The 49,311-nt window shown below is 63.3% G+C and carries 51 protein-coding genes, 1 tRNA gene and 2 rRNA genes (1 of these 54 only partly in view); 26 read left to right on the top strand and 28 right to left on the bottom strand.

The window, feature by feature from the left end:
- Positions 1-73: 73 nt before the first annotated feature.
- Genes FJ942_RS23330 through FJ942_RS23320 form a run of 3 tightly spaced genes read right to left on the bottom strand, consistent with a single transcriptional unit; the run spans position 74 to position 3,262 of the window.
- Positions 74-925, bottom strand: coding sequence for a sugar phosphate isomerase/epimerase (locus FJ942_RS23330; RefSeq protein ID WP_140899045.1), 852 nt, complete (start codon positions 923-925; stop codon positions 74-76).
- 38 nt (positions 926-963) lie between these two features.
- Complete coding sequence (locus tag FJ942_RS23325; RefSeq protein ID WP_140729258.1) at positions 964-2,151, bottom strand: Gfo/Idh/MocA family oxidoreductase; 1,188 nt, start codon at positions 2,149-2,151, stop codon at positions 964-966.
- 55 nt (positions 2,152-2,206) lie between these two features.
- A complete protein-coding gene (locus FJ942_RS23320; RefSeq protein ID WP_140513799.1) occupies positions 2,207-3,262 on the bottom strand; it encodes a sugar phosphate isomerase/epimerase in 1,056 nt (351 codons plus the stop codon).
- A gap of 399 nt (positions 3,263-3,661) precedes the next feature.
- On the opposite strand from FJ942_RS23320, the gene FJ942_RS23315 reads away from it, so the two are divergent.
- Genes FJ942_RS23315 through FJ942_RS23295 form a run of 5 tightly spaced genes read left to right on the top strand, consistent with a single transcriptional unit; the run spans position 3,662 to position 7,911 of the window.
- On the top strand, positions 3,662-4,549 hold the full coding sequence (locus tag FJ942_RS23315) for a sugar phosphate isomerase/epimerase (RefSeq protein WP_140513800.1): 888 nt from the start codon (positions 3,662-3,664) through the stop codon (positions 4,547-4,549).
- 56 nt (positions 4,550-4,605) lie between these two features.
- A complete protein-coding gene (locus FJ942_RS23310) occupies positions 4,606-5,775 on the top strand; it encodes a mandelate racemase/muconate lactonizing enzyme family protein (protein WP_140584110.1) in 1,170 nt (389 codons plus the stop codon).
- 2 nt (positions 5,776-5,777) lie between these two features.
- Positions 5,778-6,494 carry a FadR/GntR family transcriptional regulator gene (locus FJ942_RS23305; RefSeq protein ID WP_140500383.1) on the top strand — a complete coding sequence of 239 codons (717 nt, stop codon included), beginning with the start codon at positions 5,778-5,780 and terminating at the stop codon, positions 6,492-6,494.
- Positions 6,495-6,499: 5 nt separating this feature from the next.
- On the top strand, positions 6,500-7,480 hold the full coding sequence (locus FJ942_RS23300) for a hydroxyacid dehydrogenase (protein ID WP_140899043.1): 981 nt from the start codon (positions 6,500-6,502) through the stop codon (positions 7,478-7,480).
- A gap of 41 nt (positions 7,481-7,521) precedes the next feature.
- Complete coding sequence (locus FJ942_RS23295; protein ID WP_140500387.1) at positions 7,522-7,911, top strand: hypothetical protein; 390 nt, start codon at positions 7,522-7,524, stop codon at positions 7,909-7,911.
- Positions 7,912-7,929: 18 nt separating this feature from the next.
- Here FJ942_RS23295 and FJ942_RS23290 read toward each other — a convergent pair whose 3' ends face one another.
- On the bottom strand, positions 7,930-9,225 hold the full coding sequence (locus tag FJ942_RS23290; RefSeq protein WP_140899041.1) for an amidase: 1,296 nt from the start codon (positions 9,223-9,225) through the stop codon (positions 7,930-7,932).
- Between the two features lie 120 nt (positions 9,226-9,345).
- Between FJ942_RS23290 and FJ942_RS23285 the strand changes: the two genes are divergently transcribed.
- A complete protein-coding gene (locus FJ942_RS23285; RefSeq protein WP_140547393.1) occupies positions 9,346-9,693 on the top strand; it encodes a GFA family protein in 348 nt (115 codons plus the stop codon).
- 120 nt (positions 9,694-9,813) lie between these two features.
- Here the strand turns inward: FJ942_RS23285 and FJ942_RS23280 are convergent, their stop codons facing one another.
- A complete protein-coding gene (locus FJ942_RS23280) occupies positions 9,814-11,028 on the bottom strand; it encodes an MFS transporter (protein WP_140657232.1) in 1,215 nt (404 codons plus the stop codon).
- A 90-nt stretch (positions 11,029-11,118) separates the two neighbouring features.
- Here FJ942_RS23280 and FJ942_RS23275 point away from each other — a divergent pair, with 90 nt between their 5' ends.
- The 3 genes from FJ942_RS23275 to FJ942_RS23265 all read left to right on the top strand — a co-directional run bounded on the left by FJ942_RS23275 (position 11,119) and on the right by FJ942_RS23265 (position 13,761).
- The gene (locus FJ942_RS23275; protein WP_140500395.1) at positions 11,119-12,105 is read left to right on the top strand and encodes an AraC family transcriptional regulator; all 987 of its coding nucleotides are present in this window, start codon (positions 11,119-11,121) and stop codon (positions 12,103-12,105) included.
- A gap of 106 nt (positions 12,106-12,211) precedes the next feature.
- Positions 12,212-13,183: an AraC family transcriptional regulator gene (locus FJ942_RS23270; RefSeq protein ID WP_140657227.1), complete on the top strand. Its 972-nt coding sequence runs from the start codon at positions 12,212-12,214 to the stop codon at positions 13,181-13,183.
- Between the two features lie 146 nt (positions 13,184-13,329).
- The gene (locus FJ942_RS23265; RefSeq protein ID WP_140558334.1) at positions 13,330-13,761 is read left to right on the top strand and encodes a DUF4437 domain-containing protein; all 432 of its coding nucleotides are present in this window, start codon (positions 13,330-13,332) and stop codon (positions 13,759-13,761) included.
- Between the two features lie 328 nt (positions 13,762-14,089).
- Here FJ942_RS23265 and FJ942_RS23260 read toward each other — a convergent pair whose 3' ends face one another.
- The 7 genes from FJ942_RS23260 to FJ942_RS23230 form a co-directional block, all read right to left on the bottom strand.
- A complete protein-coding gene (locus FJ942_RS23260; protein WP_140513807.1) occupies positions 14,090-15,175 on the bottom strand; it encodes an ABC transporter ATP-binding protein in 1,086 nt (361 codons plus the stop codon).
- On the bottom strand, positions 15,175-16,278 hold the full coding sequence (locus tag FJ942_RS23255) for an ABC transporter ATP-binding protein (protein ID WP_140500402.1): 1,104 nt from the start codon (positions 16,276-16,278) through the stop codon (positions 15,175-15,177). The genes FJ942_RS23260 and FJ942_RS23255 overlap by 1 nt, the downstream gene beginning before the upstream one ends.
- Positions 16,275-16,508 (bottom strand): hypothetical protein, encoded by a 234-nt coding sequence (locus FJ942_RS23250; RefSeq protein ID WP_140513808.1) that lies wholly within the window; start codon positions 16,506-16,508, stop codon positions 16,275-16,277. Before FJ942_RS23250 ends, FJ942_RS23255 begins: the two co-directional genes overlap by 4 nt.
- Complete coding sequence (locus FJ942_RS23245) at positions 16,505-17,464, bottom strand: carbohydrate ABC transporter permease (RefSeq protein WP_140500406.1); 960 nt, start codon at positions 17,462-17,464, stop codon at positions 16,505-16,507. Before FJ942_RS23245 ends, FJ942_RS23250 begins: the two co-directional genes overlap by 4 nt.
- Position 17,465: 1 nt before the next feature.
- A complete protein-coding gene (locus tag FJ942_RS23240; protein ID WP_140500408.1) occupies positions 17,466-18,371 on the bottom strand; it encodes a sugar ABC transporter permease in 906 nt (301 codons plus the stop codon).
- 69 nt (positions 18,372-18,440) lie between these two features.
- Positions 18,441-19,757, bottom strand: coding sequence for an ABC transporter substrate-binding protein (locus tag FJ942_RS23235; RefSeq protein ID WP_140500410.1), 1,317 nt, complete (start codon positions 19,755-19,757; stop codon positions 18,441-18,443).
- A gap of 357 nt (positions 19,758-20,114) precedes the next feature.
- A complete protein-coding gene (locus tag FJ942_RS23230; protein ID WP_140899039.1) occupies positions 20,115-20,798 on the bottom strand; it encodes a TetR/AcrR family transcriptional regulator in 684 nt (227 codons plus the stop codon).
- A 120-nt stretch (positions 20,799-20,918) separates the two neighbouring features.
- Here FJ942_RS23230 and FJ942_RS23225 point away from each other — a divergent pair, with 120 nt between their 5' ends.
- The 4 genes from FJ942_RS23225 to FJ942_RS23210 are packed head-to-tail and all read left to right on the top strand — an operon-like array spanning position 20,919 to position 23,957.
- Complete coding sequence (locus FJ942_RS23225) at positions 20,919-22,115, top strand: Tm-1-like ATP-binding domain-containing protein (protein WP_140899037.1); 1,197 nt, start codon at positions 20,919-20,921, stop codon at positions 22,113-22,115.
- A 10-nt stretch (positions 22,116-22,125) separates the two neighbouring features.
- The gene (locus FJ942_RS23220) at positions 22,126-22,995 is read left to right on the top strand and encodes a phosphoenolpyruvate hydrolase family protein (RefSeq protein WP_140500416.1); all 870 of its coding nucleotides are present in this window, start codon (positions 22,126-22,128) and stop codon (positions 22,993-22,995) included.
- Between the two features lie 2 nt (positions 22,996-22,997).
- The gene (locus FJ942_RS23215; protein ID WP_140500417.1) at positions 22,998-23,432 is read left to right on the top strand and encodes a cupin domain-containing protein; all 435 of its coding nucleotides are present in this window, start codon (positions 22,998-23,000) and stop codon (positions 23,430-23,432) included.
- 51 nt (positions 23,433-23,483) lie between these two features.
- Positions 23,484-23,957 (top strand): hypothetical protein, encoded by a 474-nt coding sequence (locus FJ942_RS23210; protein WP_140500419.1) that lies wholly within the window; start codon positions 23,484-23,486, stop codon positions 23,955-23,957.
- 123 nt (positions 23,958-24,080) lie between these two features.
- Here FJ942_RS23210 and FJ942_RS23205 read toward each other — a convergent pair whose 3' ends face one another.
- Positions 24,081-25,268 (bottom strand): Xaa-Pro peptidase family protein, encoded by a 1,188-nt coding sequence (locus FJ942_RS23205; protein WP_140899035.1) that lies wholly within the window; start codon positions 25,266-25,268, stop codon positions 24,081-24,083.
- A gap of 367 nt (positions 25,269-25,635) precedes the next feature.
- Here FJ942_RS23205 and FJ942_RS23200 point away from each other — a divergent pair, with 367 nt between their 5' ends.
- From FJ942_RS23200 to FJ942_RS23170, 6 genes are all read left to right on the top strand, one after another.
- On the top strand, positions 25,636-27,246 hold the full coding sequence (locus FJ942_RS23200; protein ID WP_140899033.1) for an ABC transporter substrate-binding protein: 1,611 nt from the start codon (positions 25,636-25,638) through the stop codon (positions 27,244-27,246).
- A gap of 258 nt (positions 27,247-27,504) precedes the next feature.
- Complete coding sequence (locus FJ942_RS23190) at positions 27,505-28,491, top strand: ABC transporter permease (RefSeq protein WP_140899032.1); 987 nt, start codon at positions 27,505-27,507, stop codon at positions 28,489-28,491.
- A complete protein-coding gene (locus tag FJ942_RS23185; protein WP_140522610.1) occupies positions 28,488-29,318 on the top strand; it encodes an ABC transporter permease in 831 nt (276 codons plus the stop codon). The genes FJ942_RS23190 and FJ942_RS23185 overlap by 4 nt, the downstream gene beginning before the upstream one ends.
- Entirely contained in the window at positions 29,315-30,316 is a 1,002-nt protein-coding gene (locus tag FJ942_RS23180; RefSeq protein WP_181170007.1) for an ABC transporter ATP-binding protein, read from the top strand. Before FJ942_RS23185 ends, FJ942_RS23180 begins: the two co-directional genes overlap by 4 nt.
- Entirely contained in the window at positions 30,313-31,104 is a 792-nt protein-coding gene (locus tag FJ942_RS23175) for an ATP-binding cassette domain-containing protein (RefSeq protein ID WP_140899030.1), read from the top strand. Before FJ942_RS23180 ends, FJ942_RS23175 begins: the two co-directional genes overlap by 4 nt.
- The gene (locus FJ942_RS23170) at positions 31,101-31,607 is read left to right on the top strand and encodes an L-2-amino-thiazoline-4-carboxylic acid hydrolase (RefSeq protein ID WP_140624445.1); all 507 of its coding nucleotides are present in this window, start codon (positions 31,101-31,103) and stop codon (positions 31,605-31,607) included. The genes FJ942_RS23175 and FJ942_RS23170 overlap by 4 nt, the downstream gene beginning before the upstream one ends.
- Positions 31,608-31,619: 12 nt before the next feature.
- On the opposite strand, the gene FJ942_RS23165 is transcribed toward FJ942_RS23170, so the two are convergent.
- The 4 genes from FJ942_RS23165 to FJ942_RS23150 all read right to left on the bottom strand — a co-directional run bounded on the left by FJ942_RS23165 (position 31,620) and on the right by FJ942_RS23150 (position 35,830).
- Entirely contained in the window at positions 31,620-32,366 is a 747-nt protein-coding gene (locus FJ942_RS23165; RefSeq protein WP_140672200.1) for an ATP-binding cassette domain-containing protein, read from the bottom strand.
- Positions 32,359-33,420, bottom strand: a complete 1,062-nt coding sequence (locus FJ942_RS23160; protein ID WP_140500436.1) for a ribose ABC transporter — start codon at positions 33,418-33,420, stop codon at positions 32,359-32,361. The genes FJ942_RS23165 and FJ942_RS23160 overlap by 8 nt, the downstream gene beginning before the upstream one ends.
- Positions 33,421-33,519: 99 nt before the next feature.
- Entirely contained in the window at positions 33,520-34,497 is a 978-nt protein-coding gene (locus FJ942_RS23155) for an ABC transporter substrate-binding protein (protein WP_140584091.1), read from the bottom strand.
- A 427-nt stretch (positions 34,498-34,924) separates the two neighbouring features.
- On the bottom strand, positions 34,925-35,830 hold the full coding sequence (locus tag FJ942_RS23150; RefSeq protein ID WP_140500440.1) for a sugar-binding domain-containing protein: 906 nt from the start codon (positions 35,828-35,830) through the stop codon (positions 34,925-34,927).
- Between the two features lie 285 nt (positions 35,831-36,115).
- Here FJ942_RS23150 and FJ942_RS23145 point away from each other — a divergent pair, with 285 nt between their 5' ends.
- Together FJ942_RS23145 and FJ942_RS23140 are read left to right on the top strand one after the other, a co-directional pair.
- The gene (locus FJ942_RS23145; RefSeq protein ID WP_140500441.1) at positions 36,116-37,024 is read left to right on the top strand and encodes a tagatose-bisphosphate aldolase; all 909 of its coding nucleotides are present in this window, start codon (positions 36,116-36,118) and stop codon (positions 37,022-37,024) included.
- A 35-nt stretch (positions 37,025-37,059) separates the two neighbouring features.
- Complete coding sequence (locus FJ942_RS23140; RefSeq protein ID WP_140522616.1) at positions 37,060-38,514, top strand: ROK family protein; 1,455 nt, start codon at positions 37,060-37,062, stop codon at positions 38,512-38,514.
- 40 nt (positions 38,515-38,554) lie between these two features.
- On the opposite strand, the gene FJ942_RS23135 is transcribed toward FJ942_RS23140, so the two are convergent.
- Together FJ942_RS23135 and FJ942_RS23130 are read right to left on the bottom strand one after the other, a co-directional pair.
- Positions 38,555-39,166 carry an NAD(P)-dependent oxidoreductase gene (locus FJ942_RS23135; protein WP_140899028.1) on the bottom strand — a complete coding sequence of 204 codons (612 nt, stop codon included), beginning with the start codon at positions 39,164-39,166 and terminating at the stop codon, positions 38,555-38,557.
- 36 nt (positions 39,167-39,202) lie between these two features.
- Positions 39,203-39,841 (bottom strand): DsbA family protein, encoded by a 639-nt coding sequence (locus FJ942_RS23130; RefSeq protein ID WP_140500466.1) that lies wholly within the window; start codon positions 39,839-39,841, stop codon positions 39,203-39,205.
- Positions 39,842-39,928: 87 nt separating this feature from the next.
- On the opposite strand from FJ942_RS23130, the gene FJ942_RS23125 reads away from it, so the two are divergent.
- Positions 39,929-40,852, top strand: a complete 924-nt coding sequence (locus tag FJ942_RS23125) for a LysR family transcriptional regulator (RefSeq protein ID WP_140899026.1) — start codon at positions 39,929-39,931, stop codon at positions 40,850-40,852.
- An 88-nt stretch (positions 40,853-40,940) separates the two neighbouring features.
- On the opposite strand, the gene FJ942_RS23120 is transcribed toward FJ942_RS23125, so the two are convergent.
- The 4 genes from FJ942_RS23120 to FJ942_RS23105 all read right to left on the bottom strand — a co-directional run bounded on the left by FJ942_RS23120 (position 40,941) and on the right by FJ942_RS23105 (position 43,963).
- On the bottom strand, positions 40,941-41,237 hold the full coding sequence (locus FJ942_RS23120) for a DUF982 domain-containing protein (protein WP_140624452.1): 297 nt from the start codon (positions 41,235-41,237) through the stop codon (positions 40,941-40,943).
- A gap of 338 nt (positions 41,238-41,575) precedes the next feature.
- A complete protein-coding gene (locus tag FJ942_RS23115; protein ID WP_246675951.1) occupies positions 41,576-41,887 on the bottom strand; it encodes a hypothetical protein in 312 nt (103 codons plus the stop codon).
- Between the two features lie 72 nt (positions 41,888-41,959).
- Positions 41,960-43,591 carry a chaperonin GroEL gene (gene groL, locus FJ942_RS23110; RefSeq protein WP_140513825.1) on the bottom strand — a complete coding sequence of 544 codons (1,632 nt, stop codon included), beginning with the start codon at positions 43,589-43,591 and terminating at the stop codon, positions 41,960-41,962.
- A gap of 57 nt (positions 43,592-43,648) precedes the next feature.
- A complete protein-coding gene (locus FJ942_RS23105) occupies positions 43,649-43,963 on the bottom strand; it encodes a co-chaperone GroES (protein WP_140899024.1) in 315 nt (104 codons plus the stop codon).
- Positions 43,964-44,299: 336 nt separating this feature from the next.
- Here FJ942_RS23105 and FJ942_RS23100 point away from each other — a divergent pair, with 336 nt between their 5' ends.
- On the top strand, positions 44,300-44,641 hold the full coding sequence (locus FJ942_RS23100) for a hypothetical protein (RefSeq protein WP_224518916.1): 342 nt from the start codon (positions 44,300-44,302) through the stop codon (positions 44,639-44,641).
- A 24-nt stretch (positions 44,642-44,665) separates the two neighbouring features.
- A complete protein-coding gene (locus FJ942_RS23095; RefSeq protein ID WP_140500453.1) occupies positions 44,666-44,944 on the top strand; it encodes an usg protein in 279 nt (92 codons plus the stop codon).
- 123 nt (positions 44,945-45,067) lie between these two features.
- Here the strand turns inward: FJ942_RS23095 and FJ942_RS23090 are convergent, their stop codons facing one another.
- Both FJ942_RS23090 and FJ942_RS28600 read right to left on the bottom strand, forming a co-directional pair.
- Positions 45,068-45,490, bottom strand: a complete 423-nt coding sequence (locus tag FJ942_RS23090; protein ID WP_224619266.1) for a DUF982 domain-containing protein — start codon at positions 45,488-45,490, stop codon at positions 45,068-45,070.
- Positions 45,477-45,626 (bottom strand): hypothetical protein, encoded by a 150-nt coding sequence (locus FJ942_RS28600; RefSeq protein ID WP_181165362.1) that lies wholly within the window; start codon positions 45,624-45,626, stop codon positions 45,477-45,479. The genes FJ942_RS23090 and FJ942_RS28600 overlap by 14 nt, the downstream gene beginning before the upstream one ends.
- A 26-nt stretch (positions 45,627-45,652) precedes the next feature.
- Between FJ942_RS28600 and FJ942_RS23085 the strand changes: the two genes are divergently transcribed.
- Positions 45,653-46,135, top strand: a complete 483-nt coding sequence (locus tag FJ942_RS23085; RefSeq protein ID WP_140522628.1) for an Hsp20 family protein — start codon at positions 45,653-45,655, stop codon at positions 46,133-46,135.
- Positions 46,136-46,213: 78 nt separating this feature from the next.
- Positions 46,214-46,720, top strand: coding sequence for an Hsp20/alpha crystallin family protein (locus tag FJ942_RS23080; protein WP_140899022.1), 507 nt, complete (start codon positions 46,214-46,216; stop codon positions 46,718-46,720).
- 291 nt (positions 46,721-47,011) lie between these two features.
- Here FJ942_RS23080 and FJ942_RS23075 read toward each other — a convergent pair.
- From FJ942_RS23075 to FJ942_RS23065, 3 genes are all read right to left on the bottom strand, one after another.
- A tRNA-Met gene (locus FJ942_RS23075) sits at positions 47,012-47,088 on the bottom strand.
- 233 nt (positions 47,089-47,321) lie between these two features.
- A 5S ribosomal RNA gene (rrf, locus tag FJ942_RS23070) occupies positions 47,322-47,436 on the bottom strand.
- Positions 47,437-47,708: 272 nt separating this feature from the next.
- Positions 47,709-49,311, bottom strand: a 23S ribosomal RNA gene (locus tag FJ942_RS23065); it runs 1,208 nt beyond the window's last position.

Here is a 49,311-nt window from a genome sequence, read left to right as displayed (position 1 = left end):
AACAATCGAGGCAGCCGAATGCAGGAACTACTTCGAAAACGCAGGCTACGCTTCCGTCAAGATATGAAACGCTCTAGGCGGCCTTCTTCCACCCGTTCTTGATATGCTTATATCCATCCCGATAAACCGCTTCCGGGCTCTCGGAAAAATCGCGCCACACCTTGGTCGCCGCCGCGAGATCCTTCAGCGAACGTCCAAACGCCTCGATCGTCAGCCAGTCGTCGTAGCCGCTCTTGCGGATGGCCGAGAATGTTTCCTTCCAGGGGATGTTGCCGCGCCCCGGCACGCCGCGATCGTTCTCCGATATATGGATATGCACGACATTCCTGCGATGCTTCGTATAGGCGCCGATCGGGTCTGCCTCCTCGATATTGGCGTGGAAGGTGTCGTACATCGCCTTGATGTGCGGCCGGTCGATGGCATCGATATGCTCCGACAGGTCGGCCATCGTGTTGAGGAGATAGCATTCGAAGCGGTTGAGCGCCTCGAGCCCGATGGTGACGTTCCTCTTGCCTGCATGATCGCCGATGGCGCGCTGCGAGGCGACGGAGCGTTTCTTCTCACCCGCGGTCGGGCCGGACCCGGAAAAGGCGCCGAGTGTCGAATGCAGCGGGCCGCTCAAAGTTCGGGCGCCGAGGGCATCTGCACAATCGAGCGCCCATTTCATGTAGTCGACGCCGGCCTTGCGCGTTGCCGCATCGGCCGAGATCAGGTTCATCGCCGGATCGCCCATCGCTGAAACGGCGGTCCGTTCAAGCCCTATGCGATCGAGCAGCTCGCCGAGTTTTCTGTAGTCGTCCGGCATACCGGCAAAGATCGGTATCTCAACGCCGTCGAAGCCGGTGGCCTTGATGTCGCGAAGCAATGGCTCGTGCTTCTTCGATACGGCCGTCGTCCACAAGAACATGCACATGCCGATTTTCATCGACGCCCCTCCCCAAAATGATCCCCCGCGAGGTCAATTTAAAGTTTCGTCCACGCTCCATTCTTCTTCGACGATTTCACGCAGGCCTCGATGAAGGCCATGCCCTCCACGCCGTCCTGAATGGTCGGGAACACGACGTCCTTGGCAGGTTTGCCGCCCTTGCGCCGCGCGGCGCGGATGGCGCGTGCGGCCTCCTGGTAGATGTTGGCGAAGCCTTCGAGATAGCCTTCGGGATGACCGGAGGGAACGCGGCTGACACGGCCCGCCACCGGCAGCGCGCCGGCGCCGTTGCGGGTGATCAGCTGCTTGGGCTGGCCGAACGGCGTATACCAGAGATAGTTCGGGTCGGCCTGCACCCATTCCAGCCCACCCTTCGAGCCATAGATGCGCAGCTTCAGCCCGTTCTCATGGCCGGGCGCCACCTGGCTTGCCCAGATCATGCCTTTTGCCGCATGCGTCTTGCCGACCGGCTTGAAGCGCAGCATCACGTTGACATTGTCGTCGAGCTGCCGTCCCGGTACGAAGGCGTCGAGATCGGCCGACAGAGTGTCGAGTTCCAGCCCGGAGACAAAGCGCGCAAGATTGTAGGCATGCGTGCCGATGTCGCCGAGCGCGCCGCCGGCGCCGGCCTGCTTGGGGTCGGAACGCCACGCCGCCTGTTTTTGACCGGTGGCGGCAAGGTCCTCCGTCAGCCAGTCCTGCGGATATTCCGACTGCACGATGCGGATGTCGCCGAGCACGCCCTTGGCCACCATCTCGCGCGCTTGGCGGATCATCGGATAGGCGGTGTAATTGTGGGTCAGCACGAACACCTTGCCGGTCTTCTCGACGATCGCCGCGAGCTTCTTTGCCTCGGCCAGCGTCGTCGCCAGCGGCTTGTCGCAGATGACATGGATGCCGGCTTCAAGAAACGCCCTGGCCGCCGGCACATGCACATTGTTCGGAGTGACGATGGCCACCGCCTCGATGCCATCCGGGCGCTTGGCCTCGGCCTTGGCCATCTCGGCATAGGACGTGTAGCTGCGCGAAGGGTCGAGCCCGAGCTCGGCGGCAGAGGCCTTGGCGCGCGCCGGATCGGACGACAGCGCGCCGGCGACCAGCACGAACTCATTGTCCATGCGCGCCGCGATCCGATGCACCGCGCCGATGAAAGCGCCTTGCCCGCCACCGACCATGCCATAGCGGATCGGGCCGCCTCCCGTTTCCGACTTCGATGCACCGACCATGTCGTCTCCCTCGTGTCTGAGATACCCCTCCCTCGAGGGAGAGGGAAAACCCGCGCTAGATTCCCATCATGGCGCGCAGCACCTTCTTATCCGTGGCACCGCCGGCGAAATCGTCGAACGCCTTCTCCGTCACCCGGATAATGTGGTGCTGGATGAAAGGCGCGCCTTCGGCCGCGCCGTCCTCCGGATGCTTCAGGCAGCACTCCCACTCCAGCACCGCCCAGGAATCATAGTTGTACTGCGTCAGCTTGGAGAAAATGCCGCCGAAATCCACTTGTCCGTCGCCGAGCGAGCGGAAGCGGCCGGCGCGGTTCGTCCAGCTCTGGTAGCCGGAATAGACGCCTTGCCGCCCGGTCGGGTTGAACTCGGCGTCCTTGACGTGGAAGGCCTTGATGCGCTCGTGGTAGATGTCGATGAATTCGAGATAATCGAGCTGCTGCAACAGGAAGTGCGACGGATCGTAATTGATGTTGCAGCGCTTGTGGCCGCCGACCGCGTCGAGGAACATCTCGAACGTCGCCCCGTCGAACACATCCTCGCCGGGATGGATTTCGTAGCCGACGTCGACGCCATTGTCCTCATAGACATCGAGGATCGGCTTCCAGCGCTTGCCTAGTTCTGCGAACGCCTCTTCGATCAATCCGGCCGGCCGCTGTGGCCAGGGATAGAGGTAGGGGAAAGCCAGAGCGCCGCTGAAGCTCACCGAGACGTCGAGCCCGAGATTGCGCGACGCCTTGGCCCCGAACTGCATCTGTTCGACCGCCCATTGTTGCCGCGCTTTGGGGTTGTTGTGCACCGAAGCCGGCGCAAAGCCGTCGAACTGCGCGTCATAGGCCGGATGCACCGCCACCAATTGCCCCTGCAGATGCGTCGACAGTTCGGTGATCTCGACGCCGGCGTCGGCACAGATGCCCTTCACCTCGTCGCAATAGGCCTTGGAAGACGCAGCCTTCTGGAGGTCGAACAAGCGCGCGTCCCAGGTCGGGATCTGCACGCCCTTATAGCCGAGGCCGGCCGCCCATTTTGTGATCGATGCAAGCGAATTGAACGGCGCTGCATCGCCCGCGAACTGCGCCAGGAACAGTCCAGGGCCCTTCATCGTCGTAGGCATCGGCATCCTCCCTCATTGTTGTCGCGCCCGAGCATAGCGCCGATTGAAGACAGGGCCAGCCACTTTGGTCTGTTCTCAACGGTCACTTGCATGCATTGTCATTCTGGTATTACCAAACGTGGCGATTTGGTCAAGCCTTGCCACTCACATTCAGAGCCCTCCACCGTGCCACGGGAGGGCAGCATAGTCCAATATAATCAATGGAGTAATCCAGACATCAAGTTGCCATCGCACAGTTCTTGCCGCGCGTGGGAAATTGCTGTAGACCTCGTCTTGGGCCCAATTGGTCGAACCAGTTTGCGAAGAAATGCTGGAACGCCTTGGGGAGGAACCGTCCGTCACATCCGGTGACGGCATGTTGCAGGCGAACCATTAGGGACGATCCGGGAAGGACAGACCATGCATCTTTCGACGCACAACTGGATGCGCGCGGAACCGTTGGAGACGACGCTCAAGCGCATCAAGAAATTCGGCTATGAGTCGATCGAGATTTCCGGCGAGCCCGACCAATACAAGACCAAGGAGACGCGCGCGCTCCTGAAGGAGCACGGCATACGCTGCTGGGGCGCCGTGACCTTGATGCTGGGCGAACGCAACCTTGCCGCCCGGGACCAGGGCCAGCGCGAGCGCTCCGTGCAATACGTCAAGGACGTGTTGACCATGGTCAGCGAACTCGACGGCGAGATCATCACGCTGGTTCCCGCGACCGTCGGCAAGGTCGTGCCGGACGGCACCGAGGAAGAGGAATGGAAGTGGGTGGTCGATGCCACCAGGGAGTGCTTCACCCACGCCAAGAAGGTCGGCGTCAAGATCGCGGTCGAGCCACTCAACCGTTTCGAGACCTACCTGTTCAATCGCGGCGCCCAGGCCTTGGCGCTGGCCGACGCGGTCAGCCCGGAATGTGGCGTCTGCCTGGACGCCTACCACATCCATATGGAGGAATTTAACGTTTACGACGCGATCCGTAAGGTCGGAAAGCGCCTGTTCGACTTCCATGTCGCCGACAACAACCGCTTCGCCGCAGGCCTCGGCCAGATCGACTGGCCGAAGATCGTGGCGACCTTGCGGGAGGTCGGCTATGACGGGGCGCTGACCAACGAGTTCGTCGCGCCTGTCGACCGCACACCGGCCGCGCCCTACCCCGACATGGTCGAACGCCACCCGGTCGACATCTCGCCCGAGCAGCTCAAATTCATCCAGGATCACGGTTCCAGCGTGCTGACGGAAAAGTTCTACACCGACCAGATGCGGATCACTGCCGAAACGCTGCTGCCGCTGATCAAGTAGCCGATCCGATTGGGAATGAGCCCTCCCGCCATCCGGCGGCAGGGCCGGGGAAGACCATGCGCATCAAAAGCGTCCAGGCCTGGTGGATTCGCATACCGATCGAGGCGGCCAAGCAGCACCGCAGCGATTTCGGTCAGGTGACGACCTTCGACGCCGCCATCCTGCGCATCGAAACCGATGACGGGCTGGTCGGCTGGGGCGAAGGCAAGAACGCCGCCGGCAGCGCCGGCAGCTATGGTGCGCTCGTCCATATGCTGAACCGCGAGGTCGGGCCGCAGCTCGTCGGCCGCGATCCGGCCGATATCGGCATCATCTGGGAAATGCTCTACAACGGCGTGCGCCACGACAGCGCGGCGCGCGCCGGCCATGCCATGCCGCAGCTGGCGCGGCGCGGCATGAGCGTGGCCGCCATCAGCGCCGTCGACATCGCGCTCTGGGACATACTGGGCAAATCGCTCGGGCAGCCGGTCTGGCGGCTGATCGGTGGGCGCAAGCTCGATCGCATGCCAGCCTACGCCTCGGGTGGCTGGGCGTCCGCCGACGCGATCGGCGACCAGCTCAAATCCTATGTCGCCAAGGGCGGCTTCAAGGCGCTGAAGATGCGCATCGGCGCCATGGATGGCGCCGCGCATGTGTCGGCCGCTCGCGTTCGCGCCGCCCGTGAGGCGCTCGGCCCCGACGTCGAGTTGATGGTCGACGCCCATGGCACCTATACGGTGGCGGAGGCCAAGCGTTTCATCCATCTCGCCGGCGATCTCGACCTTGCCTGGTTCGAGGAGCCGGTGATCGCCGACGACAAGTCCGGCCTTGCCGAAGTCCGTGCCTCCGGCGCCATACCGATCGCCACCGGCGAAAGCGATGCGACCCGCTATGCCTTCCGCGACCTCGCCGTGCTCAAGGCCGCCGACATCTTCCAGCCCGATCCCGCCTTCTGCGGCGGCATCAGCGAGGCCATGAAGATCGGAACCATCGCCAGCGCCTTCAACCTGCGCTTTGCGCCGCATCTATGGGCCGGCGCGCCCTGCTTCTTCGCCGGGCTGCATGTCTGCGCCGCCTCGCCGTCGAGCTTCACCGTCGAATATTCGCTCGGTGCCAATCCGATGATCCACGACCTTGTCGAAGAGACTGTCGAAGCCAGGGACGGTATGATAGCGATCCCCGAAAAACCCGGATTGGGATTCACCATTTCGGAGCGATTCCTGGAGGCGCACGCGCAACGCAATTGACGATGAAAGAAAACAACCTTCTCGCGGAGCTTGCCGCCTATCTGTTCTCCCATTCCGACAAGGAGACGGGCCGAACCCCGTCGGAACGCGAACTGGCGGAGCATTTCGGCGTCAGCCGCGGCCAGATCCGCGAGGCGCTGGCCATTCTCGAGGCCATGCGCATCGTCGAGCGCAGGGCCAAGTCCGGCATCTATATCGACACCAAGCAGGCCAGCGTCGAGGCGCTGGCGCTGTTCGCGCGCGCCGGCCTGCCGCTCGATCCCTTGCAGATCTACGAGACGGTCGAATTGCGCAAGATCCATGAGATCAAGGCGGCCGAACTTGCATGCTCGCGTGCCACCGAGGAGAATTTCGAACGGCTGCGCGAGATCCTGAAGGCCTCGGAAGAACGCATCGCGGCAGGCGAAGGCCTCGCCAAGGAGGACCGCGAATTCCATCTCGAGATCGTGCGCGCCACCAAGAATGGCGTCTTCCACAACATCTGCAGCGTTTACTATTTGATGGGCGAGCAGCGCCTACCGATCTACTTCAACGATCCGGAGCGCAGCGTGCGCTCGCATGCCGAACACATCCAGATATACGAGGCGCTGCTGCGGCGCGACGGCAATCTCGCCCAGGCGCTGATGAGCGCCCACCTGCAGGGCGCGGAAAGCTACTGGAAGGGGCTGATCGAAGGCCTCGGGGCGGCGTCGCAAAACCCGACGCTCGAACAGGCCTGACGGGGATGACGCGCATCCTGTCGACGCACAGACTGCATCCGCGCGCCGCGGCCATGCTGGCGGGGGCGGGTGAGCTTGTCGTCGCCTCGGCCATCGATCCGGGCACGCTGGCCGCCGAGGCGAGGAATGCCGACATCGTCATTGTGCGCGCGCCCCTGCCGCCACTGTTGTTCGAGGGTGCCACCAGGTTGCGGGCAGCGATCCGCCATGGCGCCGGGCTCGACATGATCCCGATGGAAGCAGCGACCGCGGCAGGTGTGCTGGTCGCCAACGTGCCGGCGGTCAACGCACGCTCGGTGGCCGAGCATGTGATGTTTGCAGCCCTCGCCCTGCTTCGGCAGTTTCGTGTCGTCGACCGCGACCTGCGCGCCAAGGGCTGGCTTGCCGGTCGCGAGCACGCCAATTCCAACATCGAGCTCGCCGGCAAGACGATCGGCATCGTCGGTCTCGGCGCCGTCGGACAGGCCGTTGGCCATATCGCCGTGCATGGGTTCGACCTGAAAGTGGTCGCAACGACCCGCAGCATGCAGCCGGCGCCGGACAAGGTCGGCTTCCTGTCGATCGACGCGCTGGTCGAGCAGAGCGACATCATCGTCCTGTGCTGTCCGCTGACGCCGGAAACGCGCGGCCTGATCAGCCGCGAACGCATATCGCGCATGAAACCCAACGCGCTGCTGATCAACGTGTCGCGCGGGCCCCTCGTCGATGACGACGCGCTGATCGAGGCCTTGCGGGAGCGCCGCATCGGCGGTGCCGCGCTCGACGTGTTCTCGACGCAGCCGCTGCCATCGGATCATCCCTATTTCAGCTTCGACAATGTCGTCATCACCCCGCACATGGCCGGCATCACCGAGGAATCGATGATGCGCATGGGCGTTGGCGCGGCCGGCGAGGCCCTGCTGGTCCTGGCAGGCAAATTGCCGGTCAATCTGCGCAACCCGGAAGTGGTCGGGCATTATCGGCGACGGTTTCCCGCCGACAGCTAGACCATCGCCGTTTCGCCCCAATTCTTCGCGACGCTGGAGCCATGTCAGTTCTCCGCCTCGCATTCCTGTGCCTTGCCACCACTTCAGCGGGCCTGCTGCCCTCGCTCGCCGCGGCCGAAAGCAGCTATGTCTATTGCGACAACGGGCTGCGCTGTTTCAAGGCTCCCTGCCCATCGAACAGCGTGCTCGACCTCGCCACCGGCAAGATCATCAAGGGCGTGTCGATCGACACCGGCGGATTGCCGACGAAGGACAAGGCGATGGTCGAGGCCTCGGATGCGCTCTCTGCCGGCAAGATTGTCGTCAGGGGATCGATCGAGCGACGCACCCAGACCATCACCGGCAAGCAATACAGCCTGCCGTGGCTGATCGCGACGGCCGTCGAGCGCGCCGCCAAGGACAGCGAACGCAAGCACTGCTCTTCACACTGACATTCGGTTCAGTCCCGATCAGCCGCCCAGCAATCTCTCCACTTCAGCGGCGATGCTCAGCAGACGGCGGTCATGGCCGTGGCGCGCCACCAGCATCAAGCCGGCCGGCAGCGCCATGCCTGGTATCGGCAGCGAGATCGCGCAGAGATCGAACTGGTTGGCCACCTGCGTGTTGCGCAGCAGCAGGCCCTCCGTGCGATCGCGCAGACCGGCATCTTGCGCCAGGGAGACGATGGTCGGCGCTGTCACCGGCGTGGTTGGCAGGGCCAGCACATCGACCGACGTCAGCCGCTCATCCGTGGCGGCGGCCAACGCAGCACGGCGACGCAGTGCCCTGATGTAAACCGGGGTCGGCAGCATTGCCGCCCGCGACAAGGGTCCGCTCACATGCGGGTCAACCGGCACCGGAGCGCCTGCCGCCAACCAGTCTGCATGCACTTCAGCCCCTTCCATCGCGGCGATCGAACCACGTTTTGTGACCGCGCGAAGGTCCGCGATCAGGTCGTCGATCGACAGGTCCGCGACCCGTGCGCCGGCCTGCTCGATCTTGCCGAGGCAGCGCTCGAACGCTGCTGCCACCGCGCCTTCAGTCTCTCCGAAAAGCACGCCGCGCGGGAGACCGATGCGCAGCCCCGCAAGGGCGAGTGGCGCCGGCAGCGCCAAGTCCTCGCCCGCCATCACCGCATCGGCTGCGGCGCATTGCGCCACGGTGCGGGCGAGCGGGCCGACCGAGTCCAGCGTGGCCGACAGCGGAAAGGCGCCTGTGAGCGGCACCCGCCGCGCCGTCGGCTTGAAGCCGACGACGCCATTAAGGGCCGCCGGAATACGGATCGATCCGCCAGTGTCGGAACCCATGGAGATTTCGCTCGTCCCCTCGCCGACCGAAACGCCGGCGCCGGAGGAAGAGCCGCCGGGAATGCGGTCGGCATCGGTCGCGTTGCCAGGCGTGCCATAGTGCTGGTTGTCGCCGATGGCGGTAAAGGCGAACTCGGTCATGTTGGTCTTGCCGATGATCACCGCGCCGGCTTGCCGCAGCCGGCGCACAATCATGGCGTCGCCAATTGCCGGCGCAGCATCCTTGAGCAGCAGTGATCCGGCCGTGGTCGCCTCGCCGCAGACATCGAACAGGTCCTTGATCGAAATGATCGTTCCGTCGAGCGGTCCGAGCCTCACGCCGGCCCTCCGCCGCGCGTCGGCGGCATCGGCTGCGGCTCGTGCGGCTTCGGTATAGAGTTTCGTGAACACACGTTCTTCACCGGCACGGGCGGCGAGACGCGCAAGGATAGTTTCCAGGTGATCGCGGACGGATTGCATCTTCGGTGTCGGACTCCGGACCTCTGGGACGTCTTAAGCTTAGCAGCCAGCGCGTGGCGTGCCGAGACTTAACCCGGCGCGGGCGGTTTTGCACCCCTGGCGGACGCAAGGAAGAGAACGATGCTCTACAAAGGCAGCTGTCATTGCGGCAAGGTCGCCTTCGAGTTCGAGGCGGAACTGACCGAAGCCGTGCGGTGCAATTGCTCGATCTGCTCGCGCAAGGGCGCCTTGCTGTGCGCCGTTCCGCATCAGGCGCTGCGGGTGCTGGCCTGGAGCGACGAGATCGGCACCTACACATTCGGCAACTGCGCCATCGCGCACCGCTTCTGTCGCACCTGCGGCATCCATCCTTTCGCCGAGGATGTGCGCGAGGGGAGTGAACGCAGCGCCTACATTAACGTCAACTGTGTCGCCGATGTCGATCCGTCCGCCTTGTCGATCTTCGACTTCGATGGGCGTTCAGCCTGAATTTCGCCGGCAGCCTGCCGCGTCTGCCTGTCAGCGACGCCGCCATCGCAAAGGCAACGGCCCGAGAACCATGATGGTTCTCGGGCCGTTGCGCAAGTCAGGGATGGTTGTCGGGAGAGCCTACTCGGCGCGTTTTGGGGCGAGCAGAAACACCACGACTGCCGCCAGCAAAGTCGCCACGCCGCAATAGGCGAAGGCACTGGCGACGCCGGCATGATCGACCAGCAGGCCGCCAAAGACGGCGCCGAGCGCAATCGCCACCTGGAAGGTGGAGACCATCAGGCCGCCGGCGCTCTCGGCTTGATCGGGCGCGGCCCGCACCAGCCATGTCTGCAGCCCGACCGGCACCGCGCCGAAGGCAAAGCCCCAGGCCGCCACGGCGGCGGCGGCGATCGCCGGCGAGGCGCCGAAGACCAGCATCAAGGCGGCGGCCACTGCGATCAGCAGGGGTGCCAGCGCGACGGCGGCCTTGAGATTGCGTTCGGCCAGGATGCCGCCGGCGATATTGCCGAAGAAGCCGCCTATGCCATAGGCCAGGAGCACCAGCGAGATTGTCTCGATGCCGAGCATCGGGATCTTCTCGAGGAAGGGGCGCACATAGGTGAAGCCGGCAAAGTGCCCCGAAGCGACCAGCAGCACGACCAGCAGCGCCACCCTGATGGACGGGCGTTCCAGCACCTCGAGCAAAGTGCGGAAACTTGCCACGCCCATCGGCGGCAGTTTCGGAATGGTGGCCACCTGCACCAACAACGCCAGCGCGGCGACGACCGTGGCGATCATGAAAGCCGTGCGCCAGCCCCAGGTATCACCGACATAGGCGCCGACAGGGGCGGCGGTGACGGTGGCCAGCGAAACGCCGGTCAGGATGATCGACATGGCGCGTGGCATCAGCCGCATCGGCACCAGCCGCAACGCCATGGCCGCCGACATAGCCCAGAAGCCGCCGAGTGCAACGCCGAGCACGACGCGGGCAAGCAGAAGCATGGACAGCGACGAGGCAAAGGCGGCCAAAAGGTTCGAGGCGATCAGAAACGCGGTCAGCATCCACATCACCAGCCTGCGGTCCATGCGCCGTGTTATGATCGCCATCGTGGGAGCGGCAATGGCGCCGACGATCGCGGTCGCGGTGACCGCCTGTCCCGCAACGCCTTCGCTGACGCCGAGATCGCTCGCCATCGGCGTCAACAGGCTGGCGGGCAGGAATTCCGCCGTAACGAGACCGAAAACACCAAGCGCCAGCGAGACGACGGCGCCCCATGCCGGCTCTGTTCGTTCCTCCTGATCGACAGTGTTCAATAGGGCGGCGTCGACGACGCCCGTCGCGGGTTCGGCCATGGTCAGTCTCCGATGAAGTTGCAGCGCAACATTGGCTGCACTGCAACATAGGGAGTGACGGCCTGGAGTTTCCATGCTAGAAACACCATTATGTTTGACCGTTCGTCCAAAATTCCGACCACTGGCGATCCGCTGACCGACATATTGCGTGGGCTGCGTCTCGACGGCGTCGACTACGCCCGTTGCGAAATGCGGGAGCCTTGGGGCATCCAGTTTCCGGCCCAGGCAGCGGCGCGATTCCACTTCATCGGCCGCAAGGGCTGCTGGCTGATGCAGCCCTCGGGCGAGTGGGTCGAGCTCAAGGCGGGCGACGCGGCGCTGCTGCCGCGTGGCGCAGCGCATGTGCTGGCAAGCGAACCGGGCACCAAGGCTTGGCCGATCCAGGGCTACGCGGCCGAAGAAGTCTGCAAGAACGTCTATTGCATGTCCAATGAAGCCATGTGCCCCGATGGTCGCTGTCCGGGCACGCTGCTGTTTTTTGGCAGCATGTACTTCAACATCGATGGCCTGCATCCCCTGCTCGGCATGATGCCTGATGTCATGCGCGCGCATGAACTCGAAGCTTATGAGCCGGGTATTCCGCATCTCCTGGACTCGATGGCGCGTGAAGTGACGATGGAGCGCGTCGGCTCCGGCGGCATTCTGGCGCGGCTCGCCGACGTCCTTGCCGCCACCGTGATCCGCTCATGGGTCGAGCGCGGCTGCGGCGATTCAAGCGGTTGGATCGCGGCGGTCAGGGATCCCGACATCGGGCGCGTTCTGGCCGCCATCCATCTCGAACCGGACCGCGACTGGACCGTCGAGGCGCTCGCCAGGATGATGGGCGCCTCGCGATCGGGCTTTGCCGAGCGTTTTGCCACCATTGTCGGCGAGACGCCGGCCAGGTACGTCACCCAGGTGCGCATGCACCAGGCCCGACAATGGCTGGTGCGCGATCGCCAGAAGATTTCCGTCGTCGCCACACGCCTGGGTTATGAGTCGGACGCCGCCTTCAGCCGGGCCTTCAAGCGCGTCATCGGCTCGGCTCCCAGCCACCTGCGTGCCGAGGAACATGCTGAGATCCGCCAGGCCGGCTGAAGCGGCAGGCCGTGACTCCAGGCTGGAGCAATTCCGTCCGGAATTGCCCGAAGAGGTACAGCAGTTCAGCGTTTCCGTGGGACGCTGAACTGCTGTAGGAATCGGCATGGACTTGACCTCGCCCAACGACACTGTGCCGGCCCCGGGGGGTGCGTTGACCGAGATGTTGCGCGCGCTGCGCCTCGAGGGCGTCGACTATGGCCGCTGCGAACTGGGCGCGCCTTGGGCCGTGCTCTTTCCGGTGCAGAAGGCGGCGCGGTTTCACTTCATCGGCCGTGCCGGATGCTGGCTGCTTTCGCCACCAGGCGAATGGATGGAACTGAGAGCCGGCGATGCATTGCTGTTGCCGCGCGGCGCCGAGCATATCCTTGCCAGCGCACCCGGTGTACAAGCCGAACCGCTCGAAAGCTACAGCGTCGAGCCCCTGCAGGACAATGTCTACGCCGTCTCGAACGGCGGCCATGGTGCAAAAACGCTGCTGTTCTGCGGCAGCATGCACTTCAACCACGATGGCTCGCATCCACTGCTGGCCATGATGCCGGATATGCTGCGCGCGAAGGAGCTGATGGCCGGCGAGCCAAGCATCCCGCATTTGCTGGAAGCCATGGCCGACGAGGCGACGAGGAACCGGGCCGGCTCCGGCATGATGCTGGCGCGGCTGGCCGATGTATTGGCCGCAGCCATCATCCGCTCCTGGGTGGAGAACAGCGCCGGTGACATCACGGGTTGGATCGCGGCGATCAAGGATCGGGACATCGGCCGCGTGCTGGTCGCCATTCATCGGCAGCCTGACAGGAACTGGACCGTCGAAGCGCTGGCCCGCGAGATGGGCGCCTCACGGTCGGCTTTTGCCGAACGTTTCACGGCCGTCGTCGGAGAGACACCGGCAAAATATGTCGCCGGGGTACGCATGCATCAGGCAAGGCGGTGGCTCGAGGAAGAAGGGATGCGGGTGTCGGTGATCGCCGCCAGATTGGGCTATGATTCGGAAGCGTCGTTCAGCCGGGCCTTCAAGCGCATCGTCGGCAGCGCGCCCAGCCATTTGCGCGCCGCGGGCGGCGCCTCGGGAAAAGGCTAAATCAACGCTGTTTGCAGTGGCGATTTCCGGCCTGGATGAATTGCCAAGTGTTCCGGACAGAATGCCATTCCCGGCTTGGCCATTTGCAATAGCTTGTCATCCAACAGACGAGCGCTGGCGGCAAGTCGGCCCGAAGAGGAGAAGCGATGCCAAATCACTTAAAAATCCTGACGCTGGCCGCAATGCTCACTATCCCCGGCCGTGCCTTCGCCCTTGAGGACAGCTATCTGCCGGCCAGCAAGATTCCCTATGTTTCTGAGGCGCCGGACCAACCGCAGCGTCTCGGACCGCTATGGGGAGAAAGGGCCAAGGGCCCCGCGGGTACCTTGCTGAAAGTCCCGGGCAACTGGCACGCCCCTGTTCATGCGCACACCGCCGATTATCGCGCCGTGGTGATCCAGGGCCTATGGGCGCACTGGCAGATGGACGGCGGCGAGGCGAGCAAGGTCGAGCTGCCTCCCGGATCCTACTGGACCCAGAAGGCCAATGAGATGCATGCCGACGCCTGCCTCTCGGAGACGGAATGCGTGATCCTGCTGATCAACACCGAGCCCTATGAGACCTATCTGCCGAAGTAGAGGTGCGGGACGGCTGTCCGGCCGGCATTGCTGCGGGGGCTCAGAACTCGGGTTCACAAGACCTGACCACAGCCAGTCCCGCTGTGCCAGTTTCCCATGATAGGAATTTTTTCTTGACTGGGTGAAGGCAACTATGGTAGATATTTGGTTATGGTGCTGAGTTGCGCCAGGGACCCGCCGCACAGGCGGGTTTTTCCGTTCAATGCTTCATCAACAGCGCACCGACGAAGGCTCCGGAGGGACCCGTTAACCCGGATTCCTTGCCCTGCCGCAAGTCGGGCTTTTTGTTTAGGGCGCTGTCCGGAACATCGCATTCGCGATATTCGCCTCATCCGGCGTGCCGCAAACTCACGCCGCTGCCCTTGTCGAACAGCACCACCTTGTCCGGATTCCAGGCAAAGCGCACCGGCTGCTCGATCGCGACATCGGTCCGCGCCGGCACCGTGGCGCGCAGCGTGGTCTCGCCCACGCGCAGCGTCAGGATCTTTTCCACGCCATGGTTTTCGACGTCGTGGACGCGCGCCTCGACCGGCGCACCGCTCTCGAGATAGACGTCCTCGGGGCGGATGCCGAAGACGAGCGGGCGACCGTCGGTCGCCGCACTCGCCTTGGCTCCCCCTGAAAGCGGCAATTCGAAATTCAGCGGCGCCATGACCGCACGATCGTTGACCACCCTGCCGTCGATGAGGTTCATCGGCGGCGAGCCCACGAAGCTCGCCACATAGGTGTCGCGCGGATTGTTGTAGATCTCATGCGGCGTGCCGGTCTGGACGATGCGGCCATGGTTGAGCACGCCCACCTTGTCGCCCATCGACATCGCCTCGATCTGGTCGTGGGTGACGAACAGGAAGGTGGCGCCGAGCTGCATCTGCAGGTTCTTCAGTTCCGTGCGCAGCGCCTCGCGCAGCTTGGCGTCGAGCGCCGACAGCGGCTCGTCCATCAGGAACACGCGCGGCTTGCGCACGATGGCCCGGCCGATCGAGACGCGCTGCATCTCGCCGCCCGACAGCCGGTCGGTCTTGCGGTCGAGCAGATGCTCGATCCTGAGCGTCCGCGCCGCGCGGTCGACGCGGTCCTTGATTTCGGCGTCGGGCAGCCGCCGGATCTTCGGCTTCAGCGGGAATTCGAGGTTTTCGCGCACCGTATAGCGCGGGTAGAGCGAATATTGCTGTAGCACCAGCGCCACGTCGCGCTCCGCGGCGCCCCAGTCGGCAACGTCGATGCCGTCGATGAAGACCTGACCCTCGCTCGGTTTTTCCAGTCCGGCGATCAGCCGCAGCGTCGTTGTCTTGCCCGCGCCCGTCTCGCCGAGCAGGACGAAGAACTCGCCATCGGCGATGTCGAGGTCGAGCCCGGTCAGGGCCGTGTGATTGCCGAACGTCTTGGAGATATTCTTGAGCTGGATATGGGCCATCAGAGTCTCACTCCGAGCGACTTGCCGCTCGCCGCGTCGAAGAAATGCGCCTGTGTCGGATCGATCCTGGCGAACACCCTCTCGCCGGGACCCGAAATGAAGCCGCTCTTGGTGCGGGCGCGCAGCATCTTGGAGCCGACTTTCAGGTCGACGATGTCGAACGAGCCGAGCGGCTCGACGATCTGCGTCTCGACCGCCATGAAACCCTCCGCCGCCTCACGGCTGATGAGGACGCCTTCCGGCCTGATGCCGAGTGCCAGCCGGCCGCCCGCATGGCCGTTCAGCTTCGACAGGAGCGCGCGCGGGAATTCGAAACCGGTTGGCGCATCGCCCACCGTCACCGAGGCCGACGAGGCTTTTTCGGCCACCGCCGCGTCGGCCACGTTCATCACCGGACTGCCGACGAATTGCGCGACGAACAGGTTGGCCGGGTGCGAATAGACCTCGTCGGGGGAGCCGACCTGCTGGAGAACCCCCTCATGCATGATGACGATGCGATCGGCGAGGCTCATCGCCTCGATCTGGTCATGGGTGACGTAGATGGTGGTCGAGCCTTGCTTGATGTGCAGCCGCTTGATCTCGGCCCGCATCTCCTCGCGCAGCTTGGCGTCGAGCGCGCCGATCGGCTCGTCCATCAGCATCGCTTTCGGCCGCCGCACCAGTGCCCGGCCGATCGCCACGCGCTGCATGTCGCCGCCCGACAGCGCCGACGGTTTCTTGCCGAGCAGGTCCGTGATTTGCAGCGTCTTGGCGACCGAGCGAACTTCCTGGTCGATTTCGCTCTTGCTCTTTCGCGTGGCGCGCAAGGGAAAGGCGATGTTCTCGTAGACGCTCATATGCGGGTACAGCGAGAACGACTGGAAGACCATGGCGATGTCGCGATCGGCGGCCTTCAGATGCTGGATGGGCTTGCCGTCGATGAGGATGTCGCCCTCGTCGATCGTCTCCAGCCCGGCAATGGCGCGCAGCGTCGTCGTCTTGCCGCAGCCCGACTGACCGAGCAGCACGATGAACTCGTTGTCTTCGATCTTGAGGTTGAGGTCCTTGATGACCTGGACGGCGCCGAAGAACTTCTGGACGCCGCGAAGCTCGATCTGGGTCAATGCTGCGCTCCCGGATTTCGCTGCGGATCGCCTGACTGGCCGGTTCCGGCTTCCTCTTGCGGTGCGATCTTGGAGGTGATGTTGAAGCCGATCAGGCCGATCAGGATGATGGTCAGCCCATAGCTGTGCAGCAGCAAGTTCCAGGGCTGGCAGAGCGCAACGATGCCGAGCACCATCAGCACCTGGCTGCCTGGTTCCAGATATTTCTGGTTGATGGCGCGAAAGCTCATTTGCGGATCGCTCCGAAGGACATGCCGCGCAACAGGTGATTACGAAGCAGGAAGGTGAAGATGGCGACAGGAAGCAGGAACAGGAAAGTGCCGGCGGCGATCACCGTCCAGTCCGGCAGCCCGGAGCCGACCTGGCTCGGGATGAACGGCGGTGCGGTCTGGGCGCGGCGATTGGTCATGATCAGCGCGAAGGCATATTCGTTCCATGCCGTGATGAAGCAGAACACGGCCGTCGCGGCGATGCCGGTGGCGGCTTCGGGCAGCACGATCTTGAAGAAGGCTTCCATGCGCGTATAGCCGTCGACGAGCGCCGCTTCCTCGTACTCCTTCGGGATCTCGTCCATGAAGCCCTTCATCAGCCAAACCGAGAAGGACAGGTTGAAGGCGGTGTAGAGGATGATCAGCCCGATATGGGAATCGTTGAGGCCGACCGCCCGGTACATCAGGAACATCGGGATCGCCACCACCACGGGCGGCAGCATGCGGGTCGAGAGGATGAAGAACAAAAGGTCCGCCTCGCCTTTGACCCTGAAGCGCGAGAAGCCATAGGCGGTGAATGTACCCATGCCGACCGCCAGCACCGTCGAGGTGATCGCGACGATCAGCGAATTCATGAAACGGTTCGGATAGCCCGACCATTGCACCTGGCCCTTGCCGTCGCGCACGATCTTTTCGCCGCCGTCGAAGACGACGCGTTCCCACCAGGGCGCCGCCGCGTATTCTTCGGGCGAAGGCGGGCTGCGCAATTGCGAGCGCTTGGTGAACAGCTTCACGAAGGGCGATATCTCCGGCTGGAACACGACCGTCGGCGGGATGGTGGTGGCAAGGTTGCGCGGCTTGAACGCCGTCGAGGCGATCCAGTAGATCGGTGCCAGGAAGATCACTGTCGCCACCAGCACGGCGACGATTGCGACGCGGTTGAGGGCGATCTCGGAAGAAGTGCGGACGGCGGCCATCTCAGCGCTCCTTCACTTTGTTCAGATATTTGACGTAGATGTTGGTGATGGCCAGCACCATGATCAGCACGATGTAGGCGAGCGCGCAGGAGCGCCCGGTCTGCCATTCCTGGAACGCCATCTTGTAGAGCCGGATCGAGATCAGTTCAGCCGTCGGCTGGGTGGTCAGGATGTAGGCCAGATCGAAGGTCTTGAACGCTTCCATGGTGCGGAAGATGACGGCGATCATCAGGATCGGCGCGACCAGCGGCAAGGTGATGCGGAAGAAGGTGTAGAACGGACCGGCGCGGTCGATAGCGGCGGCTTCGTAGAGGTGCTTCGGCACCGCCGAGAGGCCGGCCAGCGACAGCAGCATGACGAAGGGCGACCACATCCAGATGTCGGTCAGCGCCACCGCGTAGAGTGCCATCTTGGGGTCGGCCAGCCACTCGAAATTGCCAAGCCCGAGCGCATAGTTGATGACGCCCCATGACGGATCGTAGAGCAGTTTCCAGAACAGGCCGACGACGGCCATCGACAGCATCATCGGCAGCAGCAGCAGGGTCGTCAGCAGCCCCTTCAGCGGAATATCGCGGTTGAGCAGCATCGCCACGCCGAAGCCGACCAGCAACTGTCCGGCGACCGAGATGATCACGTATTTGGCGGTGATGGCGAAGTTGGACCAGACATAGGGGTCGCTGAGCAGGTCGCGGTAGTTCTGCAACCCGACGAAATTCGCCGGCGCGTTGGTCGAGGCGCGGAAATCGGTGAAGGAATAGCCGAGCGAATAGATCAGCGGAAAGATGTTGAAGACGATCAGGAACAGGATCGTCGGGATGATGAAAAGATTGCGGATCGAAATATCGCTAAGGCCACGCGCGGCCGCGCGTGAAGATCTGTCCAGCGTGGTGATCATCGTGGTCGCCAAGACCCTGCTCCCGCTTGAAGAAAAAGAAACGGAGGAGGCATGAGCGCCCCCTCCGTGGGACATGGACGATTATTGGCCGCGGCCGTATTTCTTGAAGGTCGCGTTCCAGTCGGCGGCCAGTGCGTCGAGCGTTTCCTTGGCGGTGCCTTCGCCGCCGATCATGTAAGGATAGACGCGCTGGTTGAGCTGCTGGAGCAGTTCGGCATATTCCGGCACCGCCCAGAAATCCTTCACCTTGAACATGGTCTCGTAGAAGGCCTTGTTGTAGGGCGTCGCATTCTGGAACTCTTCCGACTTGAGCACGGCTGCGCTGCAGGTGTAGCCACCGAGTGCCGCCCACTTCTTCTGGGTCTCGTCCTTGATGAACCATTCGAGGAACTTCATCGCCTCGTCCTGCTTCTGCGAGTAGGAGACGACGGAGATGCCCTGGCCACCGAGTGCGGCGAACTGGTCGCCGTTCGGCCCGGGAGGATTGGCGAAGAAGCCGGTGTTCTTGGCATTCGGGTTCGACGCCTCGTTGATCAGCGAGGGAAAGAACGCGAAGTAGTTCATGCTCATCGCGGCCAGGTTTTCGGTGATCGCCTGGTTGTCCTCGACGAAGAACGACTTGGCCCAGCCCGGAGGCGTGAACTTGTAAAGCTCCTTATAGGCGTCGAGCGCGGCGACAGCCTTGTCGGAGTTGATGAAACCGTCGACCTTGTAGGTCGAATAGTCACCCAGTTCGCCGCCATAGGAGAACAGCGCGTTCTCGAAGCCCATCGCCATCGCGTCATAGGAATTGTCGGTGTAGATGGCGATGCCGTATCTCTTCTGGTCCGGCCGGTGGAAGAATTCGGCGATGTCGCGCAGCGCCTTGAAATCCTTCGGCACGTCGAGATCGTAGCCGTATTTGGCCTTGAAGGCTTCCTTCTCCTTCGGATCCTCGAACCAGTCCTTGCGATAGGACCAGCCGACGGCGTCGCCTTCGAGCGGGATGGCCCAGTACTTGCCGCTGTTGCCGGGATATTCGGCGTAGTACTTCACCGTCGCCGGCGCCATCACCTCGCCGAGCTTGTGCTTGTTGAAGAAGTCGGTGAGGTCGACATAGTGGCCACCGGTCGAGCCGGCGCCGAGCCATTGCGAGTCGCCGACGACCAGGTCGTAGGCATCGCCATGAGCGTTGAACTCGGTGAAGGCCTTGGTCTGGAAGTCGGCCCAGGGCGTGGTTTCCACCGTGATCTTGACGCCGGTTTCCTTCTCGTACTCGTTGCCGAGTTCCTGGAGGTAGTTGGCCGGATCCCATTCCGCCCAGAAGATGGTGAGCGATTTGTCCTGGGCGTAGACGGATGTTCCGCAGGCAAGTGTCAAGCCGATACCAGCAAGCAAGCTGGTCACTATCTTGCGCATGATGTTTCCTCCCTTGTGCGCATTCTACCGTATCAAGCGAGCCGGCAAACGGGGCCGGCCCTGGTAGTTCCTCCCTTGGTCGCGCCTTCCCGTTTGGAGCCTCCTCGCCCGTCCGGAAATGGATCGCAGCCCTCACTTTCGATCCGCTTTTCTCCTTTGATCTGGTATTACCAATTTTGAAGCTCCGTCAAGCCCTTTCTTGAGCAATGGTGACAGCTCGAAGTCTCGAATTCCAGCCTTATCTGCCTGTTTTTCCTAAATTTTCCTACTCATTGATAGACATCGGCCTTGTTCATGCTTCAGCATTGCGGTTAATATCGGCAACCAGTATGCAAATCTGGTAGAACCAGATACCTGCTATTTCGTGACCCTTGTTGGTTCGATCGCTTGTGCTTCGGAGACTGATTCTGCGATCGCCGCGCGCACCAGGGCGACCGCCGCCCACTGGGCAACGGACATCGTCCGGCGACCGTCCAGTCCCCAGATGTCCTTCAGCACGATAAGCACCTCGACGCCGAAGATCAGCGACAGCGCCTGCGCCAGCCGCTTGAGGTCGCGCGGCGGCAGCCGGCCCTTGAGCGGAGCGAGCGCGTCCTGAAGCAATTCGACGCGGTGGCCCCGCTTGAAGGCCGGTTCGCTTCCCAAAGTACCGGCCTGGCGCCGCGCCCACTGATCGAGCGACAGTTTCAATGCCGCCTTGAAGGTCGCCTCGAAAGCCTCGATGCGCGGCATGGCCGTGTCGAAGAGCTCGGCAACGCGGCGCTCGGCATCGGCAGAGGTGGATTTCCAGGTGAGGATCGGCCCGAGCCCCTCATCGACCACCGCCTGCACCAGTGCCGCCTGGCTCGGAAAATAGCGGTAGGCGGTGGCGCGGGACACCTGCGCCGCCTCGGCAACCTCGCTGACCGAAGGTGTTGCGCCTGCCTGCATCAGCCTCGTCGCCGTCTCCAGCATCAGCCGTTTCGTGCGCGCGCGGGGTCCACGTTCGGGTCCCCCGGCGGTGTCGTCGCTTGCTGCGGCGTGTTGACGTGAGACATCCATATCAATATGATACGCGCGTCTCAAAAAATTGCAATGACCTCCTCGTTTTCGGAATGGCTAGGTTGACGCTCTGTAGAGCACTGAGCCTTGGGTGACTTGGACCGGCAGAGGGAGGCATCGATGAAGCGCATTTATGTGGTGGGCACCGCAGACACCAAGGGTGAGGAACTCGCCTTCCTGGCCGACGCGATCGCCGCCACGGGTGCCGCTGTCTGCCGGGTCGACGTCGGAACGCGCGGCGCGAGCGTGCCGGTCGACATTGCCGCTGAGGATGTGGCAGGCCACCATCCCGGCGGGCGAGACGCGGTGCTCGCCGGCAACGACCGCGGCACCGCGGTCGCCGCCATGGGCATCGCCTTCGCTCGCTTTGCCCAATCACGAAACGACATTGCCGCCATGATCGGCATCGGCGGCGGCGGCGGCACGTCGATCATCACCGCAGGCATGCGCACGCTGCCGCTCGGCCTGCCCAAGATCATGGTTTCGACGCTCGCTTCCGGCGACACCGCGCCCTATGTCGACATCTCGGACATCATCATGATGCCGTCGGTGACCGACATGGCCGGGCTGAACCAGCTCTCGCGTGTCGTTCTGCACAATGCGGCCCAGGCGATATCGGGCATGGTCGCCAGACCGCCGCCGCCGCCCGAGGGCAAGCCGTCGATCGGCCTCACCATGTTCGGCGTCACCACGCCCTGCGTGACGGCAATCGCGGATCAGCTCCGTTCGACCTATGACTGCATGGTCTTTCACGCCACCGGCACCGGCGGCCGCAGCATGGAGAAACTGGCCGACAGCGGCCTGCTGTCCGGCCTCATCGACATCACCACCACTGAGGTCTGCGATCTCCTGTTCGGCGGCGTGCTGCCGGCGACGGAGGATCGTTTCGGTGCCGTTGCCCGCACCGGCCTGCCTTATGTCGGCTCGGTCGGCGCGCTCGACATGGTCAATTTCTGGGCGCCTGCGACCATTCCGGACCCTTATCGCGGGCGGCTGTTCTACGAGCACAACCCGAACGTCACGCTGATGCGCACGACAGCGCAGGAATGCCGCAAGATCGGCGAGTGGATCGGCACAAGGCTCGCCCGCTGCGAGGGGCCCGTGCATTTCCTTATCCCGGAGAAAGGCGTCTCCGCGCTCGACATCGAAGGCGGCGCCTTCTTCGACCCGCAAGCCGATGCCGCCCTGTTCGAAGCCATTGAGCGCACGATTAAGCCGAACGCGACGCGCCGGCTGACACGCCTGCCGCTGCACATCAATGATCCCCGATTCGCCAAGGCCGCGGTCGCGGCTTTCCTCGAAATCGCCAGACAGTGAGATCCAAGACATGCCGGCAATACCGCGCAAGGACATACTGAAGAAATTCAGGGGGATGATCGACAAGGGCGTGCCGATCGTCGGCGGCGGCGCCGGCACCGGCCTGTCGGCCAAGGCCGAAGAGGCCGGCGGCATCGACCTCATCATCATCTACAATTCCGGCCGCTACCGCATGGCCGGTCGCGGCTCGGCCGCCGGCCTGCTTGCCTATGGCAATGCCAATGAGATCGTCAAGGAGATGGCCTACGAGGTGCTGCCGGTGGTCAGGAAGACGCCGGTGCTGGCTGGTGTCAACGGCACCGATCCGTTCGTCATCATGCCGCTGCTGCTCTCCGAGCTGAAGACGATGGGTTTTTCCGGGGTGCAGAATTTCCCCACCATCGGCCTGTTCGACGGCAGCATGCGACAGAGCTTCGAGGAGACCGGCATGGGTTTTGGGCTCGAGGTCGACATGATCGCCGAAGCCCGCAAGCTCGATCTTTTGACCACGCCCTATGTCTTCAACCCGGACGAGGCGCGCGCCATGACCAGGGCCGGCGCCGATATCGTCGTGGCTCATATGGGCGTGACGACGGGGGGCTCGATCGGCGCCACCTCTGCCAAGTCGCTCGACGACTGCGTGGTCGCCATCGACGCGATCGCCGAAGCGGCCCGTTCGGTGCGCAAGGATGTCATCCTGCTTTGCCATGGCGGGCCGATCTCAATGCCGGACGACGCCCGCTACATCCTCGAACGCTGCAAGGGCCTGCACGGCTTTTATGGCGCGAGCTCGATGGAGCGGCTGCCGGCGGAAGCGGCGATCGCCCGGCAGACCGCCGATTTCAAGGCCGTCACGCTTGGCGGCCTGAAGACGACCACGAAGAAAAAGAAGGGATCATGAGAATGACCGACAAGAGCAAGGTGTTCGTCTACCCGAAGGATGTCAGCGCCTTCGGATTCGACTGGGGAAAATTGTCGCTGACGGTCGCTCCGGAAGTGAACGGCGCGACCCGCTTTTCCGGCGGCGTCGTCGACCTGCCCTCCGGCAAGGGCCATACCCGTCATAACCATCCGGGCGCGGAGGAAATCATCTTTGTCATTTCGGGCCATGGCGAGCAGATGGTCGAGGACGAGCAAGGCAATCCGGTGGTCGAGAAGGTCGGCCCCGGCTGCACCATTTACGTGCCGGAGAGCCGCTTCCACTCGACGCTCAACACCGGCGACGGGCCGATGCAGCTGTTCGTCGTCTATTCGCCGGCAGGGCCCGAACTGGGATTGCGCGAACTGCCGGATTTCAGGTTGCTGCCGGCCGGGAACTCCCCTCGCTCGCGACTTTGAGGCGCCCTTCCGATATGCTATCGTCCAGCATGCCTCCTTGAGAGAGAAGCGATGACGCGTTTCAGTCCCCAGGAATTCGTGGAAAAGCTCGCAACGGGCAGCCTGCCGGACGGCAACCCGGCCATGACGGTTGGCGGTATTGTCAAGGCCAACGACGCCGACCCGTCAACGCTTCTCTTTTCGACCGATTTGTCCTGCGAATCCTGGATACCCGTGCCGCTGAGCTTGATCCAGACGGTCGAGCAGGTACGGACGGTCAACTGCAAAGACCATAAGCATCCGCTGGTCAAGATCGCTTTTACACCGCCCTCGCCGGATCAACGTGACATCAATGCCCTGCTTATGATCATGGCCGGGCTTCAGAGCCAACTCTCCTGGTTCCATCGCAACGCCAAGTCCGGCAGTCCGTGGGCGTCAACGTTTGCATCCGATTGCGCCGTCGTCTCCGCATCCGAGGGGCTTACCATATGCTGCACCCAGACGATCGACGGAAGATTGGAAGTCGTCTGCACTGGAATGGTTTAGTGCCTGTCGCGCAAAAGTGACTTCTGTTTAGCGGCAACGGCAAAGCGCCGCGCATGAATTCGTTTCGACGCGACGCGCCTTAGAGACAATCGAGACCGGCACGCTCATTTGTAACGTGGCAGGTTACATGCCACCCCGGTTCCATGCCCGACCCCGATCCCCGAACATCACATAGCCGGTATCGGTAACCGCCACCGTATCCTCCAGCTTGATGAAGCCGCGCGTCGGGTGAAGCATGGTCGTCTCCACCGATAGCACCATGTTCCTCTCCAGCGGCTTGCCCGCATAGGTGCCTTCATAGGTCACCGGATGGTTGGTCATCAGGAACGGCGCCTCATGCGTGATCAGCCCCATGCCGTGAGCGAAGAAATCCGTGTAGGGCGCGACCCTGGATTTTTTCAGCACGCCTTCGGCATGGGAAATCATGTCACCACCCAGCGTACCCGCCTTTACCTTCGAGAACGCCGCCTGCTGCACCGCCTCGACCTCCGCCAGCAGGTCCTCCAACTCGGCATCCGGGTCTCCGAGAACCCCCATGCGGCAGAGGTCGCCGATATAGCCATGATAATTGCCGCCGGAATCGATCGACAGCACTTCGCCCTTCTTCCACGCTTGCGGCGACGCCGCGCGGTTGTGGCTGGAGCCCAGCGTCAGCAGGCAATATTCGAAATGCGCGCCGCGATTGGTCTCCTCGCGGCGAAGCTGTTCGATCATCTCGCTCTTGGTCGTGCCTTCGCGCGCCCATTGGATGGTGGCCAGCATGGAATCGGTGATCAGTTCGGAGGCGATCCGCAGTTTCTCCAGCTCGGCCTCGGTCTTGATGGCTCGCATGCGTTCCAGCATGCCGGTGGCATCGACCAGCTTGGCGTCGGGGAGCGCTTTGCGGATCAGGGCATAGGCGTCCGACGGCAGGAAACCCGGCTCGATGCCGATGCGAGCGTCGCCCTTGCCGATCTTGCGCACATGCTCGACAGCGAGATTGGCGGCATCGAGCGTGCCCCAGCAGGCGGCATGCAGCGTCGGCGTCCAGAACGGGTGGTTCTGGTGTTCGCCACCCTCCATGCGGTTGCCGATATAGGCGGCGTGGTCCGGTCCGCCTTTTTCGTAGATCACGATCGGCAGGTACCGGCTGTGGCCGATCGCATCCATGGCGGCGAAGAAGATGAACTTGTAGCCGCCGAGCAGATATTGGGTGTTGTGCTTGGATGTCGCGAGCAGGACGTCGATATCAGCCTCTTCCATCAGGCCATCGACCCTGGCGTGGTCGAATGGGATGTCGCCGACGGCACTCTTCCCCGGAGCTATGTTCATTGTCTCTCTCCCTGAATGTCCGCGCGGATCGGCTGGACCGCCGGATGCCCGATCCCGTTAGGTCTTCCGACTTCGGGTCAAATCTGCACCATTTTCGCCCATCTGGTCCAGCCAGAAACAGGCTCGCCCAGCTGAATGGCCGTCGCCGGTGCCGATAATGTGAGGTGCATCGGATGACCTGGTCTTACCAGGTCAGGTTTATCGACCACTCTCCCGTAACTGGTCCAGCGAACAAAAATTTCAAAGCCACGCCACGATGCGCCAATTCCGTCTCTGGCGAAAGCCACGGCAAGGCCCATAATCAAACGTGCATGGAAACGCCCGAAAGGCCTCCGTGCAAGATATGAGATAGAGGGGGAATAGGATGATGCCGGAGTTCAGGATTTCACGCCGCACGGTGCTTGCGGGCTCTGCCATGCTTCTGGCCTCCACCGCGATGCCGGCCTTGAGCTGGGCGCAGACGCCGAAGAAGGGTGGCCGCCTGGTGCTCGCCGCCGATTCCGAGCCGCGCAACCTCAACCCGGCCATCGTCGCCTCCAACGGCGTCTTCTTCATCTCCAGCAAGATCGTCGAAACGCTGGCCGAAGCCTCCTTCGATGGCAAGGACGGGCTTGCACCACGCCTGGCGGTCAGTTGGGAAGGCGCCGCCGACGGGCTGTCGGCGACCTTCAAACTGCGCGAAGGGGTCAAATGGCATGACGGCACGCCGTTTACCTCGGCCGACGTCGCCTTCTCGGCGCTGCAGATCTGGAAGCCGCTGCAGAATCTCGGCCGCACCGTGTTCAAGGATCTGGCCGCGGTAGATACCCCTGATGAATTGACCGCCGTGTTCAAATTCGCCAAGCCCACGCCCTTCCAGCTGATCCGCAACGCTCTGCCGGCGCTGAGCAGCGTGGTGCCGAAGCACGTTTACGAAGTTGGCAAGATCGAGGACAACCCGGCCAACAACGCGCCCATCGGCACCGGCCCGTTCAAGTTCGCCGAATACAAGGCCGGCCAATACTACCGGCTGACGAAGAACACGGATTATTGGGGCAAGGGCGAGCCCTATCTCGATGAGATCATCTACCAGGTGCTGCCCGACCGCACTTCGGCGGCGAGCGCGCTGGAAGCAGGAGAGATCCAGCTCGCCGCCTTCTCCGCCGTGCCGCTGGCCGATCTTGACCGCATCTCGAAAGTGCCGGGCCTGAAGGTGATCACCAAGGGCTATGAGGGACTGACCTACCAGCTCGTCGTCGAGATCAATCATCGTCGCAAGGAGCTCGCCGACCTGAAGGTGCGTCAGGCGATCGCGCATGCCATCGACAAGGATTTCGTCGTCAAGACGGTGTTCCTCGGCTATGCCGCCACCGCCACCGGCCCGGTGCCGAAGAACGACCCGCAGTTCTATACCGCCGACGTCCCGACCTATGCCTTCGACGTCGCCAAGGCCAATGCGCTGCTCGACGAGGCGGGTTACAAGAAGGGCGCCGACGGCAAGCGCTTTTCGCTGAAACTGTTGCCGGCTCCCTATTTCAACGAAACCAAGCAGTTCGGCGACTATCTGCGCCAGGCGCTCGCCGCCATCGGCATCGACGCCCAGCTCGTCAACAACGATTCCGCCGCGCATATCAAGGCCGTCTACACCGACCACGCTTTCGACCTCGCCGTCGGCCCGCCGGTGTTCCGCGGCGACCCGGCGATCTCGACCACCATCCTGGTGCAAAGCGGCATTCCGGACGGCGTGCCGTTCTCCAACCAGGGCGGCTACAAGAACGATGCGCTGGACGCGCTCATCGCCAAGGCGTCCGAGACGCTCGATACATCGGCCCGCACCAATCTTTACAAGGAGTTCCAGAAAGAGGTGGCCGCCGACCTGCCGCTGATCAATGTCGCCGAATGGAGCTTCATCAGCGTCGCGCGCGACACGGTCGGCAACATCGCCAACAATCCGCGCTGGGCGGTATCGAACTGGGCGGACACATATCTGGAATCGTGACAGTATTTCGCGGATGAACGTTTGCGAAATCATCGTAGGCGTTGAGTTCTACGAGGCCCCCCTCTGTCCTGCCGGACATCTCCCCCTCAAGGGGGGAGATTGGCAACTTGTCTGTCCCGCGAATTTTCCGATGTTGGGGATTGGCGAAGCCAAAAATGACAGCCAATCTCCCCCCTTGCGGGGGAGATGTCCGGCAGGACAGAGGGGGGTGCCCAGGCGCGGTCCTAACCAACGTATCGCCAACCCATCGAGGGCCGCATGAACCGCGCCCTCACGCTCCTCCGCCGTCGCCTCGTCGGCAGCGTCTTCGTGCTTTTGATCGTCGTCATCGGCACGTTCCTGCTGCTCGAGGCCGCCCCGGGCGACGCGGTCGATGCCTATATCGTCTCTACCGGCGGCGATGCCGGCATGATCGAGCTGTTGCGCCATCGCTGGGGCCTCGACCAGTCGGAGCTGACGCGGCTCGCCAACTATCTCTGGGCGCTGCTGCATCTCGATCTCGGCCAGTCCGTCACCTTTTCGCGGCCGATCCGCGACCTGATCCTCGAGCGCCTGCCGACCACGCTGTGGTTGATGGGCAGCGCCACCGCGCTTTCCTTCGGCCTCGGCTCGGCGCTGGGCATCTATGCCGGCGCCAGGCCGGGCAGTTTTCGCGACCGTTTTCTCTCCATCGGTTCGCTGGCGCTCTACGCGGTGCCGGGTTTCTGGCTCGGCCTGGTGCTGATCGTCGTCTTCGCTGTCGACCTGCGCTGGCTGCCGATCGGCGGCATCGAGACCATCGCCTCCGGCAAGGCCGGCCTCGACCGCGCCGCCGACATCGCCATCCATCTCGTCCTGCCGGTCTCAGCCCTCGGCTTCATCTACCTGGCGCTCTATTTGCGGATGATGCGTGCCGGCATGACCGAGGTCTGGCGGCAGGATTTTGTGCTGGCCGCCCGCGCCAGGGGCTTGTCGCGCCGCCGCATCGTGCTTGCCCATGTCGCCCGCAATGCGCTGCTGCCATTGGTCACGATGCTCGGCCTGCAGTCGGCGCAGATGCTGGGCGGTAGCGTCGTCATCGAGAGTGTTTTTGCCGTGCCCGGTCTGGGTCGGCTGGCGCAGGAGGCAGTGGCCGCGCGCGACACGCCCTTGCTGCTCGGCATCATTCTCGTCAGCGCCGTCCTGGTCATCGTCATCAATCTTCTCGTCGATGTCGCCTATGCCTTTCTCGACCCGCGCGTCGGCGCCAGCGAGGCCGGCACATGAGCACGCTCCGCCGCTTTCTGCGCACGCCGGAGGCGGTCGCCGGCGCCATACTCCTGGCGGCATTGTGCGCCATGGCCCTGTCGGCGCCGCTGCTGTTTCCGGGCGACCCGCAAGCCATCGCCGGCCCGGCGCTGCTGCCGCCCTTCCAGGACTGGTCGCTGCCGCTCGGCACGGATCGCCTCGGCCGCGACGTGCTGGCCGAGCTTTTCCACGGCGCCCGCACGTCGCTTGCCGTCGGCCTTGCGGCAGCGGCCGCCGCACTGGCCATCGGCTCCGTGGTGGGCACGGTGGCCGGGTTTGCCGGCGGCCTCACCGACGAGGTGCTGATGCGCGTCACCGATGCCTTCCAGACCGTGCCGGGCTTTTTGCTCGCTCTGGCCTTCGTCAGCGTGGTCGGCCCTTCGATCGGCGTCGTCGTGGCGGCAATAGCGCTCGGCACCTGGACCGGGCCCGCGCGCGTGGCCCGCGCGGAAGTGCTGTCGATCCGCGAGCGCGACTACGTCGCCGGCGCGCGCGTCATCGGCATGCATCCGCTGGAAATCGCCTTTCGCGAGGTGCTGCCCAATGCCTTGCCGCCGGTGCTGGCGCTGTCCTCGGTGATCGTGGCAGCGGCGATCCTCACCGAGGCGGCTTTGTCCTTCCTCGGCCTTGGCGACCCCAATCGGGTCACCTGGGGCGGCATGATAGCGGAGGGCCGCGCGGTGCTGCGCACCGCGCCCTTCCTGTCGATCGCGCCCGGCATAGCGCTGGTCCTGACGGTGCTCGGCGTCTATCTCGCCGGTGAAGGCATCGTTGAAACCACGGCGGTCAGAAGAGGCCTGTCGTGACCGCGCTGGCTTCGATCCGCAACCTCGCGGTGACCTACCGCCGTGACGACGGCGAGGTGGTGGCGCTGAGGGACATCAGCCTCGACATCAAGGCTGGCGAGCGGCTGGCCGTCATCGGCGAAAGCGGTTCGGGCAAAAGTACGCTGGCTTTGGCGATTGCGGGGTTGTTGCCAGCGAGCGCCAGGATTGACGGACGTATCGATTGGGTTTTGCCAGCGTTGGGTGCGAAGGCACCCCCCTCTGTCCTGCCGGACATCTCCCCCTCAAGGGGGGAGATTGGCAGCTTCGCCGATGGCTCCCCTACACCATTGGGGATTGGCGAAGGCCGAGATGAAGGTGCAATCTCCCCCCTTGAGGGGGAGATGTCCGGCAGGACAGAGGGGGGCCTCATAGAACGCAGCGTCCAAAAGACCACTTCCAAACCAAGCCCCAGACCCCTCCTCGGCCGCGATATCGGCTTCATCTTTCAAGACCCGTCCGCCAGCCTCGATCCTGTCATGACCGTCGGCAAACAGATCGCCGAAGTCTCCCGAACCCATCTCGGTCTCACATGGCCTCAGGCATACGCCAGGGCGAAGGATCTGCTCGAACGCGTCCGTCTGCCCGACCCGGACTCCGCCCTGCGCGCCTATCCGCATCAGCTGTCCGGCGGCCAGAAGCAGCGTGTGGCGATTGCAGCCGCGATCGCAGCCGGCCCAAGACTTTTGATCGCCGACGAGGCGACCAGCGCGCTCGACACCATCGTGCAGGCCGAGATCGTCGCACTGATCCGGCGGCTGGTGGAAGAAGACGGCATGACGCTGCTGTTCATCAGTCACGACATTGCGCTGGCCGCCGAGCTGGCGGACCGCATTGCCGTGTTCCGGCATGGCGAATTGATCGAACTTGGCGCCACGCAACAGATCGTCAGTGCGCCAACTGAAGCCTACACGCGCGCGCTGCTCGAGGCCCATATCGGCCTCGACGCCGAACCGCTGCACCACGGCATGATCGCATGAGCGTCCCCGTGCTTGCAGTTTCCAACCTTACCAGGCACCACCGCCGTGGCGGCAAGACGGTTACCGCGGTCGACGACGTTTCTTTCGAAATCGGGCCCGGCGAGACGCTGGCGCTGGCCGGACCCTCCGGCAGCGGCAAGTCGACGATCGCCCGGCTGGTGTTGCGGCTGATCGAGCCGGATGCCGGCCGGATCGAGTTTGAAGGCCATGATTTCCTGGCTCTGGGCGGCGCCAGCTTGCGTGCGCGTCGCGCTCGCTTGCAGATGGTGTTCCAGGATCCGCTTGCCGCCTTCAATCCGCGCGCCACGGTGGCGCGCGTGCTTGACGATCCTTTGCGCATCCACGGCGTCGCCTCCCGTTCCGAGCGCCCGCGCCGTATCGCCGCCCTGCTGGAGCGCGTCGGGCTTACGGCGGAGCTCGCCTCTCGCGCCATCCACGAAATCTCGGGCGGCCAGCGGCAGCGGGTGGCGATTGCCCGCGCCATGGCCACGAAACCCTCGCTGATCGTGCTCGACGAAGCGGTGTCGGCGCTCGATGTTTCGGTGCGCGGACAGATCCTTGATCTTTTGCTCGACCTGCAACGCCAGGAACGGATCGCTTATCTCTTCATTTCGCATGATCTCGGCGTCGTCAGGGCCGTCGCCCACCGCGTCATCCTTCTCGACGGCGGGCGGATTGCCGAGAGCGGCGATGCCCGCGCCGTCATCGATGCGCCGCGATCGGCTATCGGCAAGGCGCTCGTGGCAGCCGCACCAAAGCTCAGAAGAACCACGCAGGAAGCATCATGATCGACCCCGAAGCCAGAGCCGAGAAACTGTCGCGCGAACTCGATTCCGCATTCCGCAACCGGGCCGACCTCTATCGCCTGTTCCTGGATCAGTTGACCGGAGAGCTGGGCGCCGAAAGAGCCGAGGCGATAATGACCCGGACCATCGAGCAGCGCGGCAAGGAAGTGGCCGCAGCCGCCTTCGCCGCATTCGGTCCCAACGACGCGCGCTCAATTGGCGAAGCTTTCCTGTCGGTCAGCCCGGATGACGGCCGGATGTATCCGACCGATGTCGAACGAGGTCCCGACCGCATCGCCTTCAAGGTGAAACGCTGCCCTCTCAAGGATGCCTGGGTCGAGGCCGGCGTCGGCGAGGAAAAACTCGCCACGCTCTGTCGCATCGCCGGCGCCTTCGACCGTGGCCTGTTCGAGGCGACCGGCGTGCGTTTCGACAATGTCACCTGGACGCCCGGCCACGGCAGCGGCTGCTGCCACATCGCGCTGACCAACCGCGATGCCGGCTAGCAATTGACGGCCTTAGCCGCCGACCATCAGCCTGACGACCTCGTCATGGTTGGTCTCGGAAATCCTGCGCTCGCCGGCCTGGATCCCGCGCCGCAGCACGACGATGCGATCGGAAACGGCGAAGATGTCCTGCAGATTATGCGAGATGAAGATCACGCCGCGCCCTTGCGCCTTGAGCTGATGGATGAGCGAAATCACCTTGCGCTGCTCCGGCACGCCGAGCGCGGCCGTCGGTTCATCCATGATCAGGATCTGCGCATCCCAGTAGACGGCGCGGCCGATGGCCACGGCCTGCCGCTGGCCGCCGGAGAAATTGCTGACCGGCGCGTTCAATCGGCTGACGTGGAAGTCCAGCCGCTTCATCGTCTCCCTGGCGGCCTCGGCCATGGCCTTGCGGTCGAGCACCGGCAGAAAGCCGAACGCCTTGCGCATCGGTTCGCGGCCGAGGAAGATGTTGGCACCGATCGACAGATTGTCGGCCAGCGCGAGATCCTGGTAGATCGTCTCGATGCCCTTTTCGCGCGCCTCCTGCGGTGTGGCGAAAGCCACCGGCTGACCTCTGAGCAGGATTTCTCCGCCCGTCGGCTGGAACACGCCCGATATTGCCTTGATCAGGGTCGTCTTGCCGGCGCCATTGTCGCCGGCAAGCGCCACCACTTCGCCCGGCCGCACGGCCATGGAGAAATCGTTGAGCGCCCGTACCGCACCGAAGTGCTTGGAAAGGTTCCGGACTTCGAGGAGGGGCTCGGTGCTATTCATCCTGACGGGCTCCACTGAACCGGCGCTGCGCCTGGTCGATGAGAACGGAAATGATGATGACGACGCCGACGGCGATGAACTGCCAGAACGGCTCCACATTGACGAAGACCAGCCCGTATTGGATGACCGCGATCACCAGCGCGCCGGCGACGGTGCCGAAGATGGTGCCGGAGCCGCCGAACAGGCTGGCGCCGCCGATCACCACCGCCGCGACGCTGTCGAGCAGCAGCGGTTCGCCGGCCTGCGCTGCCCCCGCCGTGAAGCGCGCGGCATAGAGCGCGCCGCCAAGGCCGGCGCACATTGCCGACAGCACATAAAGCCGCAGGATATGGCCCCTGATGTCGATGCCGGCGCGGCGCGCGGCCTGCACATTGGCGCCGATAGCGTAATTGTGCTGGCCGAACCGGGTCTGGCTGAGCAGATAGTGCATCACGACGACGAAGACAGCGGCGATCATCACCAGATAGGGCACGCCATGGAACTTGCCGTTGCCGAGCAGTGCGAACCAGGAGTTCTGTACCGGCACCGTCGTGCCGCCGGCAAGCAGGAAGGCGACACCGCGGGCGACGCCGAACATGCCGAGCGTGCCGATGAAGGGCGGAACCCTGAGCCGCGAGATCAGCAAGCCGTTGATGACGCCGGGCACGCCGGCCACGATCACCGCGGCAAGGATGCCGGCCAGCATGGCCAACGGCAACGGAATGGCGGCGCCCGCCATGTTGGTGGCATGCGCGGCGATGACCGCGGCAAGGCCCATGATGAAGCCCAGCGAAAGGTCGATGCCGCCTGATATGATGACAAAGGTCTGCCCGGTCGCCAAAAGCAGCGGCGCCACGGCGAAAATCGCGATGGATTGAAGATTGAACGGATTGAGCACGAAAGTGGCGCCGAAGGCGCTCCGCGACCAGATCTCGAAACAGATGATCAGGCCGGCGAGAAACAGCCAGGCGCGCCCCTCGGCGATGCGTGCGATCCAGCTCCTGGCGGGATCGCCGTGGTCAGCCTGGGGGGCGACATGCTTCTCGGCTGGCTGTGCTGGTGATGTCGAGGTCATGAGTACTCCGCGGCGCGGCTGCCTTCAAACAGGTCCCGCCCTGGCGGGACCGGCACAGGCTCCTCCCGGCGCACCGGGAAGAGCCAAGCTGGTCCGGACTTACTCGGAATAGAGATACTTCGAGATGTTCGGATCGGCGATGTTGGACTTGTCCATGATCGTGAAGCCGGTGCCGATCATGACCGGGATGGATTGGCCGGTCAGGTGGGCATAGGCCGAGACGACGCCGAAATAGCCGATCTCTGCGGGATGCTGGGCGATCGCCACATCCACAAGGCCGGTGTTGATGTTGTCGACGATGCTGGTCGGAGCATCGAAGGCAACCACTTTGACGGTGCCCGTCTGCCCTGCCTGCTTGACGCCATTGGCGGCGCCCAGCGCCGAGAACAGATTGGCGCCGAACACGCCGACGAGGTCGGGGTTGCGCGCGAACACCGCCTGCAGCTGCGAGGCCGCCTTGTTGGCGTCGTCGTCATTGAACTGGGTCTCGAGAACGGTGATGCCGGGATGGTTGGCCATCTCCTTCTTGAAGCCTTCCTCGCGCTGGTCGGTGGTCGAGATGCCGGGCTTGACGTTGGAGACGTAGACCTTGCCCTTGTCGCCGACGGCCTTGGCAAGCGCCCGCGCCGCGATTTCGCCGCCCAGCACATTGTCCGAAGCGATGTAGGCCAGCGGGAAATCGGCGTCACCCGCTCCGGTCTGATAGGCGCCGGTGCCGATGAACGTATCCACGGTGATGACCGGAATGCCTGCGTCATTGGCCTTGCGCAGCGGCTCGACCAGCTGGACCTTGTCGGTAGGCGCGATCAGGATCGCGTCCGGCTTCTTGGCGATGACCGCGTCGAGCACCGGCACCTGGGTGACCGGATTGAACTCAGGAGCGCCCTGGAAGACCAGGTTCACGCCAAGGGCGTCGGCCGCGGCCTGGGCGCCCTTGCGCATGGTGATGTAGAAACCGTCGGTGGTCAGGCCCGGAACGAGCGCGATGGTGTATTTCTTGTCCTGCGCCTGCGCGGGCGCGATAAGCACCGTCGCGCTGACGGCGAGAGCCGCAAGCGCGGCAACGATCTTCTTCATGACATCCTCCTCATTATGTTGGCAGATCTGCCGTTGCAAGTGACATCGAATGGCCGTCGTCCGCTTGGGACAAGACGGCCGGGAACGCCTGTTTGCTTTTCGCGGGCAGCTCCTCCCAAGCGCCCTCCAGTCGATATGTCAGCCGGTCCAGCCGACCGGCACGATAGCCACGGTCACTTCCTCGCCTCCGCGAGGTCAGAGAACCACAGCACCCGGCATGCATTGCACGCCAAGTTCACAAACTTGTAACACTTTGCAGAAATAAATTGCAACTCGGTTTTCCGGGTCGCAACGCCGGATTTTTCACGCAACATCCGACTGCTCCACAAAGTCCCGCCGAACTATTGCCTCGACTTCTCGGCGGCACAACCGATTTCGTAAAATCGCCCTCGCGAACTGGAATGCGGCGGCGGGGCGGCGGGCGGCACTATCGCGGCGGCAGGGTAGCGAGGATGGCTTGCGCCGTCTTCGTATCCGTTATCACGGCGTTGATCAGCTGAGCGCGAGCGGCGCCGATGATGGCCGTCGCCTTTTCCGGCGACGCCGCGACACCGATCACCAGCGGCACGGCGCGGAGCTGCGCCGGCGACATAGCGATCATCCGGCCCTCTCCTTCCCAGGCGATCAGCGCGCCATCGGCATCGAAATAATGCCGAAGGACATCGCCGGCCGCATGGACCAGCGCCTGCTCGCTCGGCGTGGCGGCGCTCGCCTCGGGTGCATTGATGGCATGCGGCAGGCCGATGCCGACGATCGCCACATCGGTCCTGTCCCACAGCGCGACGGCATCGCTGATGGCGGCATCACCAAGGAAGACTTCACGCAATTCACTGGAAGGCAGATAGGGCGCATGAATGAAGTGCGGTGTCCCGCCGAACTCCTCGGCGGCGAGGCGGACGAATTCGTTGACCTGAAAATGCGCCGCGTGCTGCTGCATGCCGCCGGTGGCGGCAACGGTCAGCACGCCCGGAATGCGCGGCAGGCCGGCGCGGATCACCTCGCGCACCGCGCGCCCCCAGCCGATGGCGACCACGGAGCCGGCCACCAATTGCGCCTGCTTGAGAAGGCCGCCGAGCGGGCCGGCCAGCGCCGTCAGCGCGCCTGCGGCCGGCGTCTCGACCACCGCTGCGTCACGCAGGCCTAGCCTATCGATTAGCTGTCCGGTGATCTCCTCAGGTGCCGCCAGATCGAGAACCTCGATACGGACGATCCCTTCCGCCCGCGCCCGCTGCAAGAGGCGCGATATGGTCGCGGTGGAGACGCCAAGCTGCCGCGCGATATCGACCTGCGACATCTCCGCCTCGTAATGCAGTTTGGCGACCGTGTGCAGCATCGTGCGCGATGCGGTCGCATCCTGAATGGGAGGGACAGCCAGCTTGCAATTCCTTTCAGCAACGTGTTACACACGTATACGCCGATGGGAGTTATCGCGCAAATCCGGCGAACTCGCAACTTGAGGCCGTCCTGCCCAGGCGCCGGCAAGGTGTGCTTTTCCGGGCAATGGACGGCGCATCAAGACGGCAATTCTCCCCTGCCGGCAGGCGGGCAAAAACTGAACATTCTTGTTTCCACGGGATCCGCGCCCTCGGCCAGAGAGCGCCAACATCGGACAGAGACCATGACAAAGATGACCACCGCGGAGCTGCGCGGCTATCAGCAGATATGCGGCAAGGACGGGGCCATGCTGGCCATCGCCTGCGACCAGCGCGGCGGCATGCGCACCTTGCTGGCGTCGGATCCGGCCGAACAGGCCAGGATCACCAACGACATGCTCGGCGACACCAAGGCCGACATCACGCGCTACCTTGCAAGTGCCGCGTCCTGCGTGCTGCTCGACCCGCTCTGCGCGGTGCCGCGGGTTGTCGAGGAGGGCGTGCTGAACCGCGATACCGCGCTGCTTATCGGCCTCGACGCCTCGGGTTTCGACGTCTCGCCTGAAGGCTATCGCCTGTCGCGCCTTGTCCCCGGCATCGATGCGCGCCGCGTGCGCGAACTGGGTGGCACGGGCGGCAAGATCATGGTGTATCTGCGGGCCGACAAGCCCGAAGCGAATGAGCACAACATCGCCATCCTGCGCCAATGCATCGCCGATTTCGGGCAGGAAGATTTGTTGCTCGTCGTCGAATTCCTGACCTATCAGCTCGAAGACGAAAGCCCGGAAGATTATGCGGCGAAGACCCCCTGGCTCGTCGAGGAAGGCACAAGGATATCGCTGGAGTGCGGGGCAAAGGTGCTGAAGCTTCCGTATCCCGGAACGCCGGAAGCCTGCGCCAACATCACCAGAATGGCCGGCGAGGTGCCGTGGGCGGTGCTTTCGGCCGGCGTCAACCACGCCACCTTCCTCGGCCAGGTCGAGATTGCCATGCAGAACGGCGCCTCCGGCGTCATCGCCGGCCGCTCGCTGTGGAAGGACTGCATCTCGCTCGATCGTGACATTCAGCGCGAAAGGCTTAAGACCATCGCGGTGCCGCGATTGCGTGAGATCCAGGCGGTAATCGGGCATCACCGGCGCAAGGCCGCCGCCTGATATCCGCGTTGGATCACCGACACGTGCAGGACGTCATGCCTCTCAGCATAGGGATAGATATAGGCGGCACCAATCTGCGGGCCGCCCGCATTTCGGGCGCCGGCGAAATCCTCGAACGTCTGTCCGAAAAGAGCGCGCCGGACCCGCAGGCTGTGCTCTCGCGGATCGCCGGGATGGTGCGCCGGCTCGACACATCGGAGGTTTCGGCCATCGGCATCGGTGTTCCCGGTCGCGTCGACGCGGATCGCCGCGCGGTCCTGTCCGGCGGCTACGTCAATCTGGCCTCCGTCTCGCTGGCGCAGCGCCTGGAAGACATGGCCGGCAAGCCCGTCGTCATCGACAATGACTGCAACATGGCACTGGTCGCCGAGATGGCGCTCGGCGCCGGCCGGGGCCATCACGACGTCGCCATGTTCACCATCGGCACCGGCATTGGCGGGGCCGTCGCTCAACATCGGCGGATCGTGCGTGGCCGGGCAACGGCAGGGCAGCTCGGCCACATCACTGTCGACGTCAATGGCGAGGTCTGCGCCTGCGGCCGGCGCGGTTGTGTCGAGACCACCAGTTCGGGCACCGCGCTTGGCCGTCACATCGCGCGGGCCGGCTTGCGTACCGACCTTTCGGTCGACCAGCTCTTTGCCCGCGACGCCGCCGGAGACATCCAGGCGCGCACTATACTCGAAGCCTGGGCAATGCCCTTACGTGCCGCCATCGATACCAGCGTCGCCATGTTCGACCCCGGTGTCGTCCTGCTCGGCGGCGGTCTTGGCTGGGCGGCACACAAGGCGCTCGGCCGCGCGCCGGCCCTGGCGCCGTGGTACCAGTGCCCGGTCGAGCCGGCGCAGCTCGGCGACGACGCCGGCGTGATCGGGGCGGGATTGCAGGCGCTGGCCGGAACAGACATGGCGACAGCGCCGATTTTTGGCCGGCATTTTGTGCAAGCCGGCGCGGCCAGGCGCGCCGTGCTGGTCAACGGCATCCCGGCCAGCGGCAAGAGCACGGTGTCGCGCGGCATCGCCGACCGCATGGGATGGCCGTTGCTTGCGCTCGACACGATCAAGAATCCGTTTCTCGAGGTGCTCGGCGGCGGCGACCGCGCATTCAACCGCACGCTCGGCCGCGCCAGCTATCGGGCGATCTGGTCAGTCGTCGGCGAAGCCCCAGCGGGCTCCACATTCATCGTCGACGCCTGGTTCGGTTTCCAGCCGCGCGAGCTGCTCGATGATCATCTCAGGAATGCCGGGGTCGAACAGACCGTCGAAATCTGGTGCCATGCGCCCGGCGAAGTCCTTGCCGAGCGTTACGGCGCCCGGCTCGGCCAGCGTCTCCCCGGCCATCCAGGCGCGTCCTATATCCCCGAACTGATCGAACTCGCCAGGCGCGCCGAACCGCTGCGGCGCGGTCCGCTCTTCGACGTCGACACGACGAAACCGATCGACCTCGATGCCATCACGGCATGGCTGCGAGCGATGATGACGGGCGACGTTTAGAATGTTGGTGGACAAGAAGCAGCTGGCCTGGCCTGCCTAGTCAATAACCGACGGTGAAGCGCTGCTTTATGTGGGCGGGCTTCTCGATCTCGTCGACCATCGCGATGGCGTAATCCTCGAAGGAAATGCTGCTGCCCTTGTGCGAAGCCAGAAGCGTGTCCTTGCCGAGGCGGAACTTGCCGGTTCGCTCGCCCGGGATGAACATGGCGGACGGCGACAGGAACGTCCAATCGAGGTCATCGATGGTCTTCAACTTGTCGAGGAAGTCGGCGCCCTTCTGCGCCTCGGCCTTGTAGATGTCGGGAAATTCGGGCGTGTCGACCAGCCGCTTGCCGGGCGCGACCTCAAGGCTGCCCGCACCGCCGACGACCAGGTAGCGCTTCACGCCGGAGGCTCGCACCGCGGCGATCAGCGTGTCGGCATCGCTGTCGAGGAAATGCACCGAACTGATCACCACATCATGGCCGCGGATCAGCTTGGCCAAGCCTTCCATGTCGAAGACATCGCCCTTCCTGGCCGTCACGCCAGGCAGCGCAGCGATTTTTTCAGGATTGCGGGCGATGCCGGTGACGGTATGGCCACGGTCGGAGAGTTCCTTGAGCAGGCGCGAACCGACTTCGCCCGATGCGCCGATGAGAGCGACTTTTGCCATATCTTTTTCCATTCCTTGTTGGAGGTCGGTTGGGGATCACGCGGCCGCGATATGAGCGAGGAGATTGTCGAAACTGCCGAACAGCGCGTTCGAACCGATGAGGCGCGGCGCATCGTTGCTGATGATGGCGAGCGAAGGCACGCCGTTGGAATGCAGGCGCTGGAACAGCGCGCGGCCTCGGCCGACCAGTTCGCGGTGAGCTGTCAGCAATCCTTCGGTTGGCGCCTTCACCAGTTCGCGGGCATCGGCCATGCCGGCGTCGGCGAGCACCTCGGCGACACCGCCGACCGTGACGATATCGCGCCCATCGACATAGCGCGCGTTCTGGATCGCCTTCAGCGCGGCCAGCCGGCGGCCGGGATCTTCCGGGCCCGCTGCGGTAATCGCGAGGGTCGCGGCATGGGAATCCAGCAACGTGCCGCGAACATTCAGCACGTTGTCCCGATAGGCCTGCGTGAAAACCTGTCCCGTTAACCGCTCGATGCGCTGGTCGTTCGCCCAGGCATGGGCGGCAAAACCGTCATCCATCGGCCGAGCGCCTGCCCCCGAAAACAGCCCGGTCGGCAAGAGCTCGACGCGCACGCCGCTGCCGGACAGTTTTTCGAGCATCGGGCTTGCGCCATAACACCAGCCGCAGAGCGGATCGAAAAGATAGGTCACTTCTGGATTGCTCACGGTCGCCCGGTCTCCGTTGCGGTGGCGTTGGTTGCCCCGTCCCCCAAATTGTCTGGTTACATGTGGCAGGTGATGGTCTTGCAATAAATGGCGTCCACCGAACTCCTCAATCTCAATCGGCTTGTCTATTTCACCACGGTGATGGAGACAGGCTCGTTCACCACGGCGGCGGACCGGCTTGGCGTGGCCAAGGCCGTGGTCAGCCATCAGATCGGCAGGCTTGAGCAGGAACTGGGCGCGACGCTCATGCGGCGCACGACGCGGCGTGTCACGCCGACCGAGGAGGGTCGCCTCTTCTACGACCGCGCGATGATCATCCTGCGCGAAGCCGAAGCGGCCTATGGCGAGATCTCGCACGGGGCAGTCGAACCCAAGGGAATGCTGAGGCTGACCGCGCCGCTCGACTATGGCACGAAGATCGTTGCGCCTGTCATGGCCGCCTATCTCCGAACTTATCCGCATATGCGCGTCGAGGCGATTTTCGATGACGCCGTCAGCAATCTGGTGGACGAGCAGATCGACCTCGGCATCCGCGTCGGCTGGCTTGCGGATTCGTCCAATCAGGCGCGGCGCCTGGGCACGATACAGCAGGTCGTGGTGGCGAACCCGACCTTCGCCGCAAGCCTGCCGCCCGATGTCACCCCGCGCCAGGCAAGATCGCTTGCCTGGGTCGGCAACGCCCAGCTGCGCGGCATCGGCCAATGGCTGTTTTCAAGAGAGGGAGAAACGGTGTTGACCGAACTCAACCCGGTCATCATGTGCGACAAGAGCCCGGCGGCTCTTGCCTGCGTGCTCGCCGGTATCGGATTGGGCGTATTTCCCGACTACAGTGTCGGCGACGATATCGCCGAGGGACGTCTCGTGCCGGTATTTGCCGACTGGATGTTGCCTGCCGGCGGCATCCATGCCGTTTTCCCTCCGGCCCGGTTCCGGCCAGCCAAGGTCCGCGCCTTCGTCGAGTTGCTGGCGGCCGCCGAGAAGAAACGCTCGCGTCTCGTCGAAACGGCCTGAGGCGACGGAGACAGCCCGCCAGCTCAAGGCCGACGGGCCGATCATTTTGGATCGCCGGGGCGCTCACCGATAGGTCGCGTATAGATCCTCAATCCGCTCGCACGGCGCGGCCACCGGATGCGATACTGGCAGGCGAGATCATATTCGGCACCAGAATGTCATTGCGGCGCGCGAAGGCGATCAAGGTCGCCCGCACGGTTTCCGCATCGATCTCGCCGGCAATGCCGGCTTTGCAAGCGTTGAGGGCGACGGCATGGGCGCCGTTTCGGCTGGCAACGGGCCAGTCCTGCAACACGGCATATGCTTCCATCGCAGTCTCGATCGTTACCGGAAGCCCCATTCCGACCAAGATCGTCACGGGTTCTTCAAAGCGCATCTGTGCCATGATTTAAACCTCCATTCGATGGCAAACGAACCGAAGCATGTCGGGCAGCCTGGTGCGCGAAGACAGGTCGGCGCGGATAGGGCGGGTGCGCCGGTGTCGTCGGATTTCCGGCGGCCGCGAGCCTGATCTTGGCTGGCTCGACCGGGCTTGGCTTGAGCACTGGCGAGCCTCGGCCAGGCGCCGGTAGCGCCCTATGCGCCCTGGCGAGCGCCTCGAGCCAGGCAAGGACGGAAAGCGGCGGAAGCGCCCGCCCATCGAGCCAGGCGGCGACCTGGCTTTGCGGGCAACCAAGCTCGTCGACGAGGTCTGCCGCTTTCCACCTCAACGTTTTCAGGCATTCACGCAATTGGCCCACGATCATGTCGGTCCTCTTCCCAACCGGACATCGGTCCATCGTTTGCTGTGGGGCTCCGATGATCGCGTCCTCCATCCCTGGTTGAGCCGCCGGAGCCTTCCGAGGCTGCCGACACATGCTGCGCGGCCAGGAACATCAGCGTCGACGCCGCCGTACGGCGGCTCCAGCCTGCGGACTCGGCCATGTCGAGAACGCGCATCAACAATGGCCCCAGCACGCTCCTGCATTCTGCCTCGTAGGCGAGAAATTCGTTTGCCGGATGCGTGGGCGCCGGAACGGAACCGATACCGGTCATAGTGGTCTCTCTCCAAACTTTCCCCGGGAAGCGCCCGCTCCCACTTCTGGGAGCGGGCGGCCTCCCGGCGTCCTAGAAGTCCATGCCCGCGCCGGCGGGCATGGCAGGGGTCGCGGCCTCCTTCTTTGGCTTCTCGGCCACCATCGCCTCAGTGGTGACCAGCAGGCCAGCGACGGAAGCGGCATCCTGAAGCGCGGTGCGCACGACCTTTGCCGGATCGATGACGCCTTGGCCGTAGAGATCGCCGAACTCGTTGGTCTGGGCGTTCCAGCCCCAGCCGAACTCGCTCTTCTCGCGCAGCTTGCCGACGATGATCGAGCCCTCGGCGCCGGCGTTCTCCGCGATCTGGCGCACCGGGGTCTCGATCGCACGCCGCACGATCTCGACACCGGTCCTCTGGTCGGCATTGTCGATCGGCAAGGCATCGAGCGCCTTGGCGGCCCGGAGCAGCGCGACGCCGCCGCCCGGGAGCACGCCTTCCTCGACCGCCGCACGGGTCGCATGCAGCGCGTCGTCGACACGGTCCTTGCGCTCCTTCACCTCGACTTCCGTCGAACCGCCGACACGGATGACGGCGACGCCACCGGCGAGCTTCGCCAGCCGCTCCTGCAATTTCTCGCGGTCGTAGTCGGAGGTGGTCTCCTCGATCTGCGCTTTGATCTGGGCGATGCGGCCCTGGATCTCTTCCTTGCGGCCAACGCCGTCGACGATGGTGGTGTTTTCTTTTTCGATCACCACCTTCTTGGCGCGGCCCAGCATCTGCAGCGTGACGTTCTCGAGCTTGATGCCGAGATCCTCGCTGATCGCCGTGCCGCCGGTGAGGATGGCGATATCCTCCAGCATCGCCTTGCGGCGATCACCGAAGCCAGGCGCCTTGACGGCCGCGACCTTCAGGCCGCCGCGCAATTTGTTCACGACCAGCGTGGCGAGCGCCTCCCCTTCCACGTCCTCGGCGATGATCAGCAGCGGCTTGCCCGACTGCACGACCGCCTCGAGGACGGGGAGCATGGCTTGCAGGTTGGACAGTTTCTTCTCGTGGATCAGCACATAGGGCTCTTCAAGTTCGACGCGCATCTTGTCCTGGTTGGTGATGAAGTACGGGCTGAGATAGCCGCGGTCGAACTGCATGCCTTCGACCACCTCCAGTTCGGTCTCGGCGGTCTTGGCCTCCTCCACCGTGATGACACCTTCATTGCCGACCTTCTCCATCGCCTCGGCGAGGAACCGGCCGATCTCGGGATCGCCATTGGCCGAGATGGTGCCGACCTGGGCGATCTCATCGTTTTTCGTCACCTTGCGAGCGTTGGCCTTCAGTTCGGCAACGACCGCCTCCACGGCCTTGTCGATGCCGCGTTTCAAATCCATCGGATTCATGCCCGAGGCGACGGCCTTGGCGCCTTCCTTGACAATGGCTTGGGCCAGAACGGTCGCGGTTGTGGTGCCGTCGCCGGCGATGTCGTTGGTCTTCGAAGCGACTTCGCGCACCATCTGCGCGCCCATGTTTTCGAACTTGTCTTCCAGTTCGATCTCCTTGGCCACCGTCACACCATCCTTGGTGATGCGCGGCGCGCCGAAGGATTTATCGATAACGACGTTGCGGCCTTTGGGACCGAGCGTCACCTTCACCGCATTGGCCAGAATGTCGACGCCGCGCAGCATCTTCTCGCGGGCTTCGGTATGGAATTTCACTTCCTTGGCAGCCATTGGATCACTCCTTCAATTTAGGCAGCTTTCGTTGACTGATAACTTGGCAAGAAGCCGTCAGGCGGCCTTCTTCACGGTCGCGGTCTGCTCGATCACGCCCATCGCATCGCTTTCCTTCATGATGATCAGGTCTTGGCCGCCGAGCTTGATCTCGGTGCCGGACCATTTGCCGAACAGAATGCGGTCACCCACCTTGACGTCGAGCGGCTGTAGCTGCCCGGCTTCGTTTCGGGCGCCGGGGCCGGCGGCGATCACCTCGCCTTCCTGCGGCTTTTCCTTGGCTGTGTCGGGAATGATAATGCCGCCAGCCGTTTTCTCCTCGGCTTCGATGCGGCGGACCAGGATACGGTCGTGCAATGGGCGGAACGTCATGTCGTTCTCCTTCAAGGACAAACAGTTTTTGAGGTTCCTCCGCGCCGGACCGGCAATATCGGCCCGGCACGAGGTGCCGCGACCCTTGTTCAGGCATCGCGCGCGCATATCGAGCTAGTTTTGGAATTTTCCGGTTTCAAGAGGTTGGCGCAAAAATTTTGGCACTCGTCGCACGAGAGTGCCAACGCGTTGTTATCATGCAGGAATTCTCACCAAGTCGACGATTTCACCGCTTGAATTTTGGTAGAGGGCCAACAAGATTATCCTGGCCGGCGCTGCCGAAGCACAGCCGGAAACTGGACGCTATCGAGGAGTTTTTGCAGACGGAGGACAACGATGGACCGACAGAAATTTTCGCCGATCATGCCTTCCCTGACTGACACGCCCGACACCTCGCTTGACCGGCTGCTTTCGCCGGCGAGGCACTTCAAACATCCTGACGAGGTATTGGAAGACGACGCGCTCGACCTCTGGGAAAAGCGGGCGATCCTGTCGTCTTGGGCCTCGGATGCCTGCGCGGTGGAGTCGATGCCGGAACTGCGCCTGCCGCCGGGAGTCGAGCGGCCGGTTTCCTTCGACCACGTCATGGAGGCCTTGTGCAAGCTCGACATCGACGTGCCGGCGCCGCGGTCCACGCCGGATGAATTCCGGCACGACTTCGCCAGGATGAATGCATGAGGTCGTAAGCGAAAGGAGAAACATATGGTGACTGCGGTCAGCAGAGAATTCCGCCTGCAGATGGATGGCTACGGCCTGACCACGGCCGAGATTCACTATCATATGCCTGACTACCCCAACCTGCTGCAGCTCTATGTCTGGCAGGAATACGACCTCGCTCCCGATTTCCCGGAGCTGAAGGGCTTCCTTGGCTATTGGGAAAGCGAACTGGACGGCACGCTGCATTCCGTGCGCGTCGCACATCATCGTCTAATCACACCGTCGGAATGGCGCGCCGTTGACGGCATCGTTGCCATCCATTGAGCGGATCACATTGAGCGGATCAAAAAACCTGAAGCGCGTCGCCTGCAACGCGGCGCGCTCAAAGGCTCGATTGAGCATACCTAAAATCAGAGTTCCCGAGCAGGATGAGTGATGGGATTCGTGTCATCCTGCTCTGACAGCCATCGGCTGGGCCGTCCTTGACATCGCCGCGGAACGGAATTGCTGGGGCGAAGCGGAGCGGCCCCTCGTCAGGCCGGCTCGCTTGGCCGCCTTCAAGAAGGCCTTGTAGGCGGCACGCCCGCTGCGCCAGCCATCCAGCGCATCACGGCATGCACGGCCGGCGGCGCGCCAGCTTGGTCCGCGCGCCCATTTCGGCCATTGTTGATCCAGGCATTCCAGAGCCTCGAAGCTGCTGGCGACCTTGCGTGGGGCGTCCGACAATTCGAGGGTAATCGGCTGGGGAAACCGAATATCGTTCATCACTTCCTCCGTTTTTTGACGTCTTTTTGCGAGTAAGCAATCGGATGGCGTCACCGGCGACCGTCCATCCGTGATCGAGATGGTCAGCCGTTCAGGCCGCGTCAAGGGCCGCCGGAATCTCGACGAGACGTTCGATCAGGCCTCTTGACGCCACGCCCGTCAGTTCCCAGATCGATTCCGCCGGCGCCGGAAGGGCCGGCAGGTCAAGGAGTGCCGCATCCTTGGCACTCCTCGTACCCATGTTGCTCAGCGAAGGAGGATATGGCTATGAGAACCGCTTTCGACTTTTCACCACTCTATCGGTCGAGCATAGGCTTCGACCGTATTTTCGACCTGCTGGAGAATGCCAGCCGCACGGCGAACGTCGACAACTGGCCGCCCTACGATATCTCCAGGACCGGTGACGACGCCTACCGCATCACCATGGCGGTAGCCGGCTTCAGTCAAGACGAATTGAGCATCGTGCATGAACCCAACATGCTCGTCATCGCCGGCGAGCGTGCCGGAGAGGACAATGGCGAATACCTGCATCGCGGCATCGCCGGACGGCCGTTTGAGCGCCGCTTCGAACTTGCCGACCATGTGAAGGTGACCGGCGCCGGCCTCGTCAACGGTCTCCTGACCGTCGATCTCCAGCGTGAGATTCCCGAAGAGATGAAACCGCGCAAGATCGAGATCGGCACCAGCATGGCCAAAGCCAAGGAAAAATCCGCGGCAAAGCCCGTGCAAGTGGAAAAACAGGCCGCGTGAGGCAATTCGGGTCAGGGCTTCCACCAACCGGACGACGGTCGCCCGGTGGTGGAGACGCAAGCAAAGAGGAGAAAGACAATGAGCGTACGTGATCTCATTCCTTTTGGCCGGGAACGCGGACAGGTGCCCAGCCTTTTGCGCGATGGCGAACGTGATCCGTTCATGTCGTTGCACCGCGAGGTCAACCGTCTTTTCGACGATGTTTTCCGCGGTTTCGGCTCCGGTCTGCCATCCTTGTCTTCCGTTGCCGCGAACGGCGGACGCTGGCCGAGCGTCGAGATCTCCGACACTGGAAAGGAGGTCCGTATCACGGCCGAAGTGCCCGGCATGGAGGAAAAGGACATCGAGGTCCTGCTCGATGACGACGTGCTGACCCTGAAGGGCGAAAAGCGGTCCGAGAGCGAGGACAAGGAGCGCCAGTTCTCCGAGCGCTATTACGGCCGTTTCGAGCGCCGCATTCCGCTCGGCATCGAGGTAGAGCAAGACAATGTCGAAGCGCGCTTCAGGAACGGCGTCCTGACGGTTACATTGCCGAAGACCGCGAGAGCGCAAGCGCAGGCAAAGCGGATCGAGATCAAGAGTTGAACCACCTATGCCGGCGGTGGGACAAACCCACCCGCCGGTTCTGGTCGAGACGGCAGTATTGACGGCTTACACTGCGGACGCGATCGCTTGCTGGCTGGATTATCTTCGGCGACAGGTCTGCCTTTTGTGCGGTGGCCCGCTGAACGCTTTGGCTTGGCTTGGCTTGGATTTCTTTTTGACCTTGGGCGTCGGCTTTGGGTATTTGCGGGCCCGTGATGAGGGTTCTCAAATCAGCGGGGGGCCATCAGCCGGATACAAGAACAGCCCGGGGTGAGCCGGGCTGTTTTGATTTGGTTGCGGGGACAGGATTTGAACCTGTGACCTTCAGGTTATGAGCCTGACGAGCTACCGGGCTGCTCCACCCCGCGCCACCTATGAGCAAGCGTGAGCTTGCTTCGACCTCTGGAAGCAGGTGTTTTCTGCTTCGATCTCTGGAAGCAGGTGTCTCTGCTTCGATGTTTGGAAGCGGGCGATTGCCTGCTTCGCGCCGCCAAATTGAAAGGGCCGCTTACGCGGCCCGTTGTCCCGTTGGCGGGCCTGTTCGTGAAGAGAAGATTTCACATCCATCCGATTGGATGTGAGTTTAACGTGCGTTTGGCAGACCTGGCAGCGACCTACTCTCCCGCGTCTTGAGACGAAGTACCATCAGAGCTGGAGCGTTTCACGGCCGAGTTCGGAATGGGATCGGGTGCAGCCGCTCCGCCATAACCACCAGGTCGGCAAAACGCACGTTATTCGAGAAGCTGGGTTAGGGATTGGGCAGAAGGCAATAGTGAATAGGGGATGCCTATTCACTATTGGCTCGTTGCTCTTCACCTGTCTTTTTGTGCCTGAGCGACATCCACAGTTTGCTTTCGGGCAAAGCCCGCAAGCGCGACTGCGCGTCGCCGGTCGTCCGGCGCCCTCGCGGAGCATAGGCCCGTAAGGGCCGCTCATGCGTGAGCGCTGGCCAGACCATCGTGTTTCACGATGGGCATAAGGAATGAGAACGATCAAGCCGATCGAACTATTAGTACCGGTAAGCTTCAAGCGTTGCCGCTCTTCCACACCCGGCCTATCAACGTGGTCGTCTTCCACGGTTCTCAGGGAATACTCGTTTTAAGGTGGGTTTCCCGCTTAGATGCCTTCAGCGGTTATCCCGTCCGGATATAGCTACCCTGCTATGCGGCTGGCGCCACAACAGGTCCACCAGAGATCCGTCCATCCCGGTCCTCTCGTACTAGGGACAGATCCTTTCAATATTCCTACACCCACGGCAGATAGGGACCGAACTGTCTCACGACGTTCTGAACCCAACTCACGTACCGCTTTAAATGGCGAACAGCCATACCCTTGGGACCTGCTCCAGCCCCAGGATGCGATGAGTCGACATCGAGGTGCCAAACAACCCCGTCGATATGGACTCTTGGGGGTCATCAGCCTGTTATCCCCGGCGTACCTTTTATCCGTTGAGCGATGGCCCTTCCACGCGGGACCACCGGATCACTATGACCGACTTTCGTCTCTGCTCGACTTGTCAGTCTCGCAGTCAGGCAGGCTTATGCCATTGCACTCAGCGAACGATTTCCGACCGTTCTGAGCCCACCATCGCGCGCCTCCGTTACTCTTTAGGAGGCGACCGCCCCAGTCAAACTACCCACCATACATTGTCCCGGACCCGGATAACGGGCCGCGGTTAGACATCCATAGTGATAAGGGTGGTATTTCAAGGGTGGCTCCACCTGAGCTGGCGCCCAGGTTTCAAAGCCTACCACCTATCCTACACATGCCACTACGAATGCCAATGTAAAGCTATAGTAAAGGTGCACGGGGTCTTTCCGTCTAACCGCAGGAACCCCGCATCTTCACGGGGAATTCAATTTCACTGAGTCTATGCTGGAGACAGCGGGGAAGTCGTTACGCCATTCGTGCAGGTCGGAACTTACCCGACAAGGAATTTCGCTACCTTAGGACCGTTATAGTTACGGCCGCCGTTTACTGGGGCTTCGATTCAGAGCTTGCACCCCTCCTCTTAACCTTCCAGCACCGGGCAGGCGTCAGACCCTATACGTCGCCTTGCGGCTTCGCAGAGCCCTGTGTTTTTGATAAACAGTCGCTACCCCCTGGTCTGTGCCACCCTCCTCTGCTTGCGCAGAAAAGGGTCACGCTTCTTCCGAAGTTACGCGTGCAATTTGCCGAGTTCCTTCAGCATAGTTCTCTCAAGCGCCTTGGTATACTCTACCAGACCACCAGTGTCGGTTTCGGGTACGGTCTATAAGGAGGAGCTATTTCCTGGAACCACTCCGCTGCCCGTTCAATCCGATAAGATTGGACAACTTGTGTGATCCGTCACTACCTCCAGGCCCACGAATATTAACGTGGTTCCCATCGACTACGCGTTTCCGCCTCGTCTTAGGGGCCGGCTAACCCTGCTCAGATTAGCTTTAAGCAGGAACCCTTGGTCTTTCGGCGGGGGAGTCTCTCACTCCCCTTACGTTACTCATGTCAGCATTCGCACTTCTGATACCTCCACCACCCCTCACGGGTATGGCTTCATCAGCTTACAGAACGCTCCGCTACCGCTCGTGATTGCTCACGAACCCTAAGCTTCG

Origin of the sequence: Mesorhizobium sp. B2-4-2, from assembly GCF_006442845.1 — a bacterium.
Classification (GTDB): domain Bacteria; phylum Pseudomonadota; class Alphaproteobacteria; order Rhizobiales; family Rhizobiaceae; genus Mesorhizobium.
Note: the sequence above shows the minus strand (reverse complement) of the source record. Positions and strands in the feature narration are given on the sequence as shown.

Excerpts from the sequence above, each read along its gene's own strand:
- FJ942_RS23260 (WP_140513807.1), bottom strand. The coding sequence starts at position 15,175 with ATGGCCCATATCCAGCTCAAGAATATCTCCAAGACGTTCGGCAATCAC.
- FJ942_RS23320 (WP_140513799.1), bottom strand. The coding sequence starts at position 3,262 with ATGCCTACGACGATGAAGGGCCCTGGACTGTTCCTGGCGCAGTTCGCG.
- FJ942_RS23235 (WP_140500410.1), bottom strand. The coding sequence starts at position 19,757 with ATGCGCAAGATAGTGACCAGCTTGCTTGCTGGTATCGGCTTGACACTT.
- FJ942_RS23150 (WP_140500440.1), bottom strand. The coding sequence starts at position 35,830 with ATGCTGCACACGGTCGCCAAACTGCATTACGAGGCGGAGATGTCGCAG.
- FJ942_RS23310 (WP_140584110.1), top strand. The coding sequence starts at position 4,606 with ATGCGCATCAAAAGCGTCCAGGCCTGGTGGATTCGCATACCGATCGAG.
- FJ942_RS23330 (WP_140899045.1), bottom strand. The coding sequence starts at position 925 with ATGAAAATCGGCATGTGCATGTTCTTGTGGACGACGGCCGTATCGAAG.
- FJ942_RS23190 (WP_140899032.1), top strand. The coding sequence starts at position 27,505 with ATGAACCGCGCCCTCACGCTCCTCCGCCGTCGCCTCGTCGGCAGCGTC.
- FJ942_RS23080 (WP_140899022.1), top strand. The coding sequence starts at position 46,214 with ATGAGCGTACGTGATCTCATTCCTTTTGGCCGGGAACGCGGACAGGTG.
- FJ942_RS23325 (WP_140729258.1), bottom strand. The coding sequence starts at position 2,151 with ATGGTCGGTGCATCGAAGTCGGAAACGGGAGGCGGCCCGATCCGCTAT.
- FJ942_RS23085 (WP_140522628.1), top strand. The coding sequence starts at position 45,653 with ATGAGAACCGCTTTCGACTTTTCACCACTCTATCGGTCGAGCATAGGC.
- FJ942_RS23200 (WP_140899033.1), top strand. The coding sequence starts at position 25,636 with ATGCCGGAGTTCAGGATTTCACGCCGCACGGTGCTTGCGGGCTCTGCC.
- FJ942_RS23250 (WP_140513808.1), bottom strand. The coding sequence starts at position 16,508 with ATGAGCTTTCGCGCCATCAACCAGAAATATCTGGAACCAGGCAGCCAG.
- FJ942_RS23140 (WP_140522616.1), top strand. The coding sequence starts at position 37,060 with ATGCCTCTCAGCATAGGGATAGATATAGGCGGCACCAATCTGCGGGCC.
- FJ942_RS23295 (WP_140500387.1), top strand. The coding sequence starts at position 7,522 with ATGTCAGTTCTCCGCCTCGCATTCCTGTGCCTTGCCACCACTTCAGCG.
- FJ942_RS23145 (WP_140500441.1), top strand. The coding sequence starts at position 36,116 with ATGACAAAGATGACCACCGCGGAGCTGCGCGGCTATCAGCAGATATGC.
- FJ942_RS23225 (WP_140899037.1), top strand. The coding sequence starts at position 20,919 with ATGAAGCGCATTTATGTGGTGGGCACCGCAGACACCAAGGGTGAGGAA.
- FJ942_RS23100 (WP_224518916.1), top strand. The coding sequence starts at position 44,300 with ATGGACCGACAGAAATTTTCGCCGATCATGCCTTCCCTGACTGACACG.
- FJ942_RS23135 (WP_140899028.1), bottom strand. The coding sequence starts at position 39,166 with ATGGCAAAAGTCGCTCTCATCGGCGCATCGGGCGAAGTCGGTTCGCGC.
- FJ942_RS23290 (WP_140899041.1), bottom strand. The coding sequence starts at position 9,225 with ATGCAATCCGTCCGCGATCACCTGGAAACTATCCTTGCGCGTCTCGCC.
- FJ942_RS23230 (WP_140899039.1), bottom strand. The coding sequence starts at position 20,798 with ATGGATGTCTCACGTCAACACGCCGCAGCAAGCGACGACACCGCCGGG.
- FJ942_RS23285 (WP_140547393.1), top strand. The coding sequence starts at position 9,346 with ATGCTCTACAAAGGCAGCTGTCATTGCGGCAAGGTCGCCTTCGAGTTC.
- FJ942_RS23185 (WP_140522610.1), top strand. The coding sequence starts at position 28,488 with ATGAGCACGCTCCGCCGCTTTCTGCGCACGCCGGAGGCGGTCGCCGGC.
- FJ942_RS23300 (WP_140899043.1), top strand. The coding sequence starts at position 6,500 with ATGACGCGCATCCTGTCGACGCACAGACTGCATCCGCGCGCCGCGGCC.
- FJ942_RS23215 (WP_140500417.1), top strand. The coding sequence starts at position 22,998 with ATGACCGACAAGAGCAAGGTGTTCGTCTACCCGAAGGATGTCAGCGCC.
- FJ942_RS23210 (WP_140500419.1), top strand. The coding sequence starts at position 23,484 with ATGACGCGTTTCAGTCCCCAGGAATTCGTGGAAAAGCTCGCAACGGGC.
- FJ942_RS23265 (WP_140558334.1), top strand. The coding sequence starts at position 13,330 with ATGCCAAATCACTTAAAAATCCTGACGCTGGCCGCAATGCTCACTATC.
- FJ942_RS23170 (WP_140624445.1), top strand. The coding sequence starts at position 31,101 with ATGATCGACCCCGAAGCCAGAGCCGAGAAACTGTCGCGCGAACTCGAT.
- FJ942_RS23105 (WP_140899024.1), bottom strand. The coding sequence starts at position 43,963 with ATGACGTTCCGCCCATTGCACGACCGTATCCTGGTCCGCCGCATCGAA.
- FJ942_RS23095 (WP_140500453.1), top strand. The coding sequence starts at position 44,666 with ATGGTGACTGCGGTCAGCAGAGAATTCCGCCTGCAGATGGATGGCTAC.
- FJ942_RS23165 (WP_140672200.1), bottom strand. The coding sequence starts at position 32,366 with ATGAATAGCACCGAGCCCCTCCTCGAAGTCCGGAACCTTTCCAAGCAC.
- FJ942_RS23115 (WP_246675951.1), bottom strand. The coding sequence starts at position 41,887 with ATGACCGGTATCGGTTCCGTTCCGGCGCCCACGCATCCGGCAAACGAA.
- FJ942_RS23155 (WP_140584091.1), bottom strand. The coding sequence starts at position 34,497 with ATGAAGAAGATCGTTGCCGCGCTTGCGGCTCTCGCCGTCAGCGCGACG.
- FJ942_RS23275 (WP_140500395.1), top strand. The coding sequence starts at position 11,119 with ATGTTTGACCGTTCGTCCAAAATTCCGACCACTGGCGATCCGCTGACC.
- FJ942_RS23175 (WP_140899030.1), top strand. The coding sequence starts at position 30,313 with ATGAGCGTCCCCGTGCTTGCAGTTTCCAACCTTACCAGGCACCACCGC.
- FJ942_RS23125 (WP_140899026.1), top strand. The coding sequence starts at position 39,929 with ATGGCGTCCACCGAACTCCTCAATCTCAATCGGCTTGTCTATTTCACC.
- FJ942_RS23305 (WP_140500383.1), top strand. The coding sequence starts at position 5,778 with ATGAAAGAAAACAACCTTCTCGCGGAGCTTGCCGCCTATCTGTTCTCC.
- groL (WP_140513825.1), bottom strand. The coding sequence starts at position 43,591 with ATGGCTGCCAAGGAAGTGAAATTCCATACCGAAGCCCGCGAGAAGATG.
- FJ942_RS23280 (WP_140657232.1), bottom strand. The coding sequence starts at position 11,028 with ATGGCCGAACCCGCGACGGGCGTCGTCGACGCCGCCCTATTGAACACT.
- FJ942_RS23245 (WP_140500406.1), bottom strand. The coding sequence starts at position 17,464 with ATGGCCGCCGTCCGCACTTCTTCCGAGATCGCCCTCAACCGCGTCGCA.
- FJ942_RS23220 (WP_140500416.1), top strand. The coding sequence starts at position 22,126 with ATGCCGGCAATACCGCGCAAGGACATACTGAAGAAATTCAGGGGGATG.
- FJ942_RS23315 (WP_140513800.1), top strand. The coding sequence starts at position 3,662 with ATGCATCTTTCGACGCACAACTGGATGCGCGCGGAACCGTTGGAGACG.
- FJ942_RS23270 (WP_140657227.1), top strand. The coding sequence starts at position 12,212 with ATGGACTTGACCTCGCCCAACGACACTGTGCCGGCCCCGGGGGGTGCG.
- FJ942_RS23205 (WP_140899035.1), bottom strand. The coding sequence starts at position 25,268 with ATGAACATAGCTCCGGGGAAGAGTGCCGTCGGCGACATCCCATTCGAC.
- FJ942_RS23120 (WP_140624452.1), bottom strand. The coding sequence starts at position 41,237 with ATGGCACAGATGCGCTTTGAAGAACCCGTGACGATCTTGGTCGGAATG.
- FJ942_RS28600 (WP_181165362.1), bottom strand. The coding sequence starts at position 45,626 with ATGGGTACGAGGAGTGCCAAGGATGCGGCACTCCTTGACCTGCCGGCC.
- FJ942_RS23160 (WP_140500436.1), bottom strand. The coding sequence starts at position 33,420 with ATGACCTCGACATCACCAGCACAGCCAGCCGAGAAGCATGTCGCCCCC.